We start from the raw sequence: 43,535 nt of genomic DNA on the forward strand, positions 1-43,535 counted from the left end.
TTGCTGCCGATCGGCCTCATCCAGCTGAAACAGCTCACTCACGGACTCGCGCCGCGGCACCAGAATGAACCAGGGATAATTGGCATCGTTCATCAGCAGCAACCGGCACAGGGGAAAGTCCCCAAGCACCAGGGTGTCCTGCTGCAAACGGGAATCGAGGCTGAACATCGGGATAATCTCCAGCAAGAATAAGGGCGGCGCAGCATAACGACTGCCCGAGGCGATCGAAAGCACCGCCCCATCGGCGAGCACAAGATAAACGAGGCCGCCCCAAAACCGCACACGACGCCCCAAAAGCGTTACCGAAGCCCCGCCACGGTAACGCCGCCACACCCCAGCCGCCCGACAACCACAGCCTGGGAACGACAGCAAGATGCGTAAAACCGGCACAACTCACGGGGATCGATTGATTTGCCCCTATCAACCGCACTTTGTGCACGAAATTTGCTTTTGCCACCCCACCGTCGACCCAGGCCATCGAGAGCATCCGGCAAACTCACCGCCAACCCGCCAAGGGCGCTAAGCGACTGGTTTTGCTGAGTTATCTCGACACCCGAGACGGAGGCTCAAGACGGAATCCCTACAAAAATGCGACATCACAGATGCAAATTTGCGACGTGCATACTAATAACTCATAGGGAATCAATGATATCTGTCGCCAACTTAAGTCTCCGTGCTATAAGTTAGCGCCGACACAAAAAGAAAGAGCCGCCCATACAACAAAACAATGGGCGGTGCAAATCTTCTAAACCAAAGGAGCAATCACAATGCAAGTGATGAAGTGGAGCGCACTGGCCCTGGCCGTGACCGCCGCAAGCACCCAGCTGGCCTTCGCCAGCGCACAATCCGAGTCGAACGGCATTGTTGAAGACAGCAGTTTCAAGATCTTCAACCGCGCCCTGTACATGAACCGTGACTTCAAACACGGCGCCACTCACGAGTCCGAAGCCAACGAGGCCAAAGGCGAACGCAAAGGCTATCGTGAAGACTTCGGCCTGGGCATCCGCCTGCTGTTCGAATCCGGCTTCACCCAGGGCACCGTCGGTGTCGGCGTGGACGCCCACTCGCTGAGCAGCATCAAGCTCGACACCGGCGCTGGCCGCCAGGGCAATGGCCTGTTCGGCGTAGACAGCGACGGCACCGCCGAGGACACTCAGAGCGAAGTCGGCGGCGCCATCAAGTTCCGCGTCTCCAACACCGTGCTCAAGCACGGCAATATGATGCTCGATACTCCGGTGTTCTCCACCGACGACAGCCGTATCCTGCCGGAAGTCGCCACCGGAACCCTGTTGACCAGCGATGAAATCTCCGGCCTGACCCTGACCGCCGGCCGCTTCACCGCTCTGAGCTCTCAAACTGCTGCCGGACGTGACACCGTCACCTCTGAGGACAGCGATGAAAACCTGCACACCCTGACCTCCGCCAATATCTTCGGTGCCAACTACGCCTTCACCGACGACTTCAGCGGCGCCCTGTTCTTCTCCGATGTCGAAGACCACTTCAAGAAGACCTACCTGAACCTGAACTACGGTCAGGATCTGGGCAACGACCAGTCCTTCGGCCTGGACTTCAACTTCTATCGCACCACCGACGATGGCAAGAAGTTCTCCGGCGAGCTCGATAACCGCATCTGGAGTATCGCGCCCTCTTACGGCTTCGGCGGCCACAAGGTCACCATCGCCTACCAACGCTCCAGCGGTGACACCGGCTACACCTACGGCATCGATGGTGGTGGCGCCGTGTACCTGAACAACTCCGTGCAGATCGGTGACTACGAGCTGCAAGACGAGAAGTCCTGGCAGGCTCGCTACGACCTGAACATGGCCGAATACGGCGTACCGGGCCTGAGCTTCATGACCCGCTACGTCACCAGCGACGACATCGACGGTGTTCGCGCTGACGGCAAAGAAGGCAAGCGTCACGAGCTGAACATGGAAAGCAAATACGTGATTCAGGAAGGTGCCGCCAAGGACCTGTCCTTCCGCGTACGCCATGCCGTGTACCGCGCCAACTTCGGTCGCGACCTGAACGACACCCGCCTGATCATTGAGTACCCGCTGGACGTGCTGTAAGTCCTAGCGTTACCGAAGTCAGTGCAAAAAGAACCCGGCCTAGGCCGGGTTCTTTTTTATTCACTCAGGCAATTTACAGCGGCAGGGCGTAGGTACCGGTGACATGCGCCACCAGCTCACCCTCCTCGCCTTGCGAATAGAGCTGCACCTCACATACCGCCTGGCGCTTCGACAGGCGCAGAATGCGCGCCTCTGCCAGCAGATCGACTGGCTTCGGCCTGGCCAGGAAGTTGATATTGAGATTGGCCGTCACCGCCATCTCCACCCGTCCGAGTCTACCCAGCACCACCGCATACATGGCCGCATCGGCCAGCGCCATGATGGCTGGCCCCGACAGGGTGCCGCCCGGGCGCACCAGCCTGGCGTGGAAAGGCACCCTGGCCACCACCCTGTCGCCATCCAGATGATCGATGCACAGATCGATATCCTCGGCCATCGGCACTCCAGCGCGAATCAGCGCCTGCACCTGGCCTGCGGTCAGCTCCGCCATATTCGACTCCCGGTCTGTCCTGTACGCCACCTGGCTGGCACCGTACAATGCCGAGTCATTCTTTGCCCTCGCAACCGACATAACGGCCAAACATGCGTACCAGTCAGTACCTGCTCTCGACCCTCAAGGAAACCCCCTCCGACGCCGTGGTGATCAGCCACCAGCTGATGCTGCGTGCCGGCATGACTCGCAAGCTGGCCTCCGGCCTCTACACCTGGCTACCGATGGGGCTGCGCGTGCTGCGCAAGGTCGAGGCCATAGTGCGCGAGGAAATGAACGCCGCCGGCGCCCTGGAAGTGCTGATGCCGGCCGTACAGCCGGCCGAGCTGTGGCAGGAGTCCGGGCGCTGGGAGCAGTACGGCCCCGAACTGCTGCGCATCAAGGACCGCCACGACCGCGAGTTCTGCGTCGGCCCGACCCACGAGGAAGTCATCACCGATCTGGCGCGCAACGAGCTGAACAGCTACAAGCAGCTGCCGATCAACCTGTATCAGATCCAGACCAAGTTCCGCGACGAGATCCGCCCGCGCTTCGGCCTGATGCGCGGCCGCGAGTTCATCATGAAGGACGCCTACTCCTTCCATCCGAGCCAGGCCTCGCTGCAGGAAACCTACGACCGCATGCACCAGGCCTACTGCAATGTGTTCACCCGCCTGGGTCTGAACTTCCGCCCGGTGCAGGCCGATACCGGCTCCATTGGTGGCACCGGCTCCCACGAGTTCCATGTGCTGGCCGAATCCGGCGAAGACGATATCGCCTTCAGCGACAGCTCCGACTACGCCGCCAACATCGAGAAGGCCGAGGCCATCCCGCGCGAGCAAGAACGCGGCGCCGCCACCGAGGAGCTGCGTCTGGTCGACACGCCGAACACCAGGACCATCGACGACCTGGTCAAGCAGTTCGGCCTGGCCATCGACAAGACCATCAAGACCCTGGTGGTGCACGCGGCCGAGGAAGGCAAGCTGATCGCCCTGATCGTGCGCGGCGACCACGAGCTGAACGAGATCAAGGCCGCCAACCACGAGCTGGTCGCCAGCCCGTTGGTGTTCGCCTCCGAGGCCGAGATCCGCGCCGCCATCGGCGCCGGCCCCGGCTCGCTGGGCCCGCTGAATCTGCCGATCCCCTGCATCATCGACCGCAGCGTCGCCCTGATGAGCGATTTCGGCGCCGGCGCCAATATCGACGACAAGCACTACTTCGGCCTCAACTGGGAACGCGACCTGCCGCTGCCGATCGTGGCCGACCTGCGCAACGTGGTCGCGGGCGATCCCAGCCCGGACGGCCAGGGCACCCTGGTGATCAAGCGCGGCATCGAGGTCGGCCATATCTTCCAGCTCGGCACCAAGTACAGCGAGGCCATGGGCTGCAAGGTGCTGGGCGAGGACGGCAAGCCGGTGACCCTGACCATGGGCTGCTACGGCATCGGCGTCTCGCGCGTGGTGGCGGCCGCCATCGAACAGAACTACGACGAGCGCGGGATCCTCTGGCCCGACGCCCTGGCGCCCTTTCAGATCGCCCTGGTGCCGATGAAGTACGAGAACGAGACCGTGCGCGAAGCCACCGACAAGCTCTACGCCGAGCTGACCGCCGCCGGCTACGAGGTGCTGCTGGACGACCGTGACAAGAAGACCAGCCCCGGGGTCAAGTTCGCCGACATGGAGCTGATCGGCATCCCGCACCGCATCGTCGTCAGCGAACGCGGCCTGGCCGAGGGCATGCTCGAGTACAAGCATCGCCGCGCCGGTGAAAGCCAGCAGCTGCCGGCAGCCGAGATCCTGACCTTCCTCGCCGACCAAATAGCCCGCTGAGTCTGTCCGACCAAGAAGCCCGCATGTTCCCGCGAAACTCACTCCGTCTCGGCGCCGCCCTGTGCGGCGCCCTCTTCCTCGGCGGTTGCGCCAACCAGCTGCCGCAACGCAGCGAGCACGAGGAGCGCTTCGAACGCCGCCTGCTCGACCACAGCCTGCAGATCGACGTGGGCGAGCCGCGGGTACTGGAGCTGCCGCAGCGCCGGGTGCGCATCCACGAACAGAAGACCTTCGAGGTCACCGAGTTCGAGGTGACCCGGCGTTATGACCGCTACACCCCCTATCAGGCCTGGCGCGAGCTCTACGAGGTGCCGCTGGGTGCGGTGGCCGTGGTGGCCGGGGTCGGCGCCAATGTCTTGAACGTGGTGCTGCTGGGCCGCCTGCCCGACAGCGTGACCCAGGACTGGATCAGTTACGGCATCGCCGGCCTGAACCCGGCGATGAACGTCGAATCCAACGGCCGCGCCGAACAGAACCTGGCAGCCATCGAGGAAGTCCAGCGCGACAAGCGCACCGAGTACTCCAGCCTGCCCTGGACCGAGCGCCCGGTACAGATCAAGGCCGGCAAGGATATTCACGAGCTGACCACCGACCGTCACGGTGTGTTGCGCCTGAATCTGCTCGACGGCCCCTTCGCCGAACACGATGTCAGTCCTGTCGGCAGCCTGCTGCTGAGCGTCGAGGATCCCCAGGACGGCACCCGCGCCGAGGCCGGCCTGCTGGTCAGCCGCGACCTGCGCGGCAAGCTGCGCGAAGCCCATGCCCTGATCTACGACGACCTCGAGGACGACGATGTCGGGCAGTGGGTGCATCGGGTCAAGCGCCTCTCCGACCTGGGCCTGGAAGAGGAAGCCAGCGAGCTGGAGCAGAGCCTGATCGAGCTGACCCGCAACGATCCCGAACTGCAGGAGCAGTTCCTCAAGACCCTGCTCAAGGACGCCGGGCGACTGGCTGCCGATCCCGGCGAGGACTGAGAGACTTCACCAAGCCCGCCTTGTCTTGGCCGGGCTTGCAGGATAGAAGCCGCCCCGCGGCCAGGAACGGCTTCTAACGACGAACGATAAAGCCGGCGATCCCTTGCACCGGCTGCTCCTCCAGCTCCAGCGCATCGACTCGCGCCCGCTCCGGACCACGCGCCAGCCAAGCCTCCAGCTCGCGCACGGCAAGCTCTTCGCCTTCGACCAACACCTCGACTCGACCATCGACCAGGTTGCGTACCCAGCCATTCAGGTCGAGACGCTCGGCCTCGCCCTGGGTGCACTGGCGAAAGCTCACACCCTGTACCTTGCCACTGACGAAACCGTGCAAGCAGATCTGCATCCCGTTACTCCTCGGCCTGCCAGTGGAGCAGACGCGCCTGCAGGCCGGCCGCGGTCTGTTCGCCGACCAGGCGCTCGCGCAGCCTGCCAGCACCATCGATGATATAGGTGACCGGCAAAACGTCGTTGCGCGGCAGTTCCAGACGTGGCGCGGGGTCCTGCGCCAGCACTGTGAAGCGGATATCGAAAGCGGCGGCGGCCTTGCTCAAGGCCTCACCCTGCAGCGCATCGAAGTTGACCCCCAGCACGCGCACGCCCTGCCCTTGCAGATCGGCGCTGAGCCGGTTCAGTTCGGGTATCTCGGTACGACAGGGCTTGCACCACTCGGCCCAGTAATTGATCACCAGCCACTGGCCTTCCAGCTGCTCAGCCGCTACCTTTCGTCCATGCTGATCGAGACCCCAGTCATCGGCGCAACCGGCCAGAAGAAGCCCGGCTAATACACCTATCACCATCTGGAGTGGTCTTCCCATGCTTTCGCTCCTCGTGCACACGGGGTTGATATGACGCTGGATGCCCTGCGCCTCGAGGTGCCGGATATCCTCGAAGAGGACGCCACCTCGCTCGCCGACCTCAACGACCGGCTCGCCGCCGCCCGCCGGCTGCCTCATGAGGACGGCCTGCAGGACGTGCTGGGGCTGCTGTTCAGCCTCAACCGCTGCGCCATGACCTTACTGGAAAGGCAGAGGGCCCTGCAAAGCCTCAGCGAGGAATATCGCCACTACTGCGCGGCGCTGGACGACGGCACTGCGCCTTCGACCCTGTTCGTACATCTGTGCGACGAGCTGGCCTCCGGCTTCAAGCGCCTGCTGCTGCAGATCCTGCAGGGCCATCACCCCTCGCGCCCGCACCTGGCCTGGTGCCTGTACATGGCCCAGCACTTTCTCGCCCAGAGTCTGCTGCGCCATTATCAACTCTATCAGGAGCCGGCCGCCTCGCTATGGAGCGACAGCCACCTGCTCTACTGGCTGGGCGAGCATCAGGGCTGCCTGGACGAGCACGTCGCCGCCCCTTTCCAACCGGCACCCGCCGGCTCGCTGCGCGGGCTCTACCAGCAGATGCTGCTGCTGGCGCTGAGCAACCCCTTCCACCTGGCCGAAGGCGAGTGCCTCGAGCTGTTCGCCGCCCTCACCCCGCTCGCGGAGCTGGCGCGCCTGCTGCCCTGGGAAGAGGACGAGGACGGCGAAGGCCCCCTGATCGATCTCAGCCAGGCGCTGCCCTGCCTGCCCTATGACGGCGAGATCAAGGGTAGCTTCGAATACCTGCGCCGCCTGGAGCTGGGCGCCCTGCTGGTCGCCCTGCACGAACCCGCACCACTGCGCAGCGCCGCGCAGCTGGAACTGCTGGAGCGCGTCCATCAGCACTGGCAGGGTCGCCAGCAACGACGTCATCCACGCGCCGACTTCAGTGCCGACTGCAACCTGGTGATCGGCCTGGCGAACATCCACGCCCAGCTTCTGGAAAAGCGTCCGCCCCACTGCGCGGCGCAGATGCTCGACGCCAGCCCGGGGGGGGCGCGCCTGCTCTGCCATGCCGACCTCGGCGGCCAGCTGCCGGTCGGCCAACTGGCCCTGGTCCTCACCCACAGCGGCACACCGACCCTGGCCCTGGTGCGCTGGCGCCACCTCAACCAGCAGGGCCTGCATCTCGGCCTGCGCTACCTCAAGGGCCTACCGCGCGCCGTCTGGCTGCGCCGCGCGCCCAGCGCCCAGACCCACCCGGGGGTGCTGCAGAGCACGCCGGAGCCGGGTGCCGGCTGGCACCACGGGCTGTGGCTGCCAAACGGGCAGTTCGTCGAGGGAGAAAATCTCTGGCTGCAACTGGCCAACGTCAACAACCAGGCCGTACTGCCCCTGCCCGCCGCCAATCTGAGCACGCCCAGCGTGGTGCGTCACCCCCTGCGCCTGGCCTGATCCCACAGACAGGTTCTGCGACACAGGTCTCGGCCGGCATCGCCATAGCGCACAGTATCGCCGCGATGCCCCCGCCTATAATCGCCCCATTCCTATACCAACCAGTTCCGCCGGAGTCGCCCCATGTCCCAAGCCAGCGACAAGCTGATCGGTCCAGTCCCTGCCAGCATCGTCAACAGTGCACGTATCGGCATGACGCCCTACGAGGGCAAGGTGGCGGAGTACAACGTGGCGGTCTGGCTGAATCTACCCGGCCTGGCCAACCTGCCCGTGTCGCTGATGATCCGCTATCGCGACGGCAGCCAGCTACGCGAGATCGCGGTGGATCACGGCAAGGTCAACGCCCACCACAAGGTGATGCTCTCGGGCATCGCCCGCCTGCCGATGAAGAGCAAGATCGAAGACATGCAGGTGCGCCTGCGTTCGGCGGTGCCGGCGCAGACGCTGATCGTCGAGGAGTTCTTCGTGCAGGCCGTCGAGTTGCAAGATAACGCCAACCGCCAGGCCCTGGCCTGACTCACTCGCGACTGACCTACCCCCGCTTCGGCGGGGGTTTTCGTTTTACCGTCTCAGAACACGCCGAAGCGCACCACCGAATCCCGCTTGGGCGGCTCGGACTCCTCGACCGCCTGACGCGCCAGCGCCGCCAGGGACTCCGGCCAGCGGGCGAAACGCAGGCCGGTAATACGGTTCAGCCGTTGCAGGGCCTCATCGGAATCCCGCGGCTGCAACGGCACCACCTTGTTCTTGCTACTGATCATCCACTCGACATCCCTGATGCATTCAGGCCGCTAGCAGTCTGCCAGCACTCGACTGGTTAGACTGCCAGAAGCATGCCAGCCATCCCTGGCCGGTATCATGGCGCCTGCGCGCCCCCTGCAGCCCGTGGAACAGGCTGCACCTGGCCCTAAACTGACCTTTTTCGTCACCCCTGGCAAGCACTCAATCGCGCGCGTGCAGCCACTGCGCCAGGCTGCCGTCGAACAGGGCCGCCTGCTCCTCGTGCAGCAGCCGCAGCGCCTGCTGCAACGCCGGGTACCAGGGCTCGTCGAGCTGCTCGGGCAACTGCAGCGGTGTCGGCAGCGGCCAAGGGCAGCGTCCGAGCAAGCGCTGCAGGCTATAGTGCTGCAGGTCCCGACAGAGCACCCAGCCGCCACCGCTGGCGCGACAAATCAGCTGTTCGCCCTCGAGAAAATCGACCACCTCCGCCCATTCGTCCTCCGCCAGCAGCCAGCCGGCCCCCTGCATGTCCTCATGCCGCAGCGCCCGCCCCCGCTGCTGGCGCTCATGAAAGACCCGCAGCACCCCGAGCACGACCAGCAGGCGCGGCAGCGCCTTGCGCCGCCAGTGGCGGACGGACGACAGGTTACACACCAGCTCGGCGCCGAACAGCACGATCAGCCAGGACAGATAGACCCACAGCAGGAACAGCGGCACCGTGGCGAAGGCGCCGTAGATCAGCTGGTAGCCGGGGAACAGGCTGACGAACAGGCCGAACAGGGCCTTGGCCACTTCCACCAGCACGGCGGCGAACAATCCGCCGACCAACGCGTGGCGCAGCGGCACCCGGGCGTTGGGCACCGCCGAGTAGATCAGGGTGAAGGCCGCCGCGCTGAACAGCAGCGGGGCGAACGCCAGCAGGGTCTTGGCGCCGATCAGGGCATCCGGCCCGGACAGCAGCGACAGCGAGGTGATGTATGTGGTCACCGCGAAGCCGGCACCCAGCAGCAGCGGTCCCAGGCTGAGGATCGCCCAGTACAGCAGGAAGCTGGACACCCCGCGACGCGGCTGGCGCACCCGCCAGATGGCGTTGAAGGTCTTCTCGATGGTCACCAGCATCATAAAGGCGGTGACCGCCAGCAGCCCGACGCCGACCCAGGTCAGCTGGCGCGCCTGGGTGGTGAAGTCGCGCAGATATTGCTGCACCGTGGCGCCGGACGAGGGCACGAAGTTGCGAAAGATGAAGCTCTGAATCTGCTCGCCGGTGCCCTGAAAGGCCGGCACCGCAGACAGCATGGCGAAGGTCACGGTCATCACCGGCACCACGGCGAACAGCGTGGTGTAGGTCAGAGCCGCGGCGCTGTGGATGGCCCGATCGGAGAAAAAGCGCTGCAACAGGAAACGCCAGAACCCCACCCAATCATCCAGCCGCTGGTGCATGCCCTCTCCTTAGAACCCGTTTCGTGCCCGAGGCGGCTAGAATAGCGCCCTGTTTTACCAAAGGGCACCCGCCATGACCGAACTGACCCTCTACCACAACCCGCGCTGCTCCAAGTCCCGTGGCGCACTGGAGCTGCTCGAAGCGCGCGGCCTGCAACCGACCGTGGTGCGCTACTTGGAGACCCCGCCGAGCGCCGCCGAACTGCGCGCCCTGCTGGGCAAGCTGGGCATCCCCGCCCGCCAGCTGCTGCGCAGCGGCGAAGACGAGTACAAGGCGCTCAACCTGGCCGATGCCAGCCTGGACGAAGAGCAGCTGATCGCCGCCATGGCCGCCCATCCCAGACTGATCGAGCGGCCCATCCTGGTCGCCGGCGAGCGCGCGGTGATCGGCCGTCCGCCGGAGAAGGTGCTGGAGCTGCTGGCATGAGCTCGCCCTATATCCTGGTGCTCTACTACAGCCGCCACGGCGCCACCACCGAGATGGCCCGGCAGATCGCCCGCGGCGTCGAACTCGGCGGCCTGGAAGCGCGCCTGCGCACCGTGCCGCCGGTATCCACCGAGTGCGAAGCGACAGCCCCGGCGATCCCCGAAGACGGCGCCCTCTACGTCGAACTCGACGACCTGAGAAACTGCGCCGGCCTGGCCCTCGGCAGCCCGACCCGTTTCGGCAACATGGCCGCGCCGCTCAAGTACTTTCTGGACGGCACCAGCAGCCTGTGGCTGACCGGCGAGCTGGTCGGCAAGCCGGCCGGGGTGTTCACCTCGACCTCCAGTCTGCACGGCGGACAGGAAAGCACCCTGCTGTCGATGATGCTGCCGCTGCTGCACCACGGCATGCTGATCGCCGGCCTGCCCTACAGCGAAGGCGCCCTGCTGGAGACCCGTGGCGGCGGCACGCCCTATGGCCCCAGCCATCACGCCGGCGCCGATGGCAAGCGCAAGCTCGACGAACAGGAAATCGCCCTGTGCCGCGCCCTCGGCCAGCGCCTGGCGGCCACCGCCGCGAAACTGGAGACCACCCGTGGCTAGAACGCCCAAGCCCCTGCCCAGCCTGGAATGGCTGGCCCCGCGCCTGAAACTCAGCCGCGCCCTCAGCCTGTTCAGCTTCTTCTCCCTGCTCGCCCTGCTGCTGACCTGGAACCTGCTCTTCGCCGACCTGCACGGTGCGCGCACCTGGGTGGTGCTGAGCATCCAGCTGCTGCCGCTGCTGCTGCTCGCCCCCGGCCTGCTGCTGGGTAACGCCCGCGCCCACGCCTGGATCTGCTTCGTGGTGAACATCTACTTCATCCAGGGCGTGCTGGCCGCCATCGACCCGGGGCGCGCCCTGTTCGGCGCCCTGGAGACGCTGATCAGCCTGAGCCTGTTCTGCTGCGCCCTGCTCTACGTACGCTGGAAGTTCCAGTACGACCGCAAGCTGGCAGGGGAATAGGAGCGGCGCAGTAAATGCGTAAAGGGCGGGTTTACCCGCCCTTTACGGCACGAGGACAGAAAAACACCTCGACTGGTGCGTTCCTCAGCTGACGTCCGCTCGAGCTTAAAGAGGGGAATTGTTCCAGCAATACCTTGAGGACAAAGGACCTGCGCTCCGATGCACCAAACTGAGCGCACATTGGTCAACGCCTGAACAGGCGCTCATGCAGCCAGCCTTCATTGGTCAATACAAGCACTGCCTTGTCCCGAACCTCGCCCTCGACCTGATCTTTGAGGCTCTCGTAGGCAGCACTCAAGTCCTCTGACTTCACCCAGTCTGCTACATCCTTGACCTTGTAGCTGTAGTTCACCCGGGAAATCATTGTGCCCGCAGCATCGCTCGGCTCAGTAAAGTTCTCGATCTCCACAATTTCGTACTTTCCTGAGCAAAAAGCATCGTGCCCACCCATTGTGTTGGCACCACCAGCAACCAAGAACTTCTTACCAAGCTCGGTTAACTGATATTCGGAACCCTCTTCCATTGCTTTGCCGAATGAGGCCTTGACCTGCGTATCAGTCCGAGTGAGCAGCCCCACATCGACCAGAGCGTCGGCACGTTGCTTCATATCAGGAAACCATCCCTTGTTCGCCAGCGAGAACGGATACTCCTTGGCAGGAATAGCCGCGCATACCCCATTCTGAGAATCAAGGTATGCCTGAACTGCCTTGGCGAAATTCCCTTTATTGGCGTCCTTTACGCCCCCACATCCCACAACCGCTGCAGCCAGACAACCCAGCAAAGCAAACCGAACAGCTCTCATCGTCGTACATCTCCCTGTTAGTACGAAAGGCATCTCGCATGCCTATTCCATGGCAAGTGACAAGTCGTGCAAAAGCAACGGCATACTACATAACCCCATGCGTGAGACGCAGTCTACTCAGCAACACCTGAGAAATGCGTCACGCCCCCTACCAGCCCAGGGTTTCCTTGAGGAAGGGAATGGTCAGCTTGCGCTGGGCCTGCAGCGAAGCCTGATCGAGGCGTTCCAGCAGCTCGAACAGCGCGCTCATGCTGCGCTCGCCACGGGTGAGGATAAAGCGGCCCACCTCGTCGGTCAGGTGCAGGCCGCGACGCGAGGCGCGCAGTTGCAGGGCGCGCAGCTTGTCCTCGTCGGACAGCGCCTGCAGCTGGAACACTAGGGCCAGGGTCAGGCGCGACTGCAGGTCGGGCAGTTGCACCGGCAGTTCGCGCGGCGACACCGTGGCCGCCAGCAGCAGGCGCCGACCGGAGTCGCGCAGGCGGTTGAACAGGTGGAACAGCGCCTCCTCCCAGTCCGCCCGGCCGGCCACCGCATCCAGGTCGTCCAGGCAGACCAGCTCGGACTGATCCAGCCCCTCGAGCAGCTCGGGGCCATGCTCGGCCACCTCGGCCAGCGGCAGATAGACGGCCGCCTCGCCGCGCTGCTCGAAGCGCAGGCAGGCCGCCTGCAACAGGTGGCTGCGCCCCACGCCCTCGCCGCCCCAGAGGTAGATCAGACTCTCGGTCCACCCCGCATCGGCCTCGCACAGGCGCTCGACATAGCCGAGCGCCGCGGCGTTGGCGCCGGGGTAGTAGTTGGCGAAGGTGGCGTCGTCGCGCAGGCGCACGCCGAGGGGCAACTGAACTGGTTTCATACGCTGGGCGGCGGCTCTTGCGAGTCGTCGGCGGGCTCTCCGTAAAGGGCGGAAAGTTTATAGAAATCATGAGCATGGCGCAGCAATACCATGATCACCGCGGCAACCGGCAGGGCCAGCAGCACGCCGGTGAAGCCGAATAGCTGGCCGCCGGCGAGGATGGCGAAGATCACCGCCACCGGGTGCAGGCCGATGCGGTCGCCGACCAGCATGGGGGTCAGCAGCATGCCTTCGAGCAACTGGCCGATGCCGAAGACCACGGCGATGCCGAGCAGCGGGTAGAGTTCGAAGCCGGCATGCTGGAACAGCGCGGCGATCACCGCGGCGCCGATGCCGACGATGAAGCCCATGTAGGGCACGATACTGGCCAGACCGGCGAGCAGGCCGATCAACAGCCCCAGCTCCAGGCCGACCAGCATCAGGCCCAGCGAGTAGATGGCGGCCAGAGCCAGCATCACCAGCAGTTGGCCGCGCATGAAGGCGCCGAGCACCTCATGGCACTCCCCTACCAGTTGCACCACCAGCCTCTCGCGGGCGCGTGGCAGCAGGCTGCGCAGCTTGCCCAGCATCAGGTCCCAGTCGCGCAGCAGGTAAAAGGCCACCACCGGGATCAGCAGCAGGTTGCCCAGCCAGCCGAGCAGCGCCAGACCGGAGGCCGTGGCCTGGGCCAGCAGGCCGCCAACTATGTCGGTGGTCTTGCCCAGATGGCCGGACAGCGCCTGCTTAACCTGGTCGAACCGCCAGAAGCCTTCGGCCAGGCCGAACTGCGCCTGCGCCCAGGGCAGCGCCTGATGCTGGGCCCAGTCGAGTCCCTGCGGCGCCAGTTCGTAGAGACGCACCAGCTGGCGGCCGAGCATGGGGATCAGCACCAGCAGCATGAGCAGCAGCACCAGGCCGAACAGGGCGAACACCAGGACCACGCCCCAGGTGCGCGCCAGGCCGCGGCGCTCCAGGCGATCCACCAGCGGATCGCCGAGATAGGCCAGCAGCATGGCCACCAGAAAGGGCGAGAGGATGGGGCTGAGCTGGTAGAGCAGCCAGCCGCAGAGGAACAGGCCGGCCAGCCACAGCCAGCGACGTGAATCGGTCATTTCAGGCACTCCCTTGACGCTGCCGGTACTTGCGCGACCAGCTCCATACATAGTGACCGCCACTGGCCAGGGCCAGCACCAGGACGGCATAGATCAGCGGCGCGCGCACCTCGGCGAAGCCGGGCAACAGGCTCAGCTCCAGCAGCACGGCCAGCACCAGGACGATCTGCAACACGGTGGAAAGCTTGCCCAGCAGGCTCGGGCGGAACTCGAAGGGGCCGGCCAGCCAGCGGTACAGGGCCGCGCCTGCGACTATCAGGGCATCGCGGGCGAGCACCGCCAGGGTCAACCACAGCGGCAGTATCTGGGTCGCCGTCAGGCACAGGTAGCTGGTGACCAGCAGCAGCTTGTCCGCCAGCGGATCGAGGATGGAGCCCAGGCGGCTGACCCAGCCGAAGCGACGGGCGAGAAAGCCATCCAGGGCGTCCGACAGTCCGGCCACGGCGAATAGCGCCAGCGCCTGGCCATGGCGCTCGGCCAGCAGCAACAGGGCGATGGGCAGCGTCAGCAGCAGCCGCAGCAGGGTCAGAACATTGGGTAGTTGGCGCATATCATTCCCTGGATGCGCGAAGCCGCCGGACTACCAGCGAAAACGCATGCGATTGGTCGGAGCCGGCGCGGCCTGGGGAGCGCCACTGGCGTCCAGCGGCGCGGCCTCGGCCGGCACTTCCTGCAGGCCGGCCAGGCCCAGCTGGGCGCGCAGCTGCTCGGCGCTGGCGTTGACCTGCCACACCAGCTGGTCGCCCTTGACCCTGAGCAGACGCGCGGAGAAGGGCTCGAGCAGGCGCTCCAGCTCGGCGAAGCGGGCCAGATCGGCGCCCTGGACTTCCAGGGTCAGGGCACCGCTGGCGCCCGGCTTGACCAGGAAGCGCGGGGCCAGGCGCTGGCCGACGGCGAGCAGGACGGCATCGGCGAGTTCCTGCCGGCTGCCCGCCGCAGCCGAGCCTTGCTCGCGGCTATCGCCCAGCCACAGGCGCCATTGCGCCTGCCATTGGCCGCCCTCTTCACGAGCCTGTACCGCCAGCAGGGCATCGGCGCCGTAGCGCTGCGAGGCCTCGCGCAGGGCCTCGGGCTGATTGGTACTCAGGTTCTCCGGGGTCGCCAGCAGTTGTTCCTGCAGATCGGCCAGCGGCAGGCGCAGCGGCAGGCCACGATGCTGGGCGGCGCGGCGCAGCGGCGCCGAGGCCTCCTGGCCATCGCCGACCAGACTGGCGCCCTCGGCGCCGCCGTTCAGCCACCAGGTCAGAATCGACGGCCGATTGGCGCCCCACAGCGCCAGGCCGGCCTGGCGCAGCTTGTTCTCGGTGGTCAGCGGGTCGAAGTCGACCACCAGGGTGTCGCCCTCGTAGACATACTGGCTGACCAGCTGCTGCGGGTCCTGGCGTACGCCCTCCAGCGCCGGGCTCTGCAGCGCCTTGGCGTCGCCGGTCAGGCGCAGCAGTAGGGTCTCCAGGGCGCGCCCGAGGGCGGCGACGCGCTCCTCCGGCTGCTGGCTGGCGACCGCCTCGCGCACCTGGTAGAGACCCTCGACCGTCTCGGCCCGGGCAGGCAGGCTGAGCAGCGTGAGGCAGAGGACGAGCAGGCGGGCTGACAGGCGCATCGATAGGGTCTCGGGGAGGGAAAGGGCTATACCTTAAACAGCCGCCTGTTCCCCGGCAACCGTCGCGCCCGGTGGCCGCTGGCGGGCAAGCCTGATAAAATCGCGCGCCTTCGCGGACCGGCCGCCGACACGCCGGTCGCCCACTGCATTCCCCCTTCGTAAAGGCCTGATCCCATGAGCAAGCAACCCTCCATCAGCTACAAGGATGCAGGCGTCGACATCGACGCCGGCGAAGCCCTGGTCGAGCGCATCAAAGGCGTGGCCAAGCGCACCGCGCGTCCGGAGGTCATGGGCGGCCTGGGCGGCTTCGGTGCCCTGTGCGAGATCCCGGCCGGCTACAAGCAGCCGGTGCTGGTGTCCGGCACCGACGGCGTCGGCACCAAGCTGCGCCTGGCGCTGAACCTGAACAAGCACGACAGCATCGGCCAGGACCTGGTCGCCATGTGCGTCAACGACCTGGTGGTGTGCGGCGCCGAGCCGCTGTTCTTCCTCGACTACTACGCCACCGGCAAGCTCAATGTCGACGTGGCCGCCACCGTGGTCACCGGCATCGGCGCCGGCTGCGAGCTGGCCGGCTGCTCCCTGGTCGGCGGCGAAACCGCCGAGATGCCGGGCATGTACGAGGGCGAGGACTACGACCTGGCCGGCTTCTGCGTCGGCGTGGTGGAGAAGAGCGAAATCATCGACGGCTCCAAGGTGGTCAGCGGCGACGCCCTGATCGCCCTGCCCTCCTCCGGCCCGCACTCCAACGGCTACTCGCTGATCCGCAAGATCATCGAAGTGTCCGGCGCCGATATCGAGGCCACCGAGCTGGGCGGCCACAAGCTGGCCGACCTGCTGATGGCGCCGACCCGCATCTACGTCAAGCCGCTGCTCAAGCTGATCAAGGACACCGGCGCGGTCAAGGCCATGGCCCACATCACCGGCGGCGGTCTGCTCGACAACATCCCGCGCGTGCTGCCGCAGGGCGCCCAGGCGGTGATCGACGTGGCCAGCTGGAACCGCCCGGCGGTGTTCGACTGGCTGCAGGAAAAAGGCAACGTCGACGAGCACGAGATGCACCGCGTGCTCAACTGCGGCGTCGGCATGGTCATCTGCGTGGCCCAGGACCAGGTCGAGGCCACCCTGGCCAGCCTGCGCGCTTGCGGCGAGCAGCCCTGGGTGATCGGCCGGATCGCCGAGGCCGGCGCAGGCGCCGAGCCGGTCGTGCTGAACAACCTGAAAGCCCACTGATGACCTGCAACGTCGTCGTCCTGATCTCGGGCTCCGGCAGCAACCTGCAGGCGCTGATCGACAGCATCGCCCACGACGGCAATCCGGCGCGCATCGCCGCGGTGATCTCCAACCGCGCCGATGCCTACGGGCTGGAGCGGGCCAGGCAGGCCGGCATCCAGACCCGGGTGCTGGAGCACAAGCAGTTCGACGGCCGCGAGGCCTTCGACGCGGCGCTGATCGAGACCATCGACGGCTTCGATCCACAGCTGGTGGTGCTGGCCGGCTTTATGCGCATCCTCACGCCGGGGTTCGTCAATCACTACAGCGGCCGCCTGCTGAATATCCATCCCTCGCTGCTGCCCAAGTACAAGGGCCTGCACACCCACCAGCGAGCGCTGGAGGCCGGCGAGCGCGAGCATGGCTGCAGCGTGCACTTCGTCACCGAGGAACTCGATGGCGGCCCCCTGGTCGTACAGGCGGTGGTGCCGGTAGAGTCCGGCGACACGCCGGAGAGCCTGGCCCAGCGCGTGCACAGCCAGGAACACCGCATCTACCCCCTGGCGCTGCGCTGGTTCGCCGAGGGCCGCCTGCAACTGGGTGATACCGGCGCGCAACTGGACGGCACGGACCTGCCGGCCACCGGTCACCTGATCCGCACATAGGAGATTCCATGCCCCGCGTTCTGCCGCTGCTGCTCGCCCTCCTCGCCCTGCCGGTGCAGGCCCTGGAGCTCAAGCCCTTCTCCGCCAGCTACACCGCCGACTGGAAGCAGGTGCCGATCAGCGGCACCGCCGGACGCAGCCTCAAGACCCTGGACAACGGCCGCTGGGAGCTGGACTTCGAGGCCTCCATGCTGGTCGCCAGCCTCCGCGAGAGCAGCACCTTCCGCATGGAGAACGAGGCCTTCCTGCCGCTGACCTACCGCTTCGAGCGCAGCGGCCTGGGCAAGGCCAAGCAGATCGAACTGGACTTCGACTGGACCGAGAAGCAGGTGCTGGGCAACGACCGCGGCGAGCCGGTGCGCCTGCCGCTCAACCGCGGCATCCAGGACAAGTCGACCTACCAGTTGCTGCTGCAGCACGACGTGGCCGCCGGCAAGCAGAGCATGAGCTACCAGGTGATCGACGGCGACGAGATCGAGACCTACGACTTCCGTGTGCTCGGCGAGGAAAACGTGCGCACCAAGGCCGGCCTGCTCGCCGCGATCAAGGTCGAGCGCGTGCGCGACCCGACCCAGAGCAACCGCAAGACCGTGCTGTGGTTCGCCAAGGACTGGAACTACCTGCTGGTGCGCCTGCACCAGGTGGAGAAGGACGGCAAGGAGTACCAGATCATGCTCGAGGACGGCGAGGTCGACGGCCGCGCCGTCGAGGGCCGCCGCGACTGAACGAGCACGTAGGACCAAGAAGCCGGGCGATGCCCGGCTTTTTTGTACCCCAGCGAAATCTGCTTGGGTTGCTGCAGTTGGTAGCCGGGCTGATTACTGCGTCTTCCGACACTTCTGGTTTCGCCCTCCTGAACGACCTACTTTTCCAATCGCCGGATGGCCGGCCCCGGAAAAGGAGGCAATACGCCTGCCCCTACATCCGGCGCTACGGGTCCGCTCGCTCCATCGTCGCTTCGAGGCTCGGCTTATAGGGCCAGCCATGGCCCTATAAGCCTTTCGCCGCAGCCCTGCGCCCCCTCTACACAGCGATTCCACTCACCCTCCTGAAGGGCTTTTGCGCTGCCTGAGTGCCACGCCACCTAACTCTCCGGCGATGGGTCTCTGGCGAAGACAAGCTAATACAAACTCGCCATCTCCACATATCCACGACAAATCTTCGGGCACTCCAGCTACGGGGCTAGGATAAAGCGGTACCCTGGAGGAAACCCCATGAGCGACGCCTACCGCCCCCTGTCATGCGACCTCTACGACTACCTGGAGATCGCCTGCATGCATCGCTACCGCTTGCGCATCGAACTGGTCGGCGACGGCGAGCTGCTGGCGCAGGCGCTGACCACCGAAACCACGGCGGGCAAGGAGGAGTTCTTTCTGGTGGAAAGCGCCGAGGGCGTGCAGCGCCTGCGCCTGGACCGACTGCTGGCCATCACCCCGCTCAACCCCGGCGCCAGCTTCGGCCGGGTGCTGCTGGGCAACGGGCCCTGCTGACGAGCAGCGAGTACGAAAACGCCGCACTGCCCCCTCTCCCTAACCCTCTCCCCGACGGGGAGAGGGGACTGGATGGTGCAGGTCGCGGCTTGGGTGAACAGTGCCCGGCTTTTCGTTACCACATCAGATCGTCGGGGATCTGGTAGGCGGCGTAGGGATCGTCCTCGTCCGGCCCTTCGGCCTGGATATTGAGCAGAACGATGCGGCGCTCGTCGCGCTCCTGGATCTTCAGCGCCGCCTCGCGCGGGATCACCTCGTAGCCACCGCCATGGCGGACGATGGCCAGCGAGCCGCGGCTGAGCTTGTCGCGCATCAGGGCGTTGACCGCGATGCGCTTGACCTTCTTGTCGTCGACGAAGTTGTAATAGTCCTCGCCGTTCATCTTGGGCAGGCGCGCGCTCTCGATCAGTTGCTTGATCTGCGCGGCGATGGCCTTCTGCTGCGCCTTCTCCTGCTGCTGGCGGTTCAGCTCCTGGTCCCTGGCCTGCTTCTCGGCCAGGGCCTGCTGGGCGGCCTGCTTCTGCGAATCGTCGACCGCGACCTGATTCTTCTTCTCCAGGCGCTGCTGCTTCTGTTTCTGCTTGGTGGCCTGCTTGGCCTGCTTTTCATTGACCAGGCCGGCTTTCAGCAACTGGTCGCGGAGGGAAAGGCTCATGTTCGATCTCAGTCAGCAGCTGGGCTGCAGTTTTTCCAGTTTTTTGGCTTCGCCCCACAGGGCATCCAGCTCTTCCAGGTTGCAATTCTCGATGGGGCGGCCGGCATCGCGCAATGCCTGTTCGATATAGCGGAAGCGCCGCTCGAACTTGGCGTTGGCCGCGCGCAGGGCGGACTCCGGGTCGACCCTGAGATGGCGCGCCAAGTTGACGCCGACGAACAGCAGGTCGCCGATCTCCTCGGCGATGGCTTCGGCATCGTTCTCGCTCATCGCCTCCAGCACTTCGTCCAGCTCCTCGCGCAGCTTGTCCACCACCGGCAGCGCCTCGGGCCAGTCGAAGCCGACCTGGGCCGCGCGCTTCTGCAACTTGGCGGCGCGCGACAGCGCCGGCAACGCGGCCGGCACATCGTCGAGCAGCGACAGCTGCTCGGGCGCGGCGGCCTTCTCGGCGCGCTCCTCGGCCTTGATCTCTTCCCAGCGCTGCTTGATCGCCGCCTCTTCCAGGCGGGCCATGTCCGGCGCACCGTACAGGTCGCCATCGGGGAACACGTGGGGATGGCGGCGCACCAGCTTAGCCGTGATGGCGTCGACCACGGCGGCGAAGTCGAAGCGCCCCTCCTCCCGCGCCAGCTGGCTGTAGTAGACGACCTGGAACAGCAGGTCGCCCAGCTCGCCCGGCAGGTGGGCGAAGTCGCCGCGCTCGATGGCGTCGGCCACCTCGTAGGCTTCCTCGATCGTATGCGGGACTATGCTGGCGTAGTCCTGCTTGAGGTCCCAGGGGCAACCGTATTGCGGGTCGCGCAGGCGGGCCATCAGGTGCAGCAGGTCGTCGAGGCAATAGCGGTCTTTCATGACTTGATCTCTAAGGCAGCGCCTAGGGCTTGTCTGGCGTGGTGGATGACTGCGGCCATCCACCCTACATACTCGATGGATTTTCCTTCTCCCTCCGGGAGAAGGTGCCCGCAGGGCGGATGAGGGGATCAAGCGCCCTCACCCTACGCGGGCCGCCCCTCCCGGAGGGAGAGGGATAGTCAGGAGCTGCTGCGGCTGCGCCGCACCTCGATGATATTGGGTAGCTGGCTGATCCGCGCCAGCAGCCGAGCCAGGGCGTCCAACCCGGGTATCTCGATGGTCAGCAGCATGGAGGCGGTGTTGTCCTCCTTGTTCGAGCGGGTGTTGACCGCCAGCACGTTGAGCCGCTCGTTGAGCAGCACCTGGGTCACGTCGCGCAGCAGGCCGGAGCGGTCGTAGGCCTTGATCACCACGTCCACCGGGTAGGTCTGCACCGGCACCGGTCCCCAGTTGACCTGGATGATCCGCTCCGGCTCGCGGCCGGCCAGCTGCAGCACCGAGGCGCAGTCCTGGCGGTGGATGCTGACGCCGCGACCGACGGTGATGTAGCCGACGATGGGGTCGCCGGGCAGCGGCTGGCAGCAGCCGGCCATCTGCGTGAGCAGGTTGCCGACGCCCTGGATCTGGATGTCGCCGCGCTTGCCCGGACGCGGGTGCGACGACGCGCGCCGCGGAATCAGCTCGAGCTGCTCGCTGCCGCGCTCCGGCTCGACCTGCTGCTGGGCCAGGTTGACCGCGTGGGCCAGGCGCAGGTCGCCGGCACCGAGGGCGGCATAGAGGTCCTCGGCGCTCTTCAGGTTGCACTTCTCGGCCAGCTTGGTGAAATCCACCGCCGGCAGCGCCAGGCGCCCCAGGTCGCGTTCGAGCATGGCCTTGCCGGCGGCGACGTTCTGCTCGCGGTCCTGCAGCTTGAACCAGTGGACGATCTTGGCCCGCGCCCGGCTGGTGGTGATATAGCCGAGGTTGGGGTTGAGCCAGTCGCGGCTCGGCGCGCCGTTCTTGCTGGTGATGATCTCCACCTGCTCGCCGGTGTGCAGGCTGTAGGTCAAGGGCACGATGCGCCCGTTGATCTTGGCGCCACGGCAGTTGTGGCCGATCTGGGTGTGCACGCGGTAGGCGAAGTCCAGCGGCGTGGCGCCCTTGGGCAGGTCGATGGCGTGGCCGTCCGGGGTGAACACATAGACCCGGTCCGGCTCGATATCGACCTTGAGCTGCTCGGCCAGGCCGCCGATGTCGCCCAGCTCCTCGTGCCACTCGAGCACCTGGCGCAGCCAGGCCATCTTCTCCTCGTAGTGGTCGGAGCCGCCCTTGGCGTCGGTGCCCTTGTACTTCCAGTGGGCGCATACGCCCAGCTCGGCCTCCTCGTGCATGGCATGGGTGCGGATCTGCACCTCCAGCACCTTGCCGTCGGGGCCGATCACCGCGGTGTGCAGCGAGCGGTAGCCGTTCTCCTTGGGGTTGGCGATGTAGTCGTCGAACTCCTTGGGAATGTGCCGCCACAGGGTATGCACTATGCCGAGCGCGGTGTAGCAGTCGCGCACCTCGGGCACCAGGATGCGCACCGCGCGCACGTCGTAGATCTGGCTGAACTGCAGGCCCTTGCGCTGCATCTTGCGCCAGATGGAATAGATGTGCTTGGCGCGGCCGCTGATGTCCGGCTTGATGCCGGTGGCGGTGAGCTCGTCGCGCAGCTGCTGCATCACGTCGGCGATGTACTGCTCGCGATCCAGACGGCGCTCATGCAACAGCTTGGCGATCTGCTTGTACTGCTCCGGCTCCAGGTAGCGGAAAGACAGGTCCTCCAGCTCCCACTTGATATGGCCGATGCCGAGGCGGTGGGCCAGCGGCGCGTAGATGTCGAACACCTCGCGCGCCACCCGATGGCGCTTCTCGTCGTCGGCGTGCTTGACCGCGCGGATCGCGCAGGTGCGCTCGGCCAGCTTGATCAGCGCCACGCGCACGTCGTCGACCATGGCCACCAGCATCTTGCGCAGGTTCTCCACCTGGGCCTGAGAGCCGACCACCACCGATTCGCGCGGGTTGATACTGGCGCTGATCGCGGCCATGCGCAGCACGCCCTCGATCAGCTTGGCCACCACCGCGCCGAACCTGTCCTGCACCTCCTTGAGCGTGGTCTTGCCCTCGCGCACGGCGCGGTAGATAACCGCGGCCACCAGACTGTCCTGGTCCAGCTTGAGGTCGGCGAGGATCTCGGCGATCTCCAGGCCGGTCTGGAAGCTGGAGTTGCCCTCGGCCCACAGGTTCTGCGCGGCATTGGCCTGCTGCTCGACCTCGCGGGCGAACTCGCAGGCCTCCTTCAGCGCCGCGCGCTCCAGCGCCGGGTCGACGCTCAGGGTGTGGTCCAGCCATGCCTCGAGATTGATGCTGCCGTCGAGGTTGATCGGCTGGTGTGCTCTGACCTGTACCATCTTCTGCCTTCCCTTACGGCGGTCCTTCGTTCGCCGAATCGTCGCCGGCCTGTACCGGGCCGGCTCGCTTGCGGGGCTTCCTAGCCCCTCTCGAATAACGCCATCGCCTCCACATGCGCCGTATGCGGGAACATGTCGAGAATCCCGGCCCGCTTGAGCCGGTAGCCCTGGCGGATCAGCTCGCCGGCGTCGCGCGCCAGGGTCGCCGGATTGCAGGACACGTAGACCAGGCGCCGCGCGCCCAGCCTGTCGATCTCCCTGACCACCTCGAACGCGCCGTCGCGCGGCGGGTCGAGCAGTATCGCGTCGAAGCCACGGCTGGCCCAGGGCGCACCGGCCAGCGGCTTCGACAGGTCGGCGCGGAAAAAGTGCAGGTTGCCCAGGCCATTGGCCTCGGCATTGCCCCTGGCCCGCTCGACCATGGCCTCGACGCCCTCCACGGCCACCACCTCGCGCACTCGCTGCGCCAGCGGCAGGGCGAAGTTGCCCAGGCCGCAGAACAGATCGAGCACGCGCTCTTCAGTCTGCGGCGCCAACCAGTCTAGCGCCTGTTCGACCATCGCCTGATTGACCCGCCCATTGACCTGGACGAAGTCGCCCGGCCGGTAGCTCAGCTGCAGGCCGAAGGCGTCCAGTCGGTAGCCCAGCTCGAGGCCGGGCTGGTCGGCCTCCGGCTCGCCGGCGCCGTGCAGCCACAGCTGCGCGTCATGCGCGGCGCAGAAGGCGCGCAGGCGCTGCAGGTCCGCCTCGCCCAGCGGCGCGGTATGGCGCAGCAGCACGGCCGACTGGGTGCCGTGGAACAGCTCGACGTGGCCGAGGACCTGCGGCTTGTCCAGGCCGCGCAGCAGCGCCGGCAGGGCACGCAGGATTGGCTGCAAGGGCTGTACCAGCACCGGGCAGTCGTCTATGCCGACTATGTCCTGGCTGGCGGCGGCGCGAAAACCGACCTCCAGGCGCTTGCCCTTGGCGTCCCAGCGCACGGCGATGCGCGCGCGGCGGCGGTAGGCCAGCTCGGGGCCGACCAGCGGCGCCGCCCACTCGTCCGGTTCGACGCCGGCCAGGCGCTGCAGCTGCTCGGCCAGGCTGCGCCGTTTCAGGGCGAGCTGCTCTTCGTGGGGCAGGTGCTGCAGGGTGCAGCCGCCGCAGCTGCCGGCATGCGCGCAGGCCGGTGCGCGGCGCAGCTCGGCGGCCCGCAGCACGCGCTCGACGCGGGCCTCGACGACCTGAGCGCGGGTGGCCAGCACGCGGGCCTCGACCTCCTCGCCGGGCAGGCCACCGGCGACGAACCAGCTGCGCCCGTCGACGAAGGCGATACCACGGCCATCGTTGGCCAGGCGCTCGATGACCAGTTTCTGCTTCTTGCCCACCGGCAGCTGCGCCTTGCGCTCGCCACCGGCAGGCTGGAAGCGCAGGGTTCTGTGCTTGGTCATGGTGATTAGTTGAACAGCCCGGAGGACAGGTAACGGTCGCCGCGGTCGCAGATGATCGCCACCATCACCGCGTTCTCGGTCTCGCGCGCCAGCTTGAGCATGGCCGCCACCGCGCCGCCGGAGGAGACGCCACAGAAGATGCCCTCCTCGCGGGCCAGACGCCGCATCATGTCCTCGGCCTCGGCCTGGGAGATGTCCAGCACCCGGTCGACCCGGCTGGCGTCGAAGATGCTCGGCAGATACGCCTCGGGCCAGCGGCGGATGCCGGGAATGGCCGAGCCGTCCTGCGGCTGCAGGCCGATGATCTCGATGGCCGGGTTCTGCTCCTTGAGGTAGCGCGAGGTGCCCATGATGGTGCCGGTGGTGCCCATCGAGCTGATGAAGTGGGTGATGGCGCCCTGGGTCTGGCGCCAAATCTCCGGGCCGGTGCCCTGGTAGTGCGCCTCGGGGTTGTCGCCGTTGGCGAACTGGTCGAGCACCTTGCCCTTGCCCTCGGCCTGCATGGCCAGGGCCAGGTCGCGCGCCACCTCCATGTTGTCGACCAGGATCAGCTCGGCGCCGTAGGCGCTCATCGCCGCCTTGCGTTCCTCGGTGGAGTTGGCCGGCATGATCAGGATCATCCTGTAGCCCTTGATCGCCGCCGCCATCGCCAGGGCGATGCCGGTGTTGCCGCTGGTGGCCTCGATCAGCACGTCGCCGGGGTGGATATCGCCACGCTGCTCGGCGCGACTGATCATCGACAGCGCCGGGCGGTCCTTCACCGAACCGGCCGGGTTGTTGCCCTCCAGCTTGACCAGCAGGTGGTTGCGTTCGCTGCCGGGCAGGCGTTGCAGGCGGACCAGCGGAGTGTTGCCGATGCAGTCGGCGATGGTGGGGAACTGCAGGGTCATGGCGAAACCGTTCGTGGCACAGGTACGCCATGATAGCGGCAAACCGCCGCCGGCCATATCGGCATGCGTCCGCGGCATGACCGCCTGACTGTCCGCCCGCAGCCCCAGCCGCTAAACTCGGCGGACATGCAATCGCTGGAGAACCCCGTGTTCAAGGAACTCGGCATCAAGGGCCGCGTGCTGCTGCTCACCCTGCTGCCCACCAGCCTGCTGGCGCTGGTGCTGGGCGGCTACTTCACCTGGATGCAGCTGGCGGACCTGCGCAGCCAGTTGCTGGCACGCGGCGAGCTGATGGTGGAGCACCTGGCGCCGCTGGCCGCCCCGGCCCTGGCCCGCGGCGACACGGCACAGCTGGAGCGCCTGGCCAAGGAAACGCTCAACCGGCAGGACGTGCGCACCGTCGGTTTCCTCTCCGCCGAACGACAGAGCCTGGCCCAGGCCGGGCCGCACATGCTCAACCCGCCGCCGCAGGCCACTGTGGAACCGCTGGCCATGCGCTCGGGGCAGGACGCCACGCGCTTCCTGCTGCCGGTGTTCGGCCGCCACCGGAGCCTCGCCGCGCCTTCCGAGGAAGACAATGCCGACAGCCTGCTGGGCTGGGTGGAGCTGGAGCTGTCGCACCACCGCACCCTGGTCCAGGGCTATCGCGGCCTGCTCGCCAGCCTGTTGCTGATCGCCGCCGGGCTGAGCGTCACCGCCCTGCTCGCCCTGCGCATGAGCCGCACCATCAACGACCCGCTGCGCACCATCACCCAGGGCGTCAACCGCCTCAAGGAAGGCCAGCTGGAGACCCGCCTGCCGCCGCTCGGCAGCCACGAGATGGACCAGCTCGCCGCCGGCATCAACCGCATGGCCGAGGCCCTGCAGAACGCCCAGGAGGAACTGCAGCACAGCATCGACCAGGCCACCGAGGACGTCAGGCAGAACCTGGAGACCATCGAGATCCAGAACATCGAACTGGACCTGGCGCGCAAGGAGGCCCTGGAGGCCAGCCGCATCAAGTCCGAGTTCCTGGCCAACATGAGCCACGAGATCCGCACCCCGCTCAACGGCATCCTCGGCTTCACCGGCCTGCTGCAGAAGAGCGACCTGAACCCGCGCCAGCAGGACTACCTGGGTACCATCGAGAAGTCCGCCGAGAGCCTGCTGGGGATCATCAACGAGGTGCTCGACTTCTCCAAGATCGAGGCCGGCAAGCTGGTGCTGGAGCACATCCCGTTCAACCTGCGCGACCTGATCCAGGACACCCTCACCATCCTCGCCCCGGCCGCCCACGAGAAGCACCTGGAGCTGGTCAGCCTGGTCTACCGCGACACCCCGCTGGCCCTGCAGGGCGACCCGCTGCGCATCAAGCAGGTGCTGACCAACCTGCTCAGCAACGCCATCAAGTTCACCCGCGAGGGCAGCATCGTGGTGCGCGCCATGGTCGAGGACGAGAACGACGATCGCGCCCAGCTGCGCATCAGCGTGCAGGACACCGGCATCGGCCTGTCCGAGGACGACCTCGGCGCGCTGTTCCAGGCCTTCAGCCAGGCCGACAATTCGCTCAGCCGCCAGGCCGGCGGCACCGGCCTGGGTCTGGTGATCTCCAAGCGCCTGATCGAGCAGATGGGCGGCGAGATCGGCGTGGACAGCAACCCCGGCAACGGCTCCGAGTTCTGGATCAGCCTCTCCCTGCCCAAGGCCCGCGACGACGGCGACGACCTGCCGCGCGTGCTGCTGCAGGGTCGCCACGTGGCCCTGCTGGAAAACCATGAGCTGACCCGCCAGGCCCTGCAACACCAGCTGGAGGACTGCGGCCTGCGCGTGCAGTGCTTCGCCGACCTGGACGAGCTGCACGCAGCGGTCGCCCGCCAGCGCGGCGGCGATGCCCCCCTCGAACTGGCGGTGCTCGGCGCCAACCTGCGCGAGCTGCCGCCCGAACGTCTCGGCCAGAGCCTGCGCGAGCTCGACCGTCTGGGCTGCAAGGCCCTGGCGCTGTGCCCCACCACCGAGCAGGCGCGTTACCACGAGGCCCTGCCGAGCGCCCACCTGCAGCTGCAGGCCAAGCCGGCCTGCACGCGCAAGCTGCTGCGCGCCCTCGGCGAGCTGCTGCAGCCGCGCGTGGCCCTGGCCGAACCGGCGCCGCTGGTCAGCCGTACCCCGCGCATCCTCTGCGTCGACGACAACCCGGCCAACCTGCTGCTGGTGCGCACCCTGCTCGGCGACCTCGGCGCCGAGGTCAGCGCCGTGGACAGCGGCCAGGCGGCCGTGGCGGCGGTACGCGAGCAGGACTTCGACCTGGTGTTCATGGACGTGCAGATGCCGGGCATGGACGGCCGCCAGGCCACCGCGGCGATCCGCCAGTGGGAGCAGGAACAGGAACGCGCCGCGCTGCCGATAGTCGCCCTCACCGCCCACGCCCTGGCCAACGAGAAGCGCGCCCTGCTGCAGGGCGGCATGGACGACTACCTGACCAAGCCGATCAACGAGCGCCAGCTGGCCCAGGTGGTGCTCAAGTGGACCGGCCTGGCCCTGCGCAATGTCGCCGCCACGCCCGCCGCCGCGACGCCCGCGTGCGCCAACCTGGCGGTGCTCGACCCCGAAGAGGGCCTGCGCCTGGCCGCCGGCAAGGCCGAACTGGCCAGCGACATGCTGGGCATGCTGCTGGCCGGCCTGCCCGCCGACCGCCAGGCCATCCGCCAGGCGCGCGAGGCGGGCGAGCGCACCGCGCTGATCGAGCGGGTGCACCGCCTGCACGGCGCCACCCGCTACTGCGGCGTGCCGCAGCTGCGCGCCGCCTGCCAGCGCAGCGAGACCCTGCTCAAGCAGGACGACCCGGCCGCCCAGGCCGCCCTCGACGAACTGGACGCGGCCATCGCCCGCCTGGCCGCGCAGACCCCGGTCGAGGCCTGAGGAGCGCGCCATGCAGGCCTTACAGGCGCACGGCGCGCCGATCATCCAGGTGAACGCAGCCGCGTGATAGCATCGCCGGGCTTTCCGGAGGCCCCATGACCACCCACGATTTCCGCTACACCCTGCTCAACCCGCAACACACCCTCACCGAATGCCGCGCCCTGGCGCCGGGCCGCTACCAGGTCACCGGCAACGGCGGCGCCATCCAGGCCGGCGACACCCTGCTGGTGACCCTCAAGGGCAGCCGTGAGCTGTCCATGAGCCTGGCCGTGGAGAAAGTCCGCCACCTGATCAACCCGCCCGGCCAGTGGCTGGCGGTGGCCAGCGGCCCGGCCTTCCGCGAACTGGCCATCCACGACTGGCAGGTGGACTGCGACGGCTGCGGCAAGCGCATCGACCTGGAGTTCGCCGTCGACGCCAGCCTCGGCAGCAAGGCCCAGGCCCCCGCCGCCGAACAGCGCCTGACCGAGCTGGGCTGGACCAGCCGCGACGGCAAGCACTTCTGCCCCGCCTGCACGGAGTAAGCGCCATGAAGCCCGCCCTGATCGCCGCCCTGATCGCCGCCGCCCTGAGCGGTTGCGCCAGCGATCCGCTGCAACTGGAGAGCGACAAGACCTACCGGGTGGAATGGATAGGCGAACGCCCGCCGATCGAACGCAGCCACCTGACCATCACCCTCGGCGCCGACGGCCGCGCCTACGGCAGCGCCGGCTGCAACCACTGGTTCGCCGGCTACCGCCGCGAGGGCGAGCAGCTGCACTTCGAACAGGCCGGTTCCACCCGCAAGCTGTGCGCGCCGGCGCTGATGGAGCAGGAGCGGCGCTTCCTCGAGATCCTCGGCCGAGTGCAGCGCTGGGACGTGTCCGCCATCGGCCAGCTGCGCCTGTGGCCGGGCGCGGGCAAGCCGATCCGGCTGTGGCCGGAGGAAGGCTAACCCTCTCCCCCAGCCCCTCTCCCATAAATGGGAGAGGGAAGGCATAGCCCGTCGCCCCATCCCAGCATTACGGTCTGAGCCGGTTTCTTGCTTTCTGCCTCAGAGCAGCTTCTGCGGTGCCAGCGGCAACTGCATCGCCTCCACCTGCTGCACCGCGCGGGTCAGCATCCGGTCGGCGGCCACCGGCCCCAGGTACTCGCACAGACCTATATAAAGGAGGTTGAGCAGCACGCGCAGGTGCTCCAGGGTCAGGGCGGTCAACCCCAGCGAGCCGCCCTGCTCCAGCCAGCTGCGCAGGCGCAGGCGCAGCTCGGCATCCACCCGCATGCCGTTGAGATTGCCGGCGGCGAAACGGCGCAGGCGCGGCACCAGCTCGGCGTCGAGCAGGGCGAACAGTGCCTGGCTCAGGACATCGAAGGTCTGCCGCGCCAGCGCGTCGGGCCCGGACACCTCCTCGGCCGCCAGCCCGGCGCCGCCGCGCCAGGCCCGCAGGCGCGCCTCGGGGTCGGGCAGCAGCGCGCTGACCGGCCCGGTCAGCGCGCCGACCAGCTCGCGGTACAGGCGCGCCCGCTCCAGCTTGCGGCCGCTGCGCTGCATGGCCTCGGCGAGAAACTCGTTGAGGGCGAAGGGCGGCTTGTCGGCGTACTTGGCCTCCCACAGCGACAACAGCGGCAGTACGTCCTCCTCGGGCAGGTGGCCGACCAGCCCGGTGTAGATGGCGCGACGGCGGTTGCTCAGGCTCATCTCAGCCCCTCCGCGCCAGTTCGGCGCCGTCGTAGGTCAGCGTCTGGCTGAACTCCGGGTAGCCCGCCTCGGCGTGCTCGGAGTAGTCCAGGCCACGCTGCTCGTGCTGGGTGCTGGTGCGCAGGCCGATGCTGCGCGACAGCACGAAGTACAGCGCCAGGGCCAGCGGGAAGGCCCAGGCGAAGGCCGCGCCGACGCCGAGCAGCTGCACGCCCACGCGGCCCCAGTTGAACGGGTCGCCGGTGTAGAACAGGCCAGCGGCCAGGGTGCCCCAGACGCCGGCGAAGCCATGCACCGGCACGGCGCCGACCACATCGTCCAAGCGCAAGCTGTCGAGCAGGCGCATGCCGAACACCACCAGAAAACCGGCCACCAGCCCGGTGAACAGGGCGAAGCCCGGCAGCATGGTGGCGCAACCGGCGGTGATACCCACCAACCCGCCCAGCGAGCCGTTGACCGTAGTACTGAGCAGCACCGGGCTGGCCGTGCCGCGCAGCGCCAGCACCGCCCCCAGGGCGCCGGCCGCGGCGGCCAGGTGGGTATTGAGGGCGATCAGGCCGAGGTCGGCCGTCATCGCCAGGGTGCTGCCGGCGTTGAAGCCGAACCAGCCGAGCCAGAGGATGAAGCCGCCCAGGGCCACCAGGCCCATGTTGTGCCCGGGAATAGCACGCGGCACGCCATCGCCGCCGTAGCGCCCCAGGCGCGGACCGAGCATCAGGATGCCGGCCAGGGCGCACCAGGCGCCGACGCTGTGCACCACGGTGGAGCCGGCGAAATCGATGAAGCCGAGCCTGGCCAGCCAGCCCTGGCCGCCATAGGTGCCGCCCCACACCCAGCTGCCGAACACCGGATAGATAAAGCCGCTGATCACCATGGCACCGACCAGATAGGCACCGTAGCGGGTGCGCTCGGCCATGGCGCCGCTGGCGATGGTCGCCGCGGTAGCGGCGAACATCATCTGGAACAGCAGGAAGGTGAAGTCCCAAGCCTCACCCCGATGCGGGGCGAAGTGGCTCATGCCGTACCAGCCGGTGGCATTGGCGCCAAACATCAGGCCGAAACCGGCCAGCCAGAAGACGATGCCGCCGACGCAGCCGTCCATGTAGTTCTTCATCATCACGTTGACCGCGTTCTTGGCCCGTGACATGCCGCTCTCCAGCAGGGCGAAGCCGGCCTGCATGAAGAACACCAGGGCGCTGGCAAGCACCACCCAGGCGGTATTCAGGGCCAGTTCGTCGCCTGCGGCGGCGTGGGTATAGGGCGGGAAGAACAGAGCACACAGCGACAGCAGGTAGACCTTCATGGCGAATCCCCCGACACGGTGACGAACGGAGGCATCGCAACTCTTATGCCAGCCGCCAGGCTGCCGAATACCCTATAACCCCCAGGCCGGCACCGTTGCAGGGCATTTTCCCCATGCCATGCGCCAAGCCGAGCCGGCAGAAAACCGGGCGATGACGTAATGGCCCTTTGACGGCCACCGCGCATTTGCCAATACTCAGAACGGTCATGTGCCCCGGCGCTAACAAGGAATACCCACTTGAAGCTGGAACTGAAAAACAGCCTGTCGCTGAAACTGCTGCGTGTTGTCCTGTTGTCGGCACTGGTGGTCGGCGTAGTACTGAGCTGCGGACAGATCGTCTTCGATATCTACAAGACCCGGCAGGCCGTATCCAACGATGCTCAGCGCATCCTCGGCATGTTCCGCGACCCCTCCACCCAGGCCGTGTACAGCCTCGACCGCGAGATGGGCATGCAGGTCATCGAGGGCCTGTTCCAGCATGAGGCGGTGCGCTACGCCTCCATCGGCCACCCCAACGAACCCATGCTCGCCGAACGCTCGCGCGAGCCGACCGCCAGCGCCACCCGCTGGGTCACCGACCCCATCCTCGGCAAGGAACAGACCTTCACCACCCAGCTGGTCGGCAAGGGCCCCTACAGCGAGTACTACGGCGACCTGACCATCACCCTGGACACCGCCAGCTACGGCGCCAACTTCATCACCACCTCGGTGATCATCTTCGTCTCCGGAGTGCTGCGCGCCATGGCCATGGCCATGGTGCTGTACATGGTCTACCACTGGCTGCTGACCAAACCGCTGTCGAAGATCATCGAGCACCTGACCAACATCAACCCGGACCGCCCCAGCGAGCACAAGCTGCCCATGCTGCACGGCAACGAGAAGAACGAGCTGGGGCTGTGGATCAACACCGCCAACCAGCTGCTGGAGTCCATCGAGCGCAACACCCACCTGCGCCGCGAGGCGGAGAACAGCCTGCTGCGCATGTCGCAGTACGACTTCCTCACCGGCCTGCCCAACCGCCAGCAGCTGCAGCAGCAGCTCGACCAGATCCTCGACGACGCCGGCCGCCTGCAACGCCGCGTGGCCGTGCTGTGCGTCGGCCTCGACGACTTCAAGGGCGTCAACGAACAGTTCAGCTACCAGACCGGCGACCAGTTGCTGCTGTCGCTCTCCGACCGCCTGCGCAGCCACAGCGGCCGTCTCGGCGCGCTGGCCCGTCTGGGCGGCGACCAGTTCGCCCTGGTCCAGGCCGACATCGAGCAGCCCTACGAGGCCGCCGAGCTGGCACAGAGCATCCTCGACAGCCTGGAGAACCCCTTCACCCTGGAAGACCAGGAAGTGCGCCTGCGCGCCACCATCGGCATCACCCTGTTCCCCGAGGACGGCGACAGCACCGAGAAGCTGCTGCAGAAAGCCGAGCAGACCATGACCCTGGCCAAGAGCCGCTCGCGCAACCGCTACCAGTTCTACATCGCCAGCGTCGACAGCGAGATGCGTCGGCGCCGCGAACTGGAGAAGGAACTGCGCGATGCGCTCGGCCGCAACGAGATGCAACTGGTCTACCAGCCGCAGGTGGACTACCGCGACCACCGGGTGGTCGGCGTCGAGGCGCTGATCCGCTGGCAGCATCCGCAGCACGGTTTCGTTCCGCCGGACCTGTTCATCCCGCTGGCCGAGCAGAACGGCACCATCATCGCCATCGGCGAGTGGGTGCTGGACCAGGCCTGCCGCCAGCTGCGCGAATGGCACGACTCGGGCTTCAGCGAACTGCGCATGGCGGTCAACCTGTCCACCGTGCAGCTGCACCACGCCGAACTGCCGCGCATGGTCAACAACCTGCTGCAGGTCTACCGCCTGCCACCGCGCAGCCTGGAGCTGGAAGTCACCGAGACCGGCCTGATGGAAGACATCAGCACCGCCGCGCAGAACCTGCTCAGCCTGCGCCGCGCCGGCGCCCTGATCGCCATCGACGACTTCGGTACCGGCTACTCCTCGCTGAGCTACCTGAAGAGCCTGCCGCTGGACAAGATGAAGATCGACAAGAGCTTCGTGCAGGACCTGCTCGACGACGAGGACGACGCCACCATCGTTCGCGCCATCATCCAGCTCGGCAAGAGCCTGGGCATGCAGGTCATCGCCGAGGGCGTGGAGACCACCGAGCAGGAGGCCTACATCATCGCCCAGGGCTGCAACGAGGGTCAGGGCTACCTGTACAGCAAACCGCTGCCGGCCCGCGAACTGACCCTCTACCTCAAGCAGGCCCGCCGCCTGAGCAGCGCCGGCAACCCCGCCACCCTCTGACCCAGCGCCGCTCCTCGCAGTGGCGTCGCTCTCGGCCCTGGCCTGGCGCCAGCGGCCGATTCCGCCGTCATCGCCAGGAGCACGCATGACCTTCGCCACCCTCGCCCGCCTGCTGCTGGTCCTCGCCCTGAGCGGCTGTGCCTCGCTCGCCCATCGCGACCCGCTGCGCATCGACATGGTCGGTCTGGAGCCGCTGCCGGCGCAGGGCATGGAGATGCGCTTCGCCCTGGTGCTGCGCGTGCAGAACCCCAACGACGCGCCCTTCGCCTACGACGGGCTGGCCCTGGAGCTGGACGTCAACGGCCAGCCCCTGGCCAGCGGCGTCAGCGACCAGGGCGGGCAGGTGCCGCGCTATGGCGAGACCCTGCTGCGGGTGCCGCTGAGCGTCTCGGCCTTCTCCCTCTTCCGCCAGGCCTGGGCCGCGGCCGGCTATCGGGACGCCCGTGGCCTGCCCTACGAGTTGCGCGGCAAGCTCGGCGGCGGGCTGCTCGGCACGCAACGCTTCAGCGACAGCGGCACCCTGAACTGGCCTCAGCCCAACGCCGCGCCCTGAAGCACCCGCCTCTGGCGTAGCCGCTCGCCCTAGACTGGCGCTCTGACCGCCATCCAGCTGGGTGCCTGGTCGAGCCGTGCGCCCGCAGCGCTACCGGCACGCGACCTGAAAGGCAAAACCCTTTAGCATGTGCGCCCTTTTCCGCCAGCACCGAGACACCGCCATGAGCACCCTGCCGCCCTGCCCCAAGTGCAGCTCCGCATACACCTACGAGGACGGCGAGCTGCTGGTCTGTCCGGAATGCGCCCACGAATGGTCGGCCACGGCGACGACCGGCAGTGACGACGACGAGCGGGTGATCAAGGACTCGGTGGGCAATCTGCTGCAGGACGGCGACAGCGTCACCGTGATCAAGGACCTCAAGGTCAAGGGCTCGTCGCTGGTGGTCAAGGTCGGCACCAAGGTGAAGAACATCCGCCTGTGCGACGGCGACCACGACATCGACTGCAAGATCGACGGCATTGGCGCGATGAAGCTCAAGTCGGAGTTCGTGCGCAAGGTCTGATACGCGGCTAGTCTGAGAGCAGAGGAGCGCACCCCCTCGCCGCCAGTCGGAGCCCCCCATGCGCACCCTTGCCCTCGCCCTGCTACTGCTGCTCGGCCAGCCCCTGGCCGCAGAGACCTGGCGCGTGGTCGGCGACGAACAGTTCGCCCCCTACAGCTTCGTGGCCCTGGAGAACGACACCCCGCGCGGGGTGGATGTCGAGCTGGTCGCGGCGGTGATGCGCCAGGCCGGCATCGACTACCAGCTGCGCCTCTATCCCTGGGAACGGGTCAAGCGCATGCTCGAACGCGGCGAGGCGGAAATGGCCTTCCAGTTCGTCGGCACGCCGGAGCGCCAGGCCCAGTACGAGTTGGTGGGGCCGCTGCGCACCGGCTCCACGGTGTTCCTGGCCAACCACAAGATCACCCTGCAGGACTGGACGCGCCTCGAGGACTTCACCCCCTTCGTCATCGGCCAGGTACGCGGCTACGCCTACGAGTCCAGCTTCGACAAGGCCGACCTGGCCCGCGACATCAGCGCGCAGAACCCGCGCCAACTGGTGTCCATGCTGCTGGCCGGGCGCATCGACGTGATAGTCGGCGACCGCACCCAGCTGCTCTACTTCGTCCAGGAGCAGCGCGCCCACGATCAGGTGAGGATGCTACCCACCCCGCTGGTGCAGATGCCGCGCTTCGTCGCCTTCGCCAAGGGCGACCGCAAGCGCGCCGCGCGCTTCGCCGAGGCCCTCGAACAGGTACGCGCCAGCGGTGAGCTGGAGGCCATATTGGACAAATGGGAGAAATGACTTGCCGGGGGATGGGCGAGGCGGCTGCCTCGCCCGGAGAGATCACTGATTCAGCGAGACCTGCTTGGCCTCGATGTTCAGAGCGCTCAGACGCTTGAGCAGCGCCGAGATGTTCTCGCGAGCCGAGCCCTCATTGGCCAGGCGCAGGCGCTTGACCGCGATGAAGGCATCGCCCACGCCCGCGGTATAGGGGGTCCGCAGGGTCTCGCGGAACAACTCCTTACCGCTGGCCTTGTCCACCAGCACATACTCCACCGAACTGGTCACTTCGAAATCCAGACCGAACAGCGGCTGGTCCACGCGCACCAGATTGGCGGTCAGGACATAGGGCGCATCGCCGTTGTCGCTCAGTAGGCCGGCATTGTCCAGCGACTGCTTGAGCGCACCCTGGAACTCGGCGCCACCGATCTCGGAGGTCCACATCGGGTTGGTTTCCTGGCCACCCTTGACTTCGCCGACCTGGAGGTTGTCCTGCAGAGAGGCGGAGTAGGTGTTGCCACGGGCCTGGGATTCACCGACGGTCATGCCTTCGATCTTTGCGGAAGAGGCACAGCCGGTGAGCAGCAGGGAAAACAGGGAAAGACACAGCAGACGACGCATTGGATAGTCCTTTAATGCACTGATGGTTGAGCGAGCAGAGACCGCAGGAGGGGTAAACCACCACTGGCGTTCGTCCCTGAGCGCGGCAGCAGATTAATATCACGGCTCTGGCGACTCAAGCGGAGAAGGAGCCGCCTCCGAAGATTTCCCGCTGATTGCTCTCCTCGCTGGACAGCCGCAGAGAGCCCCCTGAACTAGAGTGAAACGGGGGGACCATCTCGAGGAGAGCCGCCATGAAGCTGCACATCCTGCTCTGCCTTTTGCTCGCCCCCGCCCCGCTCCAGGCCGCCGAGGACATCGCCGGCAGCAAGGATCACGAACTGCTCAACCGCTACCCGGCCTCGTACATCAGCGAATACCAGCGCAACTACAACGCCGTCGACTTCGCCATCGGCAGCCAGGACGGCATGCCGCAGCGGCGCAGCCTGGAAGGCAACGCCACGCAGATCCTCTACTTCCACAACAGCGTCGAGACCCAGCCCAGCCCGCTGCAGCTGATCCGCAACTACCAGAACGCGATCAAGGCCATTGGTGGCGAGGTGATCTACGAGCGCCTGCCCGCCGATGGCGACGGCGGCGAGACCACGCTCAAGGTGCTCACCGGCGGCAAGGAGTTCTGGGTGCGGGTCGAACCGGGCATCTACAGCGCGCCGACCCAGAGCTATCGCCTGGCCATAGTCGAGATCGCCGTGATGCAGCAACTGGTGACCGCCAACCAGCTGCTCGACGAGCTCGAACGCAACGGTTTCGTCGCCCTCTACCTCAACTTCGACACCGGCAAGGCCGAGCTCAAGGCCGACGGCCAGGCGGCGGTGGCGGAGGTTGCCGCCATGCTGCAGGCCGCCCCGCAGCTGCGAATCGCTATCGAGGGCCACACCGACGACGTTGGCCAGGCGGCGGACAACAAGGCCCTGTCCGAGCGCCGCGCTCAGGCGGTGCTGGACGCCCTGCTGGCCGCCGGCATCGAGGCCCGACGCCTCTCCGCCGCCGGTTTCGGCCAGGAGCGCCCGGTGGCGGACAACCGCAGCGAGGCCGGGCGGGCGCAGAACCGCCGGGTGGAGTTGGTCAGGCAGTAGCGGGGGCTCCTCCTTGCCGGGACAACCACCCTCACCCCAGGGAGAGGGGTGAGAGAAGCACCGCAGCGCGGATTTACACAGGATTTACATCGCCGTCGGGAGCCTATCGGAGCCGGCGAAGTCGAACGCTGTAACCGGAAACATCCGGCTCGCACAGGAGTTTCGACCATGCGCTCGCGCATCCCCCTCATCACCGGCCTGATCGCCAGCCTGGCCCTGGCCGGCGCACAGCAGGCCCAGGCGGCCGACAGCGGCGATGTGGCCATAGGCGTGGCGGCCGGCGCCCTCATCGGCGGCGTGCTGGCCAGCCAGCGCCCGGTACGGGTCTACGAGCCCGCCCCTGTCTACCATGCCCCGCCGCCGGTGGTCTATTACGAGCCGCGCCCGGTGTACTACGAAGCGCGTCCGGTCTACTACAGCCCCGCCCCCGTGATCGTGGTGAAGCCCTACGGCCACAAGCACTGGCGCAAGCATCATCGTCACTACCATCGCTATCATTACGACGACTGAGGCGTGATCCGGATGCCGTCGTAGCCCGGATGCAACCCGGGAAGATTGCTCCCCTCTCCCGCCTGCGAGAGAGGGTGGGCTCATATCCCGCCGCGCCCGACGGTAGCCGTAGCGGGCGGCTGTCGGGTCCGCCCCCGGATTACATCCGGCAGCCCTCCTCCCACGTTCAGCCCTTGCCATCCGGCTCGATCAGCCCCTTCAGCATCTCCAGCGGCAGCGGGAAGACGATGGTCGAGCTCTTGTCGCCGGCGATGCTGCCCAGCGTCTGCATGTAGCGCAGCTGCATGGCGCCGGGCTGGCGGGCCAGCATCTCGGCGGCGCGCATCAGCGTCTCCGAGGCCTGCAGCTCACCCTCGGCGTGGATGATCTTGGCCCGCCGTTCGCGCTCGGCCTCGGCCTGGCGGGCGATGGCGCGGATCATCGACTCGTTGAGGTCGACGTGCTTGATCTCCACATTGGCCACCTTGATGCCCCAGGCGTCGGTGGCGGCGTCCAGCACCTGCTGGATATCGGCGTTGAGCCGCTCGCGCTCGGCCAACAGCTCGTCCAGCTCATGCTTGCCGAGCACCGCGCGCAGGGTGGTCTGCGCCAGCTGGCTGGTGGCGGCGTGGAAGTCCTCGACCTGGATGATCGCCCGCTGCGCGTCCAGCACGCGGAAATAGATCACCGCGTTGACCTTCACCGACACATTGTCGCGGGTGATCACGTCCTGCGGCGGCACGTCCAGCACCACGGTGCGCAGGTCCACCCGCACCGCCTGCTGGATCACCGGGATGATCACCACCAGCCCCGGCCCCTTGACCTTCCAGAAGCGCCCGAGGGTGAATACCACGCCGCGCTCGTACTCGCGGAAGATGCGCAGCGCCGAGGCCACCAGCGCCAGCAGGATGAGGAACAGGGCGAAACCATAGGGAAGCATCATGCTCGATCTCCTTGCGGCGGCTCGTCGTCCACCGCGCTCACGTTCAGGCGCAGGCCGTCGCGCGCCAGCACCCGTACCCGTTGGCCGGCCCTGAGCGGGCGGTCGCCGCGCACCTGCCAGTTCTCGCCCTGCCAGCGTACCCAGCCGAGCTGCGGATCGCCCGCCTGCAGCCCGGCCACCTCCAGCAAGCTGCCGACCAGCCCGGCGTCGCCGGCCACCTGGGCACGCCGGCGCGCGCGCAGCGCCAGGCCGACAATGCCGAGGATCAACAGGCCGCTGAGCGCCGCCACCGCCAGCACCAGGCCCAGCGGAATGCCGAAGCCGGGCGCCTCGGTGTCGATCAGGATCAGCGCACCGAACACGAAGGCCACCACCCCGCCCAGGCCGAGTATGCCGAAGCTGGGCAGGAAGGCCTCGGCCACCATCAGGCAGATGCCCAGCAGAATCAGCGCCAGGCCGGCGTAGTTCACCGGCAGCAGCTGCAGGGCGTAGAGCGCGAGGATCAGGCAGATGCCGCCGACCACCCCGCCGATGCCGGTGCCCGGGTTGCTGAACTCGAAGAGCAGCCCGTACACCCCGATCATCATCAGGATCAGCGCCACGCTGGGGTTGGTGATCACCGCCAGCAGGCGCGTGCGCCAGTCCGGCGCCAGTTCGGTCGGTACCACGCCGGCGGTTTGCAGCACACGCTCGCCGCCGGCCAGCTTGAGGCGCTTGCCGTCCAGTTGCTTGAGCAGCGCCGGCAGGTCGGCGGCCAGATAATCGATCACCTGCTGCTGCAGCGCCTCTTCGGCGCTCAGGCTGACCGCCTCGCGCACCGCCTGCTCTGCCCATTCCACGTTGCGCCCGCGCAGCTGCGCCAGGCCGCGGATATAGGCGGCGGCATCGTTGACCTGCTTGCGCGTCAGCGCCGCGGCATTCTCATCGGCGGTCGGCTCGCTCTTCTCGTCTTCGGACTTGGGCGAACCAGGCTTGGGCGCCGCCGGCATGCCGCCGATCTGCACCGGCGTGGCCGCGCCCAGGTTGGTGCCCGGGGCCATGGCCGCCACATGGCTGGCATAGAGGATGTAGGTGCCGGCGCTGGCCGCCCGCGCGCCGCTGGGGGAAACGAAGGTGGCCACCGGTACCGGGCTGGCGAGGATGGCCTTGATGATCTCGCGCATGGCACTGTCCAGCCCGCCGGGAGTGTCCATGCGCAGCACCACCAGTTGCGCGCCCTGCTCCTCGGCATGGGCCAGGCCGCGCACCAGGTAGTCGCTGCTGGCCGGGCCTATCGGCCCCTGCACTTCCAGCACCAGTACCGGGCCAGCGCCGGCCAGGGCCTCGCTGACGATCAGCAGCAGGGCCAGGGTCAGGGTGCAGGCGAGTGGGTGGCGCATGGCATCACCTCGCGAGCCGGTTGGCGCCGCCGCGACTGCGCTGTACTGCTCTGCGGCGGCTGTCACCTTTGAGGATAGTTGATCGTGCAACCCCGGCCGCCGGCGCCTGTCTCGGCCGGGACTAGGCGGCGCATGGGCACTTCGCTAAGGTCGGCATCCCTCAACAGAGACGACCTGACACGCGATGAAGAAGTTGCTCTACGCCCTGACCCTCGGCGCAATGCTGTATTTCGGCATCCAGCAGGCGCTGGAGATGGGCGACTCGCGCGACTGGCCAACCACCGAGGGGGTGATCATCGCCTCACGCATCGCCAGCAGTCACAAGACCTCGACGGAGAAAGGCTGGCGAGGAAACCGCTACGAGTACGAGGTGCGGGTGCAGTATTCGTACAGCGTGGGTGGGGTCAACTACACCGGTCATCGCCTGCGTATCCGGCCGACCAAGTACGGCTTCGAGCAAAACGCCCGGCGGGAGTTGGCGGAATACCCGGTGGGGCAGCGGGTGCGGGTGTATTACGACCCGAAGCAGCCGGAACGGAGCCTGCTGAAACATATTTGACTGCCCGCTCCTCAGCCTAATGCCCCTGTGGCAACCTCTCACAAGGAAAGAACATGATCGACGAAGAGCTATCCGTTGAATGTGGTGAGCACGGGACCGGCCCCGCCACCTTCATCTGCCAGCACCTGCATGCCGGAGCTAACCAGGGATTCAATGTCGGCCACGACCCGGAGCAACCCGACGACGCCTATCCGGATGCCTGGTGCGACCAGTGCGACGCCGTGCTGGAGCGGGAGGGCGAATGGAACGAGCGCTCCGAGGCCTTCGCCGGCATCAAGATGGTCTGCGCCAGATGCTACTGCGACATCCGCGAGCGCAACTGGCGGCAGGACGAAGAGTCCCTGGCCGAGCTGATCGGCGACAGCTTCGCGTACCTGCAGGAACGCCAGGCCAGCTTCATGGAGGCCTACGGTATCGGCGAGTACGAGCGCTGGGACTGGTACCAGGAGAACGCCACCCTGGTGTTCTCCAATGGCGGCAAGCCGGTGCTGGAATGCGATATCGATTTCGTCGGCAGTTTCTCCAGCCAGTCCGACACCTGGATGTGGGCCTGGGCCAACGACTCGCTACTGGAGCCGGTACGCTCCGGCTCGCGCGCCATCCGCGAGCTGGGCGAATCGCTGGGCCTGCTCAAGCTGGCCTGCGCCATCTGGGCGGCGGAGCCGGCCGATGGCTGGGAGATGACGGCGGTGATGGCCAAGCACCTGGGGGCCATCGGTGCCTATCGCACGCCGAGCGACAACGGCTTCGTGCATATGGTGGTGCGGCAGGCGCGCTGGGTTAGCTAGCTCTGACCGAGTTCTCAGCCATGGCGTGGCCAGTCGTGATCGTGCTCACGCTCCGCGTCTGCGGGGCGCAGAGTTTTGCCGGCTATTGGCGTAATGCTGTTCACTTAAGAAAACGCCGCGACCTCTTTACAGTGCCGCGGCGTTTTTCTGGCTTGTGTCTGCCTGAGGACACACTGCGCAATGCCCTCGTTTGGATGTTGTCCCGGTAAAAGGTGCCCTAAGTGCTCCCCTCTCCCGCCGGGAGAGGGGCTGGGGGTGAGGGTGTTTCGGCGAGTCCCTCATCCGCCCGCGGCCCGCCCAGCCCTCTCCCAGGGGGAGAGGGAGAACAACAGCCGCAGACCTGAACCCAGAAAAGTCCGGCCGTGGCCGCGATGCCACTAAGTGAACAGCATTCGGCTATTGGCGAGCTTTGGCGTCGGCGAGCATCCGCTCCAGCGCGCCTCGCAACTGGGGATGCTCGGGCACGCGGATGGCGAACTCCTCGCGCAGCACCTGCAGCACCGCGTCGACATCCGGCAACTGCACCCGCTCGCTGGGCTCGCCCAGGCGGTGGATGGCGAAGCTGCCGTTGTTCAGGGTCTTGCGCTGGCGATGGCCGGCTCGGGCGACGAGCAACTGGCCGAGAAACGGCGAGTCCGGGTGGGTGGAGACGTACCAGCTGCCCACCTCGTAGTCGATCTCGGCGGGAGGCTGCAGGTCGAACAGGTACAACCTGCGCCAGCCATCGGCCGCCAGCGCATGCAGGGTGTAGGTGCCGTCCACCAGGCTCAGGCGGAAAGGTTCGTGCGGGGTCTCCTGTTGCTCCTGGCTGTCGAGCAGCAGCGGGCCGGTCGGCACCATGCCGCCGAAGCCGACATCGGCGATGTAGCGCACGCGGTCGATGGTCACCAGCACCAGCAGGTGGGTTCGGGCGGGCAACACGTCTTCGGGCTGGTTCATCACCACCCGCCCGGTCAGGCCACTCGCCTCGAAGCCCAGGGCCTGCAGCAGCAGGAGAAACAGTTGGTTGAGTTCGAAGCAGTAGCCCCCCCGGCCCTGGCGCAGCAGTTTGTCCTGCACGGTGGCCGGGTCGACGTGCACCGGCGTATGCAGCAGGTTGGCGAGGGTTTCGAAGGGGAATTCGGCGATGTGCCGGGCCTGCAGTTCGCGCAGGGTGGCCAGGGTGGGTGGCGGCGCCGAGCTGTAGCCCAGGCGGTTGAGGTAGGTGTGCAGGTCCAGCGTGAATGGGTCGCTCATCGAGGTGCCTCCTTGATACCTGTGAGAGGTTTTACCAGAGCGTTCCTGTAGGGGGGGACGACTTTTGGGGGATGGCGTTGGGCCAGTAGTTGGCGGTAAGGTCGTGGTATTCGATATGCAGGGATGCGTTGTTCATGGCTGTGGTAGTTGCCGCGATTGATCACCTAACGTGCTTCTTTTCTGGTGGCCCAGGCTCTGCTGTTTTCTCGAAGCGCTTTCCTCGGCTTTCGGCTACAGGTTGCGCCTTGCACGGCGCCTCACTTTTCTTTGTTTGCGCAAAGAAAAGTAAGCAAAAGAAAGCGCACCCCGACATCCGGGTCTCGCTGCGCTCGACTCCCCTCCTTCCGGTGCCGCTCCGGGGGCCGGCTTACAAGGGCCATCCATGGCCCTTTAAGCCTCTCGCCGCATCCATGCGGCTCGTCTCCCTGCGCAACACCTCCACTCGGCCTGCTGACGGGGAGTCTGCGCGCATGAGGGTTTCGCGTTTCAGGCAGCTCGGCGTCGTCGGTTTGCCCAATATCACCGAACCACCTCACCGTAGGGTGGATAACGCCGCTTGCGGCTTATCCACCAGCCGCGCCCATGGTGGGCAACGCTACGCGGTTGCCCACCCTACGGTTCAGTCCGTGATCGTGCCCACGCTCCGCGTGGGCACGCAGCCACAGACGCTCCGCGTCTGCGGGACGCAGAGCGTCCCCGGAGGGGTTCCCACGCGGAGCGTGGGAACCATCCAGAACATCCAACCCACACCAACAAACCCAAACGCCACCACCACAGCTTCACCAGTACACCCAAAGCTCGGGCCGGGATCGGGTCCCGTCAGGAGGCTGAGTGGAATCGTTGTGTAAGGGGTTGAGCGGCATGGATGCCGCGAGAGACGCGATGGGCCATGGATGGCCCTTCGCGGCGGGCCCCTGGAGCAATGATGGAGCGAGGGGAGTCTCGCGCAGCGAGACCCGGATGTCGGGTGTGCTTTCTCTTTGGTTACTTTCTCTTTGCACAAGCAAAGAGAAAGTAACTCGCCGGGAAGGCGAAAAATGCGGCGTCGGAGTTAGCGGAAACTCTGTAGTACTAGGGAAGGTCTGAACTAGACCGGTTTTTCTGGCTGACTTCGGCCTTCGCCAACTTTGAAAGCGGCCAGTGGGTCAAAATCGACCAGATGGCTCGCTCATTTCGGTGTTTCTGGCCGCCGCAAGCACCTCGCGGCAGCCATTTTCCGTATTACAGACGCACCTCTCCTGCATTCGCCAGCAAATGTCGACGCACCATCCACAGGTTCGATAGCG

The 43,535-nt window shown here is 66.8% G+C and carries 45 protein-coding genes (1 of these 45 running past the window's edge); 23 read left to right on the forward strand and 22 right to left on the reverse strand.

Going from position 1 to position 43,535, the window contains the following annotated elements; all coding sequences use genetic code 11:
- A protein-coding gene (locus AAFN46_RS12290) for an HIT domain-containing protein (RefSeq protein WP_347808976.1) crosses the window boundary here: on the reverse strand, positions 1-168 show its start. It extends 258 nt beyond the left edge of the window; only the first 168 of its 426 coding nucleotides appear in the window; it begins with the start codon at positions 166-168; the stop codon falls past the left edge of the window.
- 599 nt (positions 169-767) lie between these two features.
- On the opposite strand from AAFN46_RS12290, the gene AAFN46_RS12295 reads away from it, so the two are divergent.
- Positions 768-2,072 carry an OprD family porin gene (locus AAFN46_RS12295; protein ID WP_347808977.1) on the forward strand — a complete coding sequence of 435 codons (1,305 nt, stop codon included), beginning with the start codon at positions 768-770 and terminating at the stop codon, positions 2,070-2,072.
- Between the two features lie 73 nt (positions 2,073-2,145).
- Here the strand turns inward: AAFN46_RS12295 and AAFN46_RS12300 are convergent, their stop codons facing one another.
- On the reverse strand, positions 2,146-2,553 hold the full coding sequence (locus AAFN46_RS12300; RefSeq protein ID WP_347809026.1) for a PaaI family thioesterase: 408 nt from the start codon (positions 2,551-2,553) through the stop codon (positions 2,146-2,148).
- Positions 2,554-2,654: 101 nt separating this feature from the next.
- Here AAFN46_RS12300 and AAFN46_RS12305 point away from each other — a divergent pair, with 101 nt between their 5' ends.
- Both AAFN46_RS12305 and AAFN46_RS12310 read left to right on the forward strand, forming a co-directional pair.
- Entirely contained in the window at positions 2,655-4,370 is a 1,716-nt protein-coding gene (locus AAFN46_RS12305) for a proline--tRNA ligase (protein WP_347808978.1), read from the forward strand.
- A 23-nt stretch (positions 4,371-4,393) separates the two neighbouring features.
- Complete coding sequence (locus AAFN46_RS12310) at positions 4,394-5,344, forward strand: hypothetical protein (protein ID WP_347808979.1); 951 nt, start codon at positions 4,394-4,396, stop codon at positions 5,342-5,344.
- Between the two features lie 73 nt (positions 5,345-5,417).
- Here the strand turns inward: AAFN46_RS12310 and AAFN46_RS12315 are convergent, their stop codons facing one another.
- Complete coding sequence (locus tag AAFN46_RS12315; protein ID WP_347808980.1) at positions 5,418-5,690, reverse strand: acylphosphatase; 273 nt, start codon at positions 5,688-5,690, stop codon at positions 5,418-5,420.
- Positions 5,691-5,694: 4 nt separating this feature from the next.
- On the reverse strand, positions 5,695-6,162 hold the full coding sequence (locus tag AAFN46_RS12320; protein WP_347808981.1) for a TlpA disulfide reductase family protein: 468 nt from the start codon (positions 6,160-6,162) through the stop codon (positions 5,695-5,697).
- 30 nt (positions 6,163-6,192) lie between these two features.
- Here AAFN46_RS12320 and AAFN46_RS12325 point away from each other — a divergent pair, with 30 nt between their 5' ends.
- Both AAFN46_RS12325 and AAFN46_RS12330 read left to right on the forward strand, forming a co-directional pair.
- Positions 6,193-7,602: a PilZ domain-containing protein gene (locus AAFN46_RS12325; protein WP_347808982.1), complete on the forward strand. Its 1,410-nt coding sequence runs from the start codon at positions 6,193-6,195 to the stop codon at positions 7,600-7,602.
- A 123-nt stretch (positions 7,603-7,725) separates the two neighbouring features.
- The gene (locus AAFN46_RS12330) at positions 7,726-8,118 is read left to right on the forward strand and encodes a hypothetical protein (RefSeq protein ID WP_347808983.1); all 393 of its coding nucleotides are present in this window, start codon (positions 7,726-7,728) and stop codon (positions 8,116-8,118) included.
- A 53-nt stretch (positions 8,119-8,171) separates the two neighbouring features.
- Here AAFN46_RS12330 and AAFN46_RS12335 read toward each other — a convergent pair whose 3' ends face one another.
- Positions 8,172-8,363, reverse strand: a complete 192-nt coding sequence (locus tag AAFN46_RS12335) for a hypothetical protein (protein ID WP_347808984.1) — start codon at positions 8,361-8,363, stop codon at positions 8,172-8,174.
- A 181-nt stretch (positions 8,364-8,544) separates the two neighbouring features.
- Positions 8,545-9,762, reverse strand: coding sequence for a YihY family inner membrane protein (locus AAFN46_RS12340; protein WP_347808985.1), 1,218 nt, complete (start codon positions 9,760-9,762; stop codon positions 8,545-8,547).
- A gap of 73 nt (positions 9,763-9,835) precedes the next feature.
- Here AAFN46_RS12340 and arsC point away from each other — a divergent pair, with 73 nt between their 5' ends.
- The 3 genes from arsC to AAFN46_RS12355 are packed head-to-tail and all read left to right on the forward strand — an operon-like array spanning position 9,836 to position 11,191.
- The gene (gene arsC, locus AAFN46_RS12345; protein WP_347808986.1) at positions 9,836-10,189 is read left to right on the forward strand and encodes an arsenate reductase (glutaredoxin); all 354 of its coding nucleotides are present in this window, start codon (positions 9,836-9,838) and stop codon (positions 10,187-10,189) included.
- Complete coding sequence (gene wrbA / locus AAFN46_RS12350; protein ID WP_347808987.1) at positions 10,186-10,791, forward strand: NAD(P)H:quinone oxidoreductase; 606 nt, start codon at positions 10,186-10,188, stop codon at positions 10,789-10,791. Before arsC ends, wrbA begins: the two co-directional genes overlap by 4 nt.
- On the forward strand, positions 10,784-11,191 hold the full coding sequence (locus tag AAFN46_RS12355; RefSeq protein ID WP_347808988.1) for a DUF2069 domain-containing protein: 408 nt from the start codon (positions 10,784-10,786) through the stop codon (positions 11,189-11,191). Before wrbA ends, AAFN46_RS12355 begins: the two co-directional genes overlap by 8 nt.
- Before the next feature lie 184 nt (positions 11,192-11,375).
- Here AAFN46_RS12355 and AAFN46_RS12360 read toward each other — a convergent pair whose 3' ends face one another.
- The 5 genes from AAFN46_RS12360 to AAFN46_RS12380 form a co-directional block, all read right to left on the reverse strand.
- Complete coding sequence (locus AAFN46_RS12360; RefSeq protein WP_347808989.1) at positions 11,376-11,993, reverse strand: hypothetical protein; 618 nt, start codon at positions 11,991-11,993, stop codon at positions 11,376-11,378.
- Between the two features lie 148 nt (positions 11,994-12,141).
- On the reverse strand, positions 12,142-12,846 hold the full coding sequence (gene hda, locus AAFN46_RS12365; protein WP_347808990.1) for a DnaA regulatory inactivator Hda: 705 nt from the start codon (positions 12,844-12,846) through the stop codon (positions 12,142-12,144).
- Complete coding sequence (locus AAFN46_RS12370) at positions 12,843-13,937, reverse strand: AI-2E family transporter (RefSeq protein ID WP_347808991.1); 1,095 nt, start codon at positions 13,935-13,937, stop codon at positions 12,843-12,845. Before AAFN46_RS12370 ends, hda begins: the two co-directional genes overlap by 4 nt.
- A 1-nt stretch (position 13,938) precedes the next feature.
- The gene (locus tag AAFN46_RS12375; RefSeq protein ID WP_347808992.1) at positions 13,939-14,487 is read right to left on the reverse strand and encodes a CDP-alcohol phosphatidyltransferase family protein; all 549 of its coding nucleotides are present in this window, start codon (positions 14,485-14,487) and stop codon (positions 13,939-13,941) included.
- Between the two features lie 30 nt (positions 14,488-14,517).
- Positions 14,518-15,537 (reverse strand): DUF2066 domain-containing protein, encoded by a 1,020-nt coding sequence (locus AAFN46_RS12380; RefSeq protein ID WP_347808993.1) that lies wholly within the window; start codon positions 15,535-15,537, stop codon positions 14,518-14,520.
- 174 nt (positions 15,538-15,711) lie between these two features.
- Here AAFN46_RS12380 and purM point away from each other — a divergent pair, with 174 nt between their 5' ends.
- The 4 genes from purM (at position 15,712) to AAFN46_RS12400 (ending at position 18,904) form a co-directional block, all read left to right on the forward strand.
- Complete coding sequence (gene purM, locus AAFN46_RS12385; protein ID WP_347808994.1) at positions 15,712-16,770, forward strand: phosphoribosylformylglycinamidine cyclo-ligase; 1,059 nt, start codon at positions 15,712-15,714, stop codon at positions 16,768-16,770.
- Positions 16,770-17,414, forward strand: coding sequence for a phosphoribosylglycinamide formyltransferase (purN, locus tag AAFN46_RS12390; RefSeq protein WP_347808995.1), 645 nt, complete (start codon positions 16,770-16,772; stop codon positions 17,412-17,414). The genes purM and purN overlap by 1 nt, the downstream gene beginning before the upstream one ends.
- An 8-nt stretch (positions 17,415-17,422) precedes the next feature.
- On the forward strand, positions 17,423-18,139 hold the full coding sequence (locus AAFN46_RS12395; RefSeq protein WP_347808996.1) for a DUF3108 domain-containing protein: 717 nt from the start codon (positions 17,423-17,425) through the stop codon (positions 18,137-18,139).
- 489 nt (positions 18,140-18,628) lie between these two features.
- Positions 18,629-18,904 (forward strand): Rho-binding antiterminator, encoded by a 276-nt coding sequence (locus AAFN46_RS12400; RefSeq protein WP_347808997.1) that lies wholly within the window; start codon positions 18,629-18,631, stop codon positions 18,902-18,904.
- A gap of 115 nt (positions 18,905-19,019) precedes the next feature.
- On the opposite strand, the gene AAFN46_RS12405 is transcribed toward AAFN46_RS12400, so the two are convergent.
- The 5 genes from AAFN46_RS12405 to cysM all read right to left on the reverse strand — a co-directional run bounded on the left by AAFN46_RS12405 (position 19,020) and on the right by cysM (position 25,160).
- Positions 19,020-19,559 carry a DUF2058 domain-containing protein gene (locus AAFN46_RS12405; protein WP_347808998.1) on the reverse strand — a complete coding sequence of 180 codons (540 nt, stop codon included), beginning with the start codon at positions 19,557-19,559 and terminating at the stop codon, positions 19,020-19,022.
- A 12-nt stretch (positions 19,560-19,571) separates the two neighbouring features.
- On the reverse strand, positions 19,572-20,411 hold the full coding sequence (gene mazG, locus AAFN46_RS12410) for a nucleoside triphosphate pyrophosphohydrolase (RefSeq protein ID WP_347808999.1): 840 nt from the start codon (positions 20,409-20,411) through the stop codon (positions 19,572-19,574).
- A gap of 179 nt (positions 20,412-20,590) precedes the next feature.
- Positions 20,591-22,840, reverse strand: a complete 2,250-nt coding sequence (gene relA, locus AAFN46_RS12415) for a GTP diphosphokinase (protein ID WP_347809000.1) — start codon at positions 22,838-22,840, stop codon at positions 20,591-20,593.
- A gap of 80 nt (positions 22,841-22,920) precedes the next feature.
- A complete protein-coding gene (gene rlmD / locus AAFN46_RS12420) occupies positions 22,921-24,270 on the reverse strand; it encodes a 23S rRNA (uracil(1939)-C(5))-methyltransferase RlmD (RefSeq protein ID WP_347809001.1) in 1,350 nt (449 codons plus the stop codon).
- Positions 24,271-24,275: 5 nt separating this feature from the next.
- Positions 24,276-25,160 carry a cysteine synthase CysM gene (gene cysM, locus AAFN46_RS12425; protein WP_347809002.1) on the reverse strand — a complete coding sequence of 295 codons (885 nt, stop codon included), beginning with the start codon at positions 25,158-25,160 and terminating at the stop codon, positions 24,276-24,278.
- A 147-nt stretch (positions 25,161-25,307) separates the two neighbouring features.
- On the opposite strand from cysM, the gene AAFN46_RS12430 reads away from it, so the two are divergent.
- The 3 genes from AAFN46_RS12430 (at position 25,308) to AAFN46_RS12440 (ending at position 28,989) form a co-directional block, all read left to right on the forward strand.
- Positions 25,308-28,055 (forward strand): response regulator, encoded by a 2,748-nt coding sequence (locus AAFN46_RS12430; protein WP_347809003.1) that lies wholly within the window; start codon positions 25,308-25,310, stop codon positions 28,053-28,055.
- A gap of 95 nt (positions 28,056-28,150) precedes the next feature.
- The gene (locus AAFN46_RS12435) at positions 28,151-28,579 is read left to right on the forward strand and encodes a hypothetical protein (protein ID WP_347809004.1); all 429 of its coding nucleotides are present in this window, start codon (positions 28,151-28,153) and stop codon (positions 28,577-28,579) included.
- Positions 28,580-28,584: 5 nt separating this feature from the next.
- The gene (locus AAFN46_RS12440; RefSeq protein ID WP_347809005.1) at positions 28,585-28,989 is read left to right on the forward strand and encodes an META domain-containing protein; all 405 of its coding nucleotides are present in this window, start codon (positions 28,585-28,587) and stop codon (positions 28,987-28,989) included.
- A gap of 99 nt (positions 28,990-29,088) precedes the next feature.
- On the opposite strand, the gene AAFN46_RS12445 is transcribed toward AAFN46_RS12440, so the two are convergent.
- Positions 29,089-29,733, reverse strand: a complete 645-nt coding sequence (locus AAFN46_RS12445) for a hypothetical protein (RefSeq protein ID WP_347809006.1) — start codon at positions 29,731-29,733, stop codon at positions 29,089-29,091.
- Between the two features lies 1 nt (position 29,734).
- Positions 29,735-31,036, reverse strand: a complete 1,302-nt coding sequence (locus AAFN46_RS12450) for an ammonium transporter (protein ID WP_347809007.1) — start codon at positions 31,034-31,036, stop codon at positions 29,735-29,737.
- A gap of 237 nt (positions 31,037-31,273) precedes the next feature.
- Here AAFN46_RS12450 and AAFN46_RS12455 point away from each other — a divergent pair, with 237 nt between their 5' ends.
- The 4 genes from AAFN46_RS12455 (at position 31,274) to AAFN46_RS12470 (ending at position 35,179) form a co-directional block, all read left to right on the forward strand.
- Positions 31,274-33,337, forward strand: coding sequence for an EAL domain-containing protein (locus AAFN46_RS12455; RefSeq protein WP_347809008.1), 2,064 nt, complete (start codon positions 31,274-31,276; stop codon positions 33,335-33,337).
- An 85-nt stretch (positions 33,338-33,422) separates the two neighbouring features.
- On the forward strand, positions 33,423-33,890 hold the full coding sequence (locus AAFN46_RS12460; RefSeq protein ID WP_347809009.1) for an LEA type 2 family protein: 468 nt from the start codon (positions 33,423-33,425) through the stop codon (positions 33,888-33,890).
- A 163-nt stretch (positions 33,891-34,053) separates the two neighbouring features.
- A complete protein-coding gene (locus tag AAFN46_RS12465) occupies positions 34,054-34,395 on the forward strand; it encodes a zinc ribbon domain-containing protein YjdM (RefSeq protein ID WP_347809010.1) in 342 nt (113 codons plus the stop codon).
- A gap of 58 nt (positions 34,396-34,453) precedes the next feature.
- Positions 34,454-35,179, forward strand: coding sequence for a transporter substrate-binding domain-containing protein (locus AAFN46_RS12470; protein ID WP_347809011.1), 726 nt, complete (start codon positions 34,454-34,456; stop codon positions 35,177-35,179).
- 42 nt (positions 35,180-35,221) lie between these two features.
- On the opposite strand, the gene AAFN46_RS12475 is transcribed toward AAFN46_RS12470, so the two are convergent.
- The gene (locus AAFN46_RS12475; protein WP_347809012.1) at positions 35,222-35,779 is read right to left on the reverse strand and encodes a hypothetical protein; all 558 of its coding nucleotides are present in this window, start codon (positions 35,777-35,779) and stop codon (positions 35,222-35,224) included.
- A 233-nt stretch (positions 35,780-36,012) separates the two neighbouring features.
- Here AAFN46_RS12475 and AAFN46_RS12480 point away from each other — a divergent pair, with 233 nt between their 5' ends.
- Positions 36,013-36,855: an OmpA family protein gene (locus tag AAFN46_RS12480; RefSeq protein ID WP_347809013.1), complete on the forward strand. Its 843-nt coding sequence runs from the start codon at positions 36,013-36,015 to the stop codon at positions 36,853-36,855.
- 168 nt (positions 36,856-37,023) lie between these two features.
- The gene (locus AAFN46_RS12485) at positions 37,024-37,365 is read left to right on the forward strand and encodes a hypothetical protein (protein ID WP_347809014.1); all 342 of its coding nucleotides are present in this window, start codon (positions 37,024-37,026) and stop codon (positions 37,363-37,365) included.
- 166 nt (positions 37,366-37,531) lie between these two features.
- On the opposite strand, the gene AAFN46_RS12490 is transcribed toward AAFN46_RS12485, so the two are convergent.
- Together AAFN46_RS12490 and AAFN46_RS12495 are read right to left on the reverse strand one after the other, a co-directional pair.
- A complete protein-coding gene (locus AAFN46_RS12490) occupies positions 37,532-38,287 on the reverse strand; it encodes a slipin family protein (RefSeq protein WP_347809015.1) in 756 nt (251 codons plus the stop codon).
- Entirely contained in the window at positions 38,284-39,666 is a 1,383-nt protein-coding gene (locus tag AAFN46_RS12495; protein WP_347809016.1) for a nodulation protein NfeD, read from the reverse strand. The genes AAFN46_RS12490 and AAFN46_RS12495 overlap by 4 nt, the downstream gene beginning before the upstream one ends.
- Before the next feature lie 184 nt (positions 39,667-39,850).
- On the opposite strand from AAFN46_RS12495, the gene AAFN46_RS12500 reads away from it, so the two are divergent.
- Entirely contained in the window at positions 39,851-40,225 is a 375-nt protein-coding gene (locus tag AAFN46_RS12500) for a DUF3592 domain-containing protein (protein WP_347809017.1), read from the forward strand.
- A gap of 53 nt (positions 40,226-40,278) precedes the next feature.
- On the forward strand, positions 40,279-41,013 hold the full coding sequence (locus tag AAFN46_RS12505) for a DUF6882 domain-containing protein (RefSeq protein WP_347809018.1): 735 nt from the start codon (positions 40,279-40,281) through the stop codon (positions 41,011-41,013).
- Between the two features lie 396 nt (positions 41,014-41,409).
- Here AAFN46_RS12505 and AAFN46_RS12510 read toward each other — a convergent pair whose 3' ends face one another.
- A complete protein-coding gene (locus AAFN46_RS12510) occupies positions 41,410-42,249 on the reverse strand; it encodes an arylamine N-acetyltransferase (protein WP_347809019.1) in 840 nt (279 codons plus the stop codon).
- Positions 42,250-43,535 lie beyond the last annotated feature (1,286 nt).

Source organism: Pseudomonas sp. CAU 1711 (assembly GCF_039888625.1).
In the GTDB taxonomy this organism is placed as follows: Bacteria; Pseudomonadota; Gammaproteobacteria; order Pseudomonadales; family Pseudomonadaceae; genus Aquipseudomonas.

Excerpts from the sequence above, each read along its gene's own strand:
- AAFN46_RS12445 (WP_347809006.1), bottom strand. The coding sequence starts at position 29,733 with ATGAGCCTGAGCAACCGCCGTCGCGCCATCTACACCGGGCTGGTCGGC.
- AAFN46_RS12505 (WP_347809018.1), top strand. The coding sequence starts at position 40,279 with ATGATCGACGAAGAGCTATCCGTTGAATGTGGTGAGCACGGGACCGGC.
- AAFN46_RS12465 (WP_347809010.1), top strand. The coding sequence starts at position 34,054 with ATGAGCACCCTGCCGCCCTGCCCCAAGTGCAGCTCCGCATACACCTAC.
- AAFN46_RS12460 (WP_347809009.1), top strand. The coding sequence starts at position 33,423 with ATGACCTTCGCCACCCTCGCCCGCCTGCTGCTGGTCCTCGCCCTGAGC.
- AAFN46_RS12360 (WP_347808989.1), bottom strand. The coding sequence starts at position 11,993 with ATGAGAGCTGTTCGGTTTGCTTTGCTGGGTTGTCTGGCTGCAGCGGTT.
- purN (WP_347808995.1), top strand. The coding sequence starts at position 16,770 with ATGACCTGCAACGTCGTCGTCCTGATCTCGGGCTCCGGCAGCAACCTG.
- AAFN46_RS12405 (WP_347808998.1), bottom strand. The coding sequence starts at position 19,559 with ATGAGCCTTTCCCTCCGCGACCAGTTGCTGAAAGCCGGCCTGGTCAAT.
- AAFN46_RS12495 (WP_347809016.1), bottom strand. The coding sequence starts at position 39,666 with ATGCGCCACCCACTCGCCTGCACCCTGACCCTGGCCCTGCTGCTGATC.
- AAFN46_RS12400 (WP_347808997.1), top strand. The coding sequence starts at position 18,629 with ATGAGCGACGCCTACCGCCCCCTGTCATGCGACCTCTACGACTACCTG.
- AAFN46_RS12370 (WP_347808991.1), bottom strand. The coding sequence starts at position 13,937 with ATGACCGATTCACGTCGCTGGCTGTGGCTGGCCGGCCTGTTCCTCTGC.
- mazG (WP_347808999.1), bottom strand. The coding sequence starts at position 20,411 with ATGAAAGACCGCTATTGCCTCGACGACCTGCTGCACCTGATGGCCCGC.
- AAFN46_RS12470 (WP_347809011.1), top strand. The coding sequence starts at position 34,454 with ATGCGCACCCTTGCCCTCGCCCTGCTACTGCTGCTCGGCCAGCCCCTG.
- AAFN46_RS12325 (WP_347808982.1), top strand. The coding sequence starts at position 6,193 with ATGACGCTGGATGCCCTGCGCCTCGAGGTGCCGGATATCCTCGAAGAG.
- AAFN46_RS12435 (WP_347809004.1), top strand. The coding sequence starts at position 28,151 with ATGACCACCCACGATTTCCGCTACACCCTGCTCAACCCGCAACACACC.
- AAFN46_RS12440 (WP_347809005.1), top strand. The coding sequence starts at position 28,585 with ATGAAGCCCGCCCTGATCGCCGCCCTGATCGCCGCCGCCCTGAGCGGT.
- AAFN46_RS12480 (WP_347809013.1), top strand. The coding sequence starts at position 36,013 with ATGAAGCTGCACATCCTGCTCTGCCTTTTGCTCGCCCCCGCCCCGCTC.
- AAFN46_RS12310 (WP_347808979.1), top strand. The coding sequence starts at position 4,394 with ATGTTCCCGCGAAACTCACTCCGTCTCGGCGCCGCCCTGTGCGGCGCC.
- AAFN46_RS12340 (WP_347808985.1), bottom strand. The coding sequence starts at position 9,762 with ATGCACCAGCGGCTGGATGATTGGGTGGGGTTCTGGCGTTTCCTGTTG.
- relA (WP_347809000.1), bottom strand. The coding sequence starts at position 22,840 with ATGGTACAGGTCAGAGCACACCAGCCGATCAACCTCGACGGCAGCATC.
- AAFN46_RS12305 (WP_347808978.1), top strand. The coding sequence starts at position 2,655 with ATGCGTACCAGTCAGTACCTGCTCTCGACCCTCAAGGAAACCCCCTCC.
- AAFN46_RS12490 (WP_347809015.1), bottom strand. The coding sequence starts at position 38,287 with ATGATGCTTCCCTATGGTTTCGCCCTGTTCCTCATCCTGCTGGCGCTG.
- AAFN46_RS12485 (WP_347809014.1), top strand. The coding sequence starts at position 37,024 with ATGCGCTCGCGCATCCCCCTCATCACCGGCCTGATCGCCAGCCTGGCC.
- cysM (WP_347809002.1), bottom strand. The coding sequence starts at position 25,160 with ATGACCCTGCAGTTCCCCACCATCGCCGACTGCATCGGCAACACTCCG.
- AAFN46_RS12295 (WP_347808977.1), top strand. The coding sequence starts at position 768 with ATGCAAGTGATGAAGTGGAGCGCACTGGCCCTGGCCGTGACCGCCGCA.
- AAFN46_RS12510 (WP_347809019.1), bottom strand. The coding sequence starts at position 42,249 with ATGAGCGACCCATTCACGCTGGACCTGCACACCTACCTCAACCGCCTG.
- AAFN46_RS12450 (WP_347809007.1), bottom strand. The coding sequence starts at position 31,036 with ATGAAGGTCTACCTGCTGTCGCTGTGTGCTCTGTTCTTCCCGCCCTAT.
- purM (WP_347808994.1), top strand. The coding sequence starts at position 15,712 with ATGAGCAAGCAACCCTCCATCAGCTACAAGGATGCAGGCGTCGACATC.
- AAFN46_RS12500 (WP_347809017.1), top strand. The coding sequence starts at position 39,851 with ATGAAGAAGTTGCTCTACGCCCTGACCCTCGGCGCAATGCTGTATTTC.
- AAFN46_RS12330 (WP_347808983.1), top strand. The coding sequence starts at position 7,726 with ATGTCCCAAGCCAGCGACAAGCTGATCGGTCCAGTCCCTGCCAGCATC.
- AAFN46_RS12380 (WP_347808993.1), bottom strand. The coding sequence starts at position 15,537 with ATGCGCCTGTCAGCCCGCCTGCTCGTCCTCTGCCTCACGCTGCTCAGC.
- AAFN46_RS12335 (WP_347808984.1), bottom strand. The coding sequence starts at position 8,363 with ATGATCAGTAGCAAGAACAAGGTGGTGCCGTTGCAGCCGCGGGATTCC.
- AAFN46_RS12315 (WP_347808980.1), bottom strand. The coding sequence starts at position 5,690 with ATGCAGATCTGCTTGCACGGTTTCGTCAGTGGCAAGGTACAGGGTGTG.
- AAFN46_RS12320 (WP_347808981.1), bottom strand. The coding sequence starts at position 6,162 with ATGGGAAGACCACTCCAGATGGTGATAGGTGTATTAGCCGGGCTTCTT.
- AAFN46_RS12475 (WP_347809012.1), bottom strand. The coding sequence starts at position 35,779 with ATGCGTCGTCTGCTGTGTCTTTCCCTGTTTTCCCTGCTGCTCACCGGC.
- wrbA (WP_347808987.1), top strand. The coding sequence starts at position 10,186 with ATGAGCTCGCCCTATATCCTGGTGCTCTACTACAGCCGCCACGGCGCC.
- arsC (WP_347808986.1), top strand. The coding sequence starts at position 9,836 with ATGACCGAACTGACCCTCTACCACAACCCGCGCTGCTCCAAGTCCCGT.
- hda (WP_347808990.1), bottom strand. The coding sequence starts at position 12,846 with ATGAAACCAGTTCAGTTGCCCCTCGGCGTGCGCCTGCGCGACGACGCC.
- AAFN46_RS12375 (WP_347808992.1), bottom strand. The coding sequence starts at position 14,487 with ATGCGCCAACTACCCAATGTTCTGACCCTGCTGCGGCTGCTGCTGACG.
- rlmD (WP_347809001.1), bottom strand. The coding sequence starts at position 24,270 with ATGACCAAGCACAGAACCCTGCGCTTCCAGCCTGCCGGTGGCGAGCGC.
- AAFN46_RS12395 (WP_347808996.1), top strand. The coding sequence starts at position 17,423 with ATGCCCCGCGTTCTGCCGCTGCTGCTCGCCCTCCTCGCCCTGCCGGTG.